Below are 55,842 nucleotides of genomic sequence, written 5' to 3'. Positions count from 1 at the left end.
CCGCCTGAAAACAAGTCACATCAGGAGATCGGCGATGAACAAGCCGGCAATGCCCAATTCCTTTCGCACCGGGCCCGACGAGCAGGGCATGTTCGGCATTTTCGGCGGCCGCTTCGTCGCCGAGACGCTGATGCCGCTGATCCTCGATCTCGAACAGCAGTGGAACAAGGCCAAGACCGACCCCGAGTTCAAGGCCGAGCTGCAGAACTTGTCGACCCACTATGCCGGGCGGCCCTCAAAACTCTATTTCGCCGAAGGCCTGACCAGGCATCTTCGTGAGGTTTCCTCGGCGAAGGGCCTCGGGGGCGGCGCCAAGGTCTATTTCAAGCGCGAGGACCTGAACCACACCGGCTCGCACAAGATCAACAATTGCCTCGGCCAGATCCTGCTCGCCAAGCGCATGGGCAAGAAGCGCATCATCGCCGAGACCGGCGCCGGCCAGCATGGCGTCGCCTCGGCCACCGTCGCGGCCCGCTTCGGCTATCCTTGCGTGGTCTACATGGGCGCCACCGATGTCGCCCGCCAGAGCCCCAATGTGTTCCGCATGAAGCTGCTCGGCGCCGAGGTGCGGCCGGTCACGGCCGGCCACGGCACGCTGAAGGACGCCATGAACGAGGCCCTGCGCGACTGGGTCACCAATGTCGAGGACACCTATTACCTGATCGGCACCGCCGCCGGCCCGCATCCCTATCCGGAGCTGGTGCGCGACTTCCAGTCGGTGATCGGCACGGAGGCCCGCGCGCAGATCCTCGAGCAGGAAGGCCGGCTGCCCGATGTCATCATCGCCGCTGTCGGCGGCGGCTCCAACGCCATCGGCCTGTTCCATCCCTTCCTCGACGACAAGGATGTCCGCATCATCGGCATCGAAGCCGGCGGGCGCGGCCTCGAAGGCATCGAGCACTGCGCCTCGATGAACGCCGGCAAGCCGGGCGTGCTGCATGGCAACCGCACCTATCTCTTGCAGAATGCCGACGGCCAGATCATGGACGGTCACTCGATCTCGGCCGGTCTCGACTATCCAGGCGTCGGCCCCGAGCATTCCTGGCTGCGTGACTCGGGCCGCGTCCAGTATGAGCCGATCCTCGACGACGAGGCGCTGGAAGCTTTCCAACTGACGACGCGTGTCGAGGGCATCATCCCGGCGCTGGAATCGGCGCATGCCATTGCCCATGCGATGAAGATCGTGCCTTCCATGGACAAGGACCGGATCGTCATCGTCAATTTGTCAGGCCGCGGCGACAAGGACGTGCACACGGTGGCCAACATGCTGGGCATGGAGATCTGACAATGACCACCCGCATCGACCGCCGCATGGCGAAGCTCAAGTCCGAGGGCCGTCCGGCCTTGGTCACCTACATCATGGGGGGCGACCCCGATTACGACACCGCCTTGGCCATCATGAAGGGGCTGCCGCTCGCGGGCTCCGACATCATCGAGCTCGGCATGCCCTTTTCCGATCCGATGGCCGACGGCCCTGCGATCCAGGCGGCGGGCCTCAGGGCGCTGAAAGGCGGCCAGACGCTGGCCAGGACGCTGAAGATGGCCTCCGAGTTCCGCGCCGGCGATAATGACACGCCGATCGTTCTGATGGGCTACTACAACCCGATCTACATCTACGGCGTCGACCGCTTCCTCACCGACGCCAAGGCAAGCGGCATCGACGGGCTGATCGTCGTCGACCTGCCGCCGGAGATGGACGAGGAGCTCTGCATTCCGGCGCTGAAGGCCGGCGTCAACTTCATCCGGCTGGCGACGCCGACCACCGACGACAAGCGCCTGCCCAAGGTTTTGGAAAACACCTCGGGCTTCGTCTATTACGTCTCGATGACCGGCATCACCGGCTCGGCCTTGGCCGACACCGCCAAGGTCTCGGCGGCGGTCACGCGCATCAAGGGCCATACCGCGCTGCCGGTCTGCGTCGGTTTCGGCGTCAAGACGGCCGAGCAGGCCCGTGTCATCGGCGCGTCCGCCGACGGCGTCGTGGTCGGTACGGCGATCGTCAACGCGATTGCCAATGTGCTTGGGCCGAAGGGCGAGAAAACAGCCGATCCGGCCGAAGCCGTCGCCACGCTGGTCAGCGGCCTTGCCCAGGGCGTTCGTTCGGCCCGCCTTGCTGCCGCCGAATAATCTTCCTACGTCTTTATTCCAGGACAGGAGCCGAAGCCATGAACTGGATCACCAATTACGTCCGCCCGAAGATCAATTCGATGCTCGGCCGGCGCACCGACATGCCGGAAAACCTCTGGATCAAGGATCCCGAGACCGGCGAGATGATCTTCCACAAGGATCTCGAATCCAACCAGTTCGTCATCCCGGCTTCCGGCCACCATATGAAAATCTCGGCCAAGGAGCGGCTGCGGTACTTTTTCGACGACGGCAAATACGAGCAGCTCGAAAACCCCAAGGTCGTCCTCGACCCGCTGAAGTTCCGCGACGAGAAGCGCTACACCGATCGCCTGAAGGAGGCGAAGGCCAAGACCAGCCTTGAGGATGCGATCCTCAACGGCGCCGGCACTATCGACGGGCTGCCGGTCATCGTCACCGTGCAGGACTTCGCCTTCATGGGCGGCTCGCTCGGCATGGCAGCCGGCGAAGCCATCGTGCATGCCTTCGAGGTCGCGCTGGAGCGCAAGCGGCCGCTGATCCTCTTCGCGGCCTCCGGCGGCGCCCGCATGCAGGAAGGCATCCTGTCGCTGATGCAATTGCCGCGCACCACGGTCGGCGTCGACCGGCTGAAGGAAGCCGGCCTGCCCTATATCGTCGTGCTGACCAACCCGACCACCGGCGGCGTCACCGCCTCCTACGCCATGCTGGGCGACGTCCAGATCGCCGAGCCGGGCGCCCTGATCGGCTTTGCCGGCCCGCGCGTCATCGAGCAGACCATCCGCGAAAAGCTGCCCGACGGCTTCCAGCGCGCTGAATACCTGATGGAGCACGGCATGGTCGACATGGTCGTCTCGCGTCTGGAGATGCGCCAGACCATCGCGCGGCTCTTGAAGATGCTGCTCAAGATACCGGAAGCCGAGAAGCCGCTCGAGCCGGAGATTTTGCCGCCGGCAGTCGTCAGCGCCGAGGCGCGACCTCAAGCCTGACGCGATCGGCCCGAAGCGACATCGTTGGCCGCGAACCGCGATTTGCGCCTCGTCTTGCGTGCTGTAGCCTCTGATTTGCGCATGGCTGTTCTGAACCGATTCCCGGTTCAGGGTGCGGTGCACTAAAAGCAATTCCAGGAAAAGTGTGAAGCGGTTTTCCGTCCGGAATTGCGTCAACAAAGAAAGAGAGCGGCTCTGCATTTCCATGAATGATGAACCGCTCTAGGATTCCATCATGACAACGCTTTCCGCCGACCGCGAAATCGAACATCTGATGACGCTGCATCCGAAAGGCTTCGACCTTTCGCTGGACCGCGTCACGCGGCTTCTCGAACGCCTCGGCAATCCGCAGGACCGGCTGCCGCCGGTCATCCACATCGCCGGCACCAATGGCAAGGGCTCCTGCGCCGCCTTCTCGCGCGCGCTGCTGGAGGCGGCCGGCCACTTGGTCCACGTCCACACCTCGCCGCATCTGGTGAACTGGCATGAACGCTACCGGCTGGCGGCCGAAGGCGGCGGCAGGCTCGTCGATGACGACGTTTTCGCCGAGGCCATTGCGCGTGCCGCGGAAGTCAATGCCGGCCAGAAAATCACCGTCTTCGAGATACTCACCGCCGTCACCTTCATCCTGTTTTCGGAGCATCCGGCGGAGGCGGCGATCATCGAGGTCGGTCTCGGCGGCCGCTTCGACGCCACCAATGTCATCAAACGACCGGCCGTCTCGGTCATCATGCCGATATCGATGGACCACGAGGCCTATCTCGGCGACCGCGTCGAGCTGATCGCCGCCGAAAAGGCCGGCATCATGAAGCGCGGTTGCCCGGTGGTGATCGGCGCGCAGGAAAGCGAGACGGCACTTCAGGTGCTGATCGAGACGGCCGAGCGGCTGGATTGCCCGACCGTGGTTTATGGCCAGGATTTCCTCGCCTTCGAGGAAAACGGCCGCATGGTCTATCAGGACGAGGACGGGTTGATGGACCTGCCTTCGCCGCGGCTGCCCGGGCGCCACCAGTTCGCCAACGCCGCGGCGGCGATCGCCGCCGTCAAGGCAGCCGGCTTCGAGATCAGCCATCGCGCCACCGAAAAGGCGATGACCCATGTCGCCTGGCCGGCGCGCATGCAGAAGCTGCCGCAGGGCAAGCTTGTCGAGCTCGCGCCGAAGGGCGCCGAGATCTGGCTGGATGGCGGTCACAATCCGGGTGCCGGCATCGTCATCGCCGAGGCGCTGGCCGAGCAGGAGGAAAAGAACCCGAGGCCGCTGATCCTGATCTCGGGTATGATCAACACCAAGGACCAGACCGGTTATTTCAGCGCCTTCAAGGGCCTCGCCCGCCATGTCTACACCGTACCGGTAACCAGCAGCGACGCCGGCGTGCCGAACGACGAACTGGCGCTGCGCGCCGCCGAGGCCGGCCTGTCGGCCGAGCCGGTCAGCTCGGTCGCCAGCGCGCTGATGCTTCTGCGCGACAGCTGGGACGGTCCTGCGCCGCGCATCCTGATTGGCGGCTCGCTCTATTTCGCAGGCGCGGTGCTGGACGAGAATGGTACGCCGCCGACCTGAAGCAATTCCAGGCAGCGCGGCGGGGGACCGAAAGGAACCGGTCATGATCCAGGTGAGGCAGCTCGCCCATGTCTGCATCTTCGCGCATGACCTGGAGGCGACGCGCGGTTTCTACCGCGACGTGCTTGGCATGGATACCCGGTTCAATTTCCTGCGTGACGGCAAGATATTCGGCTTCTATCTCGACTGCGGCGGCCGCAGCCATGTCGAGGTGTTCGAGAAGAGCGAAGCCAGCTACAGCGAGTTGAACCAGATCAACCACTTCTGCCTGGAGGTGGAAGATATCGACGCGGCCATCGCTCATATCAGGTCGAAAGGCGTCGCGGTGACGCCGAAGAAGCTCGCCTGCGACGATACCTACCAGGCCTGGATCGCCGATCCCAACGGCGTGAAGATCGAGCTGTTCGAATACACCGCCGAGAGCGCGCAGTTTACCGGCGGCGATCGCGTCGCCGACTGGTGACTAGTTCAGCTGATTGACCGGTCCGAAATTCGGCTAGACAAAGGGATTTTGAAAAGGTTGCCGTTTGTCTTGGTGCGAGACTCATTTCCGTGAACTCAGCGCAAATGCCGGGGATTGGCTGAAACCGCCCCCCAACGTCGTCATTCTTTGGCGGAGCAAGGAGCGAAGCGACGCGCGCAGACCCTAGAATCCATGCCGTGACGTCGAAGCGCCGCTACGGTGCAGAATTTTGCTCCGTTGCACTCCTTGGCGAAGGTAACGGCATGGATTCTAGGGTCTTCGCGACGGAGCTTCGCTCCTGCTCCGCCCTAGAATGACGATCGCGATGGGCGTTTCGGCCAATCACCGACGCATGCCGCCTGCCAACGCAAACAGAGCCGACCGTCAAAATCCCTATGCAGTGCCACTAGAGTTCGCGGCCTTCGCGGATCATTTTCTCCAGATCGATGTCGGCTCCGCTGCTTGCAACCAGCCGAGCATAGAAGCTGGATGCCGGTTCGCGCCGTGCTTCCTGAATCTCATAGGACTCGAGCGCGCGTTCGATCACTTCGGCTATGGAACGATTCTCGCGACGCGCAAGTCGATGAGCAAGGTTCCATGCTTTTGCGCTACGGACTGAGAGTTTCGGTTCGGCCATTTCGAACTCCGCTTGCCGGAAATAGATACCGACAGAGCTTAGCCATCAAGATGGCAGATGATGGCCAGCCATCTACTTCAGCTCGATCTCGATGAAGGCATATTCGCCATCATTGGCGTTGATGACGTCGTGCTCGACGCCTTCCCTGCGGAAATAGGGCGCCCCTTGCTTCATCTCGGCGAAGGATTCACCGTCCTTGGTCACCAGTTTCACCTTGCCGTCCATCAGCGGCACGACGACATAGTCGTGGCCGTGGCGGTGCCATCCGGTGTTGGCGCCCGGCGCGAAACGGTATTCGGTGACGATCACCCGCTCATTGTCGACGTGAACGGTGGCCTTGGCTGTTCCGGTCATGACCTCTCCCTTTTCTATCTCTTTTTTACGCAATTGCGGACGGAAAACCGCTTCACACTTTTCCTGGAATTGCTCCAGCAAAGAAGATGGAGAGCCGGGGCGTCAGGGCCAGAGCGCCATGAGACATGGCGCCAAAGAAAAGCCCGGCGCGATGGCCGGGCTTGTTCTTGAACTTTTTCGGATTGGCTCAGGCGAGGCTGCCGTTGATCCAGTGCGACAGCGCGGTCTTCGGCGCGGCGCCCACCTTCATGTCGGCGACTTCTCCGCCCTTGAAGATCATCAGCGTCGGGATCGAGCGCACGCCATACTGCGCGGCAAGCTCGGGATTCTCGTCGATGTTGAGCTTGGCGACCTTCACCTTCGAGCCGAGCTCCTTGGCGATTTCCTCCAGTGACGGGCCGATCATCTTGCAGGGACCGCACCACTCGGCCCAGAAATCCACCACGACCGGCTCCTTGGCGTTGAGCACATCGGCCTGGAAATTGCCCTTGTCGACCTTGACGGTGGCCATGCTGAAATCCTTTCCAAAACTCGGGTTGCACCAAATGTGGTGGTTATGGTGGCGATGTTCAAGCAGTTCTTGTGTCACGCTCCCGTGAGTCGGGCAAGGGCGTCGTCCATGGCCGCTGCCGGCAGCTCGATCAGGCGCGGCGCCTCGGTGAACAGCAGCGCAGCCGTCACCTCGCGGCCCGGATAGAGCGGCTTGAGCAGCGCGCGGTAGAGGGCAAGCTGCAGCACATAGGCCGGCGGCACCTCGGCCAGGTTCCTGGGCGCCGGGCGGTTGGTCTTGTAATCGACGATCGAAACCTTTTGCGAGGTGACTGCCAGCCGGTCGATCTTGCCGGAGATCGAGCGCAGCTTGCCCTTCACCGCGAGGCTGCCCATGATCGCGACTTCGGCGCGCGAGGACGGCGAGAACAGGGCGCCGAAGCGGTTGTCGGACAGGATAGACAGCACCGCCTCCAGCGCCTTGTCGCGCTCGCCCGCCGGCCAGTCGGCGCCGGCGCGCGCCAGGTAGCGCTCGGACGCGCCCCGCCTTTCCTCTTCCGCGATGCCGGGCAGCATCTGCAGCAGTTTGTGCAGGGCCAGGCCGCGCACAACCGCGAAACCGGGCTCGGCGGCGGCGTCGAGCACCGGCGAGCGCGTGTCGGGCACAGCTTCTTTCGCTTCGTCGATCAGCGCCGAGGCGCCGGAAGGCGAAAGCGGCCGCGGCAGCTCTTCATAGGGCGGCAGCGGCCGGAACAGGTTTTCTGGCAGCGGCGCGGTATGCTCGAACGGTCCTGTCTCGTCGGTGCCGGTCAGCGCTACCGGCGGCAGCCCGGTCATATGGAAGCGGTGCACGGCCGTCTCGGCCGTCGCGGGATGGCGGCGCTCGGAACTCTCGGGCGCGCCGGTCAATGCCCGGCTGACGATCGAATGCCAGGTGCCGGTGCCGGGCTGTCGCTTGCCGTGATAGCCGCAGACGATTAGCCGGTCCTCGGCGCGCGTCATGCCGACATAGAGCAGCCGCCGGTACTCGTCGTCGGCAAGCTCGCGCGCCCGGACGGAAGCCGCCCGCGAAACGCCATTGGCGACATCGCTGGCCGGGCGCCACAGATAGCCCTTGCCTTTCCAATGCAAGCCCGAGCTCTCGAACGGCATCAGCCGCGGCAGATGCTGGTCGCTGAATGGCGCCGAACCGCCATCGACCAGGAAGACAACCGGCGCCTCCAGGCCCTTGGCGGCATGCACGGTCATGACCCGCACCTCGTCGCGCGTCTGGTCCATCTCGCGCTTGATCTCGGGACCGGCATTTTCCAGCGTCGACAGGAAGGATTCCAGCCCCGGCAGGCCGGTGCGTTCCTCGGCCAGGCAGAAACTCAGGAATTCGTCGAGGATGTCGCCGGCTTCCGGCCCGAGCCGCGCCGTCATCTTGCGCCGCAGGCCGTCGCGCGCCAGCGCCGCGGCATAGAACTCGAACACCGGCTTGAACGCCACTTCGGTCGCCCAGGCGTCGAGCCGGCTAACGATAGCGGCCAGGGCTTCGTCGTCGGCTGCATGCTGCCGCAGCGAGGCAATCAGCGACCGGCCTTTCGGCCGCTCACCGGCAAGCGCCAGCAACTCTTCGGACACCTCGAAGATCGGGCTGCGCAGCACGGCTGCCAGGGAAAGATCGTCCTCAGGCTGGATGAGGAAATGTCCGAGCGCGATCAGGTCCTGCACGGCGATATGGCCGGGCAGGCTCAGCCTGTCGGCGCCGGCCACCGGGATCTGGCGGTTCTTCAGGCTGCGCGACAGCGCATGGACGAAGCGGTCGCGCTTGCGCACCAGGACGAGGATATCGCCGGCGGTCAGCTTCCTGCCCTTGCCTTCGATGACCTCGCCATTGCGCAGCCAGCTCTGGATGGTCGTCGCCACGTGCTCGGCCACGCGCACGGCGGGTGCGCTGGCGTGGTTGACCGGCAACGTCCAGTCATCCGGCTCCTCGACCATTTCGGCGCCGATCGACGGCCACACCTCGACATAACCCGGCGCGTCGGTGCGGATCGCCTTGTGGCTCAGCGGATCGGGATCGTGGCTGATGCCGCGCCTGACTCCCGGCTCGGCAAAGACGCGGTCGACCGCGGCCAGCACGTCGTCGCTCGAACGGAACGACCAGGTGAGCTTGAGATTGGCGAAGGCGGCTTCGGCGTCGCGCACGCGGCCGGCAAACAAAAGCCGGCTTTCGGCAAACGAATCCGGCGCCGCGCCCTGGAAGGAGTAGATCGACTGTTTCTCGTCGCCGACGGCAAAGACCGTTCGCCGCACCGCCTCGCGCTGGCCAAGGCCGGCAAAGAATTCTTCCGTCAGCTTCTTCACCACTTCCCACTGGTCCGGGCTGGTGTCCTGCGCCTCGTCGAGCAGGATATGGTCGATGCCCTGGTCGAGCTTGAATTGCACCCAAGGTCCGGCATCGGGCCGCGACAAGAGACCGACCGTGCGGGTGATCAGGTCGTTGAAATCGAGGAAGCCCCGCCCGCGCTTCAATCGCTCATAGCGCGCGATCAGCCAGCCGGCGACGGTGAGCGCCGCCGCTGTCCCTTCCAGCATGCGAAACAGCGCCAGCCGGTCGGTCACGTCGAGGATTGCCTTGGCCGTCGCCAGGTAGCGATCGGCCAAGTCCGGCAGCCGGTCGACCAGCGCCTTCTTGAAGATTTTGGGTGGCTCATAAGGGTCGCCGTCGGCCTTGAGAAAGGCCTTTGCCAGGAGCCGCAACCGGCGGATCGGATCGGCTTCGGCGAATGCGCCTCGTGCATAAGGGACGACATTGTTCAGCACCTGCCGAGCGTCGGTGGCTTCGGCGGCATGCGCGAATTCGGCGAACTGGCTGGGTGCGAAGCCAGGCAGCGGCCAGATGGAAGCGGCGATGTCTTCAGCCTTCTGTCCGGGCCTGAAGCCGAATTCGGCGAACAGCGGCCGGAAATCTCGATCCTTGCCGAGCTTGACGACGAAATCGCGCAGGTCGTCGCGTTTGCGGACGATTTCGGAAAGCAGTGAATCGAGCCCGAACTCGCCGCCGCGCTCCAGCACGGTGGCGAAGGCCTCCGCCAGGCCTTCGACGCCGGCGCCCGCGCCCGAGATCATGTCGCGGCGGGCATCGCCAAACAGCGAGGCCTCCATCTGCGGATCGAGCATGTCGAAATGGGCCGGGATGTTGGCTTCGAGCGGGAACTGGTGCAGCACCGATTCGCAGAAGGCGTGGATGGTCTGGATCTTCAGCCCGCCCGGCGTCTCGAGCGCCTCGGCGAACAGCCGGCGTGCACGCCGCATCATGTCGCGGTCGGCGCCGTGGCCGTCGAGCGCCGCGATCCGCGCGCCAAGCTCCGCATCGGGCAGCGCTGTCCATTCCGACAGGGTCGAGAACACGCGGTTCGACATATTGGCCGCGGCCGCGCGCGTATAGGTGAGGCACAGGATCTTCGATGGATCGGTGCCGTTGAGCAGGAGCCGGATGACGCGCTGTGCCAGCACATGCGTCTTGCCCGACCCCGCATTGGCCGACACCCAGGCGGAATTGGCCGGATCGGAAGCGCGCGCCTGGCTGGCGGCGGTGTCGGAGGGGATCGGATATTTCATCCTTCCGCCTCGTCTTCGCTGGCGCCGCCCGCCGACCATTCGAGCACGCGCGCCAGTTGGTCGTAGTCGCCGTCGGCTTCACCTTCGCGGAACGGCAGCGCGCGCGACAGATAGCCGGTCGCAGGATCCGCATAGTGGAACAGCAGCCGCTCCAGCCGCGCCCAGGCTTCCTCGGAGAGGTCGTTGGCGGTGCGGGGCTTGCGGTTGTATTCAAGGATCGATTCCTCGAACACCTCGCCATTCGGCTTCAGCCGTACGAAGGCAAGCTGCGATGGCTCGCGAATGCCGAGTTCCTTGAAGGCACCACGCCTGAGCAACGCCCCTTCCAACGCAAGCTGCGGCGACAACAGCGTGTGCGCCTGCGCTTTCGAGGGTGAGGAGCCCGTCTTGTAGTCGAGGATGTCGGCCATGCCGCCGGCAAGCAGGTCGACCCGGTCGGCATAGCCGGAAAGCGTAACGCCGGTGCGGCCGACCACCGTCTTGTCGGCGCGCTCCTCGGCGTAGCGCCTCGCGACTGCATCGGCGCGGCCATGCTCCCATTCGATAATGTTTTCGGCGAGCTTTTCGAAACGTGGCCACCAGACAGCTTCGATGTCCGGCGGAAGCTTTGCGTCGGCAAAGCAGATGCGGCCGGCCTCGATGAGGCTCTTCAGTGCGTCTGGCGCCCTTGGATCCTCGACCCGCCGCGAGAACAAATGCAGGATTTCGTGGAACAGCGTGCCGCGTTCGGCGGCGCCCGGATCGCGGATCAGCGGCTCGAGCGGCATCAGGCCGAGGATGCGCCGCGCATAGATCGCGTAGGGGTCGCGGCGCAGCGTCTCGATCTCGGTGACCGAGAAATGCCGCGGACGCAGGCTAAGCGGCGGCTTCGGCTGAGGGCGCGCCGCGAAATCCTTCTTCTCGCCGGCATCGAGCGCGCGCGCCCAGGCAAGCAGCGCGTTGCCGCGCCCGCGAAGCGCCGCCACGGCCTCCTTGCCGATGAAGGTCACGATACGCTGCAGCCAGCGCGACGGCACCGCCGGCGCGTCGCCCGAGCGTGCCGAACGCGTCAGCACCACGTCGCTGGCGCCCATCGCCATTTGGAAATCATGCGCGGCGAGGCCGATCCGCCGTTCCGGCGGCTCGAGATCGATGCCGGTCTTCATCAGCCGCGACATGAAGCGGTCGCTCTCTGGCTTGCGCGGCCAAACCCCTTCATTGAGACCGCCGATGACCAGCGTGTCGACGTTTTGCAATCGGGCTTCCAGCGCGCCCCAGATGGCGATGTTGCGGTCGGTGCCTTGTGCCGGCTTCACCGTCTCCGGCGCGATCAGCGCCTCCATCACGTCAGGCCATTCCAGGGCGGCGAAGGTGAAAGGCGAGGACACGGCCACCAGTCCGCGCAACTGCTCGGCGAGTTTCTCGCCGGCGTCGCCGGCATAGAGTTCCGTCAGACTGCCATCGGCAGCGCGGCCCAGATCCTCCAACGCGACCACGCTTGCACGCGTCAGCGTCGCGATCTCGGCGTCTTCCTCCTGGCGCATCGCGGTGAGCGGCGAGTGCGCATCTGTAAGGCGGCTAAGCACATCTTGTGCCTGCTCTATGCCGCGCACTGTCAGGCGCGAAAACCAGAAAGGCTGCCTTGTGTCGCCGCTCAGCTCCGCGAGCCGTGTCTCGAAAAGCCCGCCCAGCGATGCGACATCGGGTCGACCCGTGCCGCCGCGCAGCGCCACCAGCTCGATGAGTTCGGCCGCCTTGCGCACGCTCCGGCGTTCCAGACCGAGCCCGAGCAGCGGATGCTTGAGCAGCGCGAGCAGGCCCACCGGGTCGCCGGGCCGGAACGCGGCGTTCAGCGCGAGCCTGAGCAGGCTGGTGGCCGGCGTGTTGGTGAGCGGCGTGCCGCCGGAATCGTCCGCGATGACGCCGAAACGCAGGAGCTCGGCCGAAACCCGCCGCGCCAGCGCGCGGTCGCCGGTGACGAGCGCCGCGCGCTTGCCCGGCGTCTCGACGGCACGCTTCAATGCAATAGCGATTGCCGCCGCCTCGTCGCGTTCGTTCGCCGCTTCCACCAGCGTCACGCCGGCAAGCGCCTGCCCGACATCGTATGTCGTGAAGCGCGGCCGCGTCTCGGTCCAATATTCGGTGGTTTCGGCCGGCCGTAACGCCTCGCCGACAAGTGCCGCGCGCAGTGCGAGCGGAGATGGCGCCGCGACGATGTCCTCGACATCGCGACGTGGGATGCCGATGCCGCCGATCAGCTTGGCGAGCCCATATTGTGGGTGGCCGAGCGTTGCCGGACGGGCGCCGGGCGCCGTTATCGCCGCGAAGGATGCGTCGTCCAGCTCGCGGTCGAGCCCGGGCAAAACAACGGCGCCGTTGGGCAGGCCGGCGATCACGGCAAGCAGTTCGGCGGTGGCGGGTATAGATCCGGTCGAACCTGCCGCGATGACTGGCCCGGCCGGCGGATTGCGCTTCAGCCGCGCCGCTTCCAGGCGGATCAACGCGCTGCGATGCGCGGCGGGATTGGAGCGGTTGCGTTCCCTGAGCAATTCCGGCCAGTTGTCGGTGACGATGCCGAGGAAATCGAGCGTCACCTGCCACCAGCCGGCGAGGTTGCCGGTGACCAGTGTCGCGAGCTTCGCCCAGTCCGTGCCTTCGGTCTCGATCTCGTCCATCAGCCGGGCGAGGTCGCGCGCCAGCCAGATGGCGTCGGCAGCCGAGGTCGGCACGACGAACTCCTCGTTGAACCGATCCCGGACATGAGCCGGCAGGCTTTCCTTCCAGGCGCGCACCAAAGGCGCCAGCAAAAGCAGCCGCTCCTGCGCGGCGATCGGAGGCGCGAGCTCGATGGCAGGCGCCGCCTCGGCGTCGAAGGCAGCTTCGTCCTCGTCGAACTCGCCGAGCGGGCGCACCGCTGGCAGGATGGCCGATCGTTGGCCGAGCCTATCGACGAAAGCCCCGCGCAGCGCGCGCGCCGCACGACGGGTCGGCACGTAGATGGTGGCGTCGGCGAGCGCCAGCGGATCGCTCTCGAAGCGGAAGCCGGGGATCAGGCGCCCGTCGAGCAACGCCCCCGCCAGAGTCGGCAGGAACGGCGCTCCGGGTGGGATGGAGAGAACGCGGCGCGAGCCGCTCATACCGCTTTCGCTAAAGCGCCGGCGACCGCTGCCTCGGCCGCCGGTATGGCGTCCGGCGTGCCGACGGTGATCCAGCTTCCGTTCATCTTCATGCCGAACAGGCGGCCGGCGCCGATCGCCTTGTCGAAATAGAGATTGAGCGAATGCGAGCCAGCGGGTGCTTGCCTGAAGATGCGCGGATGGATGATCGCCGCGCCCGCATAGATCAGCCCCGCCGGGTCACCTTTCGAGCGCTGGAGCGCGCCGTCCGGCGCCGCCAGGAAATCGGTGCCGACGCAGTGCCCAGTCGCTGAGTCGAGATCGGTAAGCATCAGAAGAATATCCATTCTCGTAGCGTCCCATGCAAGGGCAAGGCGCTCGAGGCTGGGTTTACCTCTGTCGATCCAGAAAGTGTCGGCATTGATGATGTAGAAGGGCTCGCTCCCCAAAAGCGGCAGCGCCTTGACGATACCCCCCGCCGATTCCAGCAGCGTCTCGCGCTCGTCGGAGATGGCGACCTTCGGCACCTTGCGGCCGGCGACATGGGCGACGATCTGATCGGGCAGATAGTGCACGTTGACGACGGCCTTGGCGACACCGGCTGCCTCGAGGCTGTCCAGCCCCCAGTCGAGCAAGGTCTTGCCGGCGATCTTGACCAGCGGCTTCGGCATGGTGTCGGTGATCGGCCGCATGCGCTTGCCAAGCCCGGCCGCCAACACCATCGCGGTCGTCGGCTTCATGGCGAGCGTTCCTCGAGCAGGCCGTGGGCCATATAGAAATCCTTCAGCCCGCCAAGCGCCGGATGCGCCAGCGCCCGCCTCAGATAATCGCGGATGCGCGGCAGGTGTTTCAGATAGTAAGGCTTGCCGTCGCGCTTTTCGAGCCGCACGAAGATGCCGAGGATCTTGGAATTGCGCTGCGCCGCCATGATCGCATAGGCTTCGGCGAAGCCGGCCTCGTCGAAAGCGCCGGCGGCGCGCCGTGCCGCGACATAGGCCGCGACCGTCCGCCGCTCGACCTCGGGCGAGACGGTGACGCGGGCATCCATGGCGAGCGACGCGACGTCATAGGCGGCCGGGCCGATCAGCGCGTCCTGGACGTCGACGATGCCGAGCCGGTCGAGGCCGGAGCGCTCCGCGCGCCAGATGATGTTGGGCGAATGGAAGTCGCGCAGCATCAGCGTGTATTCGCTGCCCGCAAGGCGATCGAGAAGCGCATTCCATACCTTGTGGTAGCCTGCCCGCAATTCATCGCTTGCCGGCTCGCCGGTGATCCATGGCACATACCAGTCGACCAGCAGGTCGGCCTCGATCAGCATGGCTTCCCGATCGAAAGGTGGCACGTCGTGGACCACGCCGGGTGCTGCTTCCATGCGGTCGGGCCAGGCCTTGCCATGCATCATGGCCAGCAGCTCGGCCGCCGCTTCGTAACGTTCGGCGATGGGCTGGCCGTCGTGACCAAGAAAACCTTCCGAGCCGAGGTGTTCGATGAGCAGAAAGCCCTGGTCGAGGTCCTGGGCATGGATCACCGGCACGCTGACGCCGTTCGCAAGCAGCGCCCGGTCGATGGCGACGAAGGCGGTGACCGATTGGGCCGTATGGGCGATCACCGCATAGGGCTTGCCGTCGCGCACCGGCGGCCCGAGCACGAGGCGCGGCGAGTTCATCAGCACGCGCGGCGCCTGGCCAGGCAACGAGACGATTTCGTAAGAGCGGGCGGAGGCGTCGCCGACGAAATGGCGGCGGCTGGCTTCGCCCCATCCGGCGGAGGCCACGAAGTCGCGCATGGCCAGCGATCGCGCCACGCGCTCGAAGACCGGTCCCTGTCCCGACAATCTCGCCACGCGGCCTTCGCCGCGTTCGGCAAGATCGACCCACAGCGCGGTTCCCGGCAATCGGTCTCCGGCCCGTTCCGGCCATTCGACCAGCACCACGCCCTGCGCGAGCGCATCGTCGAGGCCGAGCTCGTCGAGTTCGTCCGGGGTGGACAGCCGGTAGAGGTCGAAATGATGGACCGGAACGCGCGTGTCGTAGCTCTGCACCAGCGTGAAGGTCGGGCTCGGAACTTCGAGATTGGTATCGTCGGCAAGCGCCCGGATCAGCGCGCGGGCCAGCGTCGATTTGCCGGCGCCGAGATCGCCGTTCAGCGCGATCGCATCGCCGGCGCGCACCGCCATCGCTAGATCCTCGCCAAGCCTTGCCGTTGCCGCCTCGTCGGCGAGAAAACGCTCAAGCACCGTCCCTGCCATGTGGCCGCGCTACTCGGCCGCGTCGCGGATGCCCGCCGGCGTATCCGGGATACCGGAAGGCTTGTCCGGGAAGGTGCAGATGACCGTGGTGCCCTTGTCCTGGCCGGTCTCGATGCGCACGGTTCCGCCGTGCAACTCGACGAAGCTCTTGACGATCGAGAGCCCCAGCCCTGCGCCGCGCCGCCGCCCGCCATTGGCGCGCGGCTCGAAGCGGCGGAAGACCGATTCCAGCACGTCCGGCGGCATGCCGGGGCCGTCATCATGCACCGAGAACTCGACGCTGTCTGCCAACCGACGGCATGTCAGCGTGATCGTGCTCGCCTCCGGCGCATAGTTCGCCGCGTTGCTGAGCAGGTTGTAGAGGATCTGGCGGATGCGGATTTCGTCGCCATGGAAGCTCGCCGGCGCCTTCGCCGCATCGATGTCGAGCTTGATCCGGTGCTCGTCCAGCCGGTCTGAGACCAGTTCGGCGGCCGCGGCGATCGTCCGGTCGATATTCATTTCGGAGATATCGAGCTGCATGATGCCGGCATCGACGGTCGCCAGGTCGAGAATATCGTTGACTATGGTGAGCAGCACCGATGATGACGAGCCGACATACTCGACATATTCGCGCTGCTTCGGCGTCAACGGCCCGGTCGAGGGCAGCGACAGAAGCTCGGTGAAGCCGATGATGTTGGTCAGCGGCGAGCGCAGCTCATAGGACACGTGTTGCACGAATTCGTTCTTCAGCTGGTCGGATTTCTCGAGCGCCTCGTTCCTGTCCTTCAGCGCCCGTTCGACATTGACGGTGTCGGTGACGTCGACGAAGGTGATCATTACCTGTCCGTTGGGCAGGTGGATCACCGCGTAGCTTAGCACCGTGCCGTTGACGAGCTCGATCTGGCCGCGGCGGTCGCGGCGCTCGTCGTCGAAGCCAGTGACCGCGGCGACGAAGCCGCCCCACGGGCTGTTCGCGGCCCGCTGGTCGCACAGATCGCGGATCGCCGAGACATGGACTTTGGGCGCGACCGCTTCCGGCGTCAGCCCCCACAGCGCGACGAAGGCCGGATTGGACAGGCGCAGCCGCCCGTCCGGACCGAACACGACCACGCCTTCGGCGAGGTTGTCCAGCGTCTCGCCCTGCACCCGCACGGCGGTCTGGTAGCGGCTTTCGAGGTCCATCTTCTCGGTCAGGTTCTCGAACACCCAGGTGACGCCGCCCTTCGGCTGCGGGTTCGCCACCACGCGGATCGTCTTGCCGTCCGGCAGGTGCCACCAGTGCTCCTGCGATTCGACGGCGCGATAGGCGCTGAGCAGGTTTTCCTTCCAGCGTCGCCATTCCGGCTGCTCGGCGATCTTGCCTTCGCTGCGCAGCCGGTCGAGCAGCAGCGTGTTGGAGGGAGCGCTGAGCAGGAAGCCGCTGTCGAGGCCCCAGAGCTTCTGGAACGCCTGGTTGAAGAATCGCAGTTTTTCCTCGGTGTCGAAGATCGCCACGGCGGTGTTCAACTGGTCGAGCGTGTCGGCGTGGCTGCGCACGGTCCGCTCATATTCGGCGCGGATCGTCTCGGCGGCGCTGGTGTCGCAAGCCAGCCCCGCCGAACCGTCGGCGCCGGCGAAGTCGGTCACCGCGAACATGCGGCGGTCGCCTTCGATGACGGTCGAAAGCGTCTGTTCGAAGACCGGACGCGACTTGTGCTGCTCGGCGATCTGCTCGCGCGCCTGGCCGCCGAGGAATTCCTTGGCGTCGCGCACGGCCGCGGCCGCGCTTTCCGCCTCCACCGCCTCGGCATAGGCGCGGTTGACCCATTGCAGGCGCCCGTCCGCGCCGCGCAGCCACGTCGGCATCTTCAGCGCGTCGAGCAGGCCGACCATGGTGTCGTAGTCGGCGCTGAGCCGCTGGTTTTCGATCTTAAGCCTGGCCTGGCTGCGCAGCGTCTCCGACAGCGAGACGAAGCGCACAAGCACATGCGCCGCGCTCTTGCGGCCATGCACTTCCAGCGGTGTGCCGGCCTGCGTCTCGATGACGAGATCGAAGGCCTTCGCCTGTTCGCGCAGCGCGGCAACCGCGTGCTCCAGCGCCGCCGCCGAGCGTGGCATCAGCCAGCGGCCGAAGGCCAGGAAAGCGGACCTGTCGTCCGGCGCGCCGCTTTCCAGCGGCAGGCTGCCGATGAGCTCGGGTTTCTTGTTGTCCGTGGTCCAGACGACCAGGCGCTGGTCGCGCAGATTGAGCAGCGCCTCGGAACGCTGCAGCGCCGCGTTGACGTCCGCGATGCGGGCCCTGAGCTGGACATTCTGCGAGGCGGTGCGCGCGCGCTCGCGGATCAGGAAGACGGCCGAGACCAGCGCCGCGCCCATGACGCCGACGAACATGGCGAGCTGCATGACCTCGACGGTGCTGACCGGCGTTGCGGCCCTCCCCGGAATGCCTGTTTCGGCGCGTGCGGCAAAAGCGAGCAACGGGCCGGCAAGCGCCGAGGTGGCAAGAAGCAAGGCCAGCCGCATGCCGGCACCAAAGCCGCCGCTCTTCAGGGCAGGGCCTGCCTCGTTCGAATCCCTATGGCCGCCGGAAACGGCCTTTCCCGCGCTTGGCGGGTAATCCCCCGGCATGTCTTGGTCCTCTTCGCCGCTTGAATGCAAGACCGCCCTGAATGCGTCCCCGGCCCATCATGTCCCCGGACCGCGAATCACAACAATAACGCCTGCCGGAATCGGCGTGAAGAATCATGACGCAAAAAATAAAGCCGGGCGGAAAGTCAACCGCCCGGCTTCAATATATGGTAGATAATTTCGCTTTGGTTAATAGCGGTAGTGTTCCGGCTTAAACGGTCCCTGCGGCGTCACGCCGATATAGGCGGCCTGTTCGCCGGACAGTTCGGTGAGGCGCGCGCCGAGCTTGTCGAGATGCAGCCGCGCCACCTTCTCGTCGAGGTGCTTGGGCAGCACATAGACCTGGTTCTCGTATTGGCCGTGCTTGGAGAAAAGCTCGATCTGCGCCAGCACCTGGTTGGTGAACGAGGCCGACATGACGAAGCTCGGATGTCCGGTGGCGTTGCCGAGGTTGAGCAGGCGTCCCTCGGACAGGAGGATCATCCGCTTGCCGTCCGGGAAGGTGATCAGGTCGACCTGCGGCTTGACGTTGGTCCATTTCAGGTTGCGCAGCGACGCCACCTGAATCTCGTTGTCGAAGTGGCCGATATTGCCGACGATCACCATGTCCTTCATCGACCGCATGTGGTCGAGCGTGACGACGTCCTTGTTGCCGGTGGTGGTGATGACGATGTCGGCGGTGGGGGCAGCGTCTTCCAGCGTGACCACCTCATAGCCGTCCATCGCCGCCTGCAGCGCGCAGATCGGGTCGACTTCGGTGACTTTCACGCGGGCGCCGGCGCCGCGCAGCGAAGCCGACGAGCCCTTGCCGACGTCGCCATAGCCGCATACCACCGCGACCTTGCCGGCCATCATCGTGTCGGTGCCGCGGCGGATGCCGTCGACCAGCGATTCCTTGCAGCCATACTTGTTGTCGAACTTCGACTTGGTGACGGAATCGTTGACGTTGATCGCCGGGAAGGGCAGCAGGCCCTTCTTCTGCAACTGGTAGAGCCGGTTGACGCCGGTGGTCGTCTCCTCGGTGACGCCGCGGATCGCTTCCCGCTGCTTGGTGAAGAAGCCGGGCGAAGCCTTCATGCGCTTCTTGATCTGGGCGAACAGGATCTCTTCCTCCTCGCTGCCGGGGTTGGACAGCACGTCCTCGCCGGCCTCGACGCGGGCGCCGAGCAGGATGTACATGGTGGCGTCGCCGCCATCGTCCAGGATCATGTTGGAGGTGCCGCCGTCGGTCCACTGGAAGATGCGGTCGGTGTAGTTCCAGTAATCCTCGAGCGTCTCGCCCTTGATCGCGAACACCGGAATACCGGCCTCGGCGATCGCCGCGGCGGCGTGATCCTGCGTCGAGAAGATGTTGCAGGAGGCCCAGCGGATGTCGGCGCCCAGCGCCTTCAGCGTTTCGATCAGCACCGCCGTCTGGATCGTCATATGCAGCGAGCCGGTGATGCGCGCGCCCTTGAGCGGCTTCTTGTCGCCGAATTCCTCGCGGCAGGCCATCAGGCCCGGCATTTCGGTTTCGGCGATCTCGATCTCCTTGCGGCCCCAGCCGGCAAGCGAGATATCGGCGACCACATAGTCCTTGCTACCTGTCATGGCAGTGCTCCGGTGTGATTTATCTCAAAAACGCGCCGGCGCCGGGACGGCGCAGGGAGGGCGCGAATTGCCGGCCTGACTAGCAGATCGGCCGTCACACGACAATGGGATATAAAGAAATCTTTATGCGCGCATGTCCTGGGAGCGTGCGATGCGAAACTGGATGATTAGATTTCCTCGCCGAAACGCGAGGCGACCAGCTGCTCCAGCGCGTCCATGGCCGGCACGGCTTCCGGGCCGCTGGCGATGACGCGGATCGAATAGCCCGGGCTCGCCGCCAGCATCATCAGGCCCATGATCGAGGTGCCGCCGACCTTCACGCCGTCCTTCTCGACATGGATGGTGGCGTTGAAGCCGCTGGCGACCTGGACGAACTTGGCCGAAGCGCGCGCATGCAGGCCGCGCTGGTTGATGATCGGGAATTCCCGCACGACCTCATCCGTCGCCGATGCCGATGCGTTCATTTGCTGCTCAGGAGCTGGCTGGCGACGTTGATGTACTTGCGGCCCGCGGCCTGCGCTTCGTCGAGCGCGGCGGTCATGTTGTCGCCCTTGCGGATCGACGAGAGCTTGATCAGCATCGGCAGGTTCATGCCGGCGATGACCTCGGTGCGGCCGGATTCCATCACCGAGATGGCGAGGTTGGAGGGCGTGCCGCCGAACATGTCGGTGAGCACGATGACGCCCGTACCGGTGTCGACGCGCGCCACCGCGTCGACGATGTCGGCCCGGCGCTGCTCCATGTCGTCGTCGGCGCCGATCGCCACGGTTTCGAAATTGTCTTGCGGCCCGACGACATGCTCTACGGCATGCCGGAACTCGGTGGCGAGTTGACCGTGCGTCACGAGCACGAGTCCGATCATTCTCTGGTGGCTCCCGTCATCGCCGCTTCACTGGCGTATCTTATGTTCGCCGGCCATTCCAGGCGGCGGGAGCGCTATCTTGTCGACGCGCGGCCCGTTGACAAGCCCAAAATTGCGGCGGCCCGGGCCATTTTGACGCATCGCAGCAAAAAAAACGGGCGTGATCACGAAAAAGGCTGGATCGACAGTCGCGCCGTCACCATGGGCGCGGCGGCGATAACGTTTTGCCGGGCGACGTCGATGCGGGACAGCCGGCATCCGTCGATCGTTTCAGCGGATTCGTCTTGCAGACGCGCCATTTCGGCCGGTTCGACAAGCCGAACCACAAGGTCGATCACAGCGGCCGGCTCGAAAGCAAGCGGCCGCGGTCCGATGCCGTGCACCTCGGCGAGGCCGGCGATGCTTGTCGGCGCGCGGCACACCAGCCGGCCGCCATGAGCGGCCGCGAACAACTGGTCGTCGGCGACGAGCCGGGAAAACACCCCGCGAGCAAGGCAATGTTCGAGGAGCGCCAGCGCCAGCGTCGTCTTGCCGGCACCCGACGGCCCGGTGATCAGCACGCCATGCTCGCCGATCAGTATGGCCGTCCCATGAATGTTGCGGGGTTTCGCGGCGGAGTCTGGCATGTTCGGTCCGGCGATCAGCCTTCCGCTGGCAGCGTCACCACGAAGCGCGCGCCCTTGATCTCGCCGGGCTTGGTGCCGGGGATATTCTCGGCCGTCAGTGTGCCGCCATGCGCCTCGACGATCTGGCGGCTGATCGACAGCCCGAGGCCGGAGTTCTGGCCGAACGCCTCCCCGGCCGGCCGGTCGGTGTAGAAGCGCTCGAAGATGCGATCGATCTTCTCCGCCCGGATACCCGGACCGTTGTCGTCGACGGTGATGATGTTGAATTTGCCGGCGCGCGCCAGCGAAATGGTGATGTGGCCATGCTCGTCGGGCACGAAGGAGCGCGCGTTCTCGATCAGGTTGGTGATGACCTGGCCGATCCGCAGGTCATGGCCGACAACGAAATAGCCTTTGGCGCCGGCCGGCAGCTTGGCGACCTTGAGCTCGATCTCGACGGCCTTCTTGTTGCGCGTGGCTTCGCGCGAGACCGCGATGAGATCGGTCGTGAACTTCTTCAGATCGACGATTGCCGCATCCTCGCGTGCGAGCTCGGCATCGAGCCGCGAGGCGTCTGAGATGTCGGTGATCAGCCGGTCGAGCCGCCTCACATCGTGCTGGATGATTTCCATCAGCCGGCCGCGCGAGTTCTCGTTCTTCGCCAGGGGCAGAGTCTCGACCGCGCTGCGCAACGAAGTCAGCGGGTTCTTCAATTCGTGCGACACGTCGGCGGCAAAGCTTTCGATCGCCTCGATGCGTGCATAAAGCGCGTTGGTCATGTCGCGCACGGCAATGGACAAGTTGCCGATCTCGTCCTGCCGGTCGGAAAAATCCGGGATTTCCTCGCGGCTCTTGACGCCGCGCCGCACCCTGACGGCGGCAGCGGAAAGCCGCCGCAGCGGATTGGCGATGGTTGACGCCAAAAGCATCGACAGGATCGCGGTGACCAGAGCCGCCACCCCGAACACGCGCAGGATCGCCTTGCGCTCGGCGGCTACGATCTTGTCGATGTCGCCGCCTTCGGTGGACAACATCAGCACGCCGAGCACGGCGCGGAAGCGCTGGATCGGCACCGCGACGGAGACGATCTGCTCGCCCTGTTCGCTCACCCGCACGATGGTCGATGGACCGCCGGTCAGCGCCTTGACCACTTCCGGGAAGGCCGCGCCATTGCCGCCGGGCTGCTCGTGATAGACGGGCAAATCCTTGTTGCGGAAGAAGTCGAAGATGAACTTCTCGACCCGCTCCACAATGCCGGGCTGCTCGTCGTCGACGGGCGGCAGGTCGTAGCGCAGGATCTGGCCGCGCGAGTAGAGATGCCGGGAATCGAGCAGGAGGTTCGCGTCGCGGTCGTAGATGCGGGCGCGGGTGCGCGTCGGCGAGATCAGCCGTCGCAGCACCGGCGCCACTCGCTCGGGGTTGATCGGGAAGTCGAGATTGTCGAGCTGGTCCGACCCCGGCCCCAGGCTCTCGCCGGCCTGCAGCTCAAGCAGTTTTTCCGGATCGATGCTGATCGAATCGGTTTCCACCGTTGCCGAGGCCGCGATGGCTCCGGCGATGATCTCGCCCTGCGTCATCAGGCTCTCGACGCGGGCGTCGATCAGGCCGTCGCGGAAGGTGTTGAGGTAGAGGATGCCGGTGACCAGCACGGCGAGGCCGGCCAGGTTGAGGAACAGGATGCGCCGCGTCAGGCTGGAGAAGATGTGATGGCCGAGAAACCGGCGCATCGGCACCGTGAATCTCGACACGAAGGCGGGCACGATCCGCGGCGGACGCCTTGCCGCGCCCGTCCGTCTGCCTCGCTCTACTTCCACTGCCATCGAATAGCAGGCCCTGCTTAATTAGTGAGTAGGCAGTAGGCAGTAGGGAATAGAGAAATGGTTGACTGACCGCGGCTATGCATGAGTGGCCGCTCGCAGCATTCAAAACTGACTACCGACTATTCCCTACTGCCTACTCACTACTGCCTATTCATGCCTCGCGAAACCGGTATCCGACTCCGTAAAGGGTTTCGATCATCTCGAAGTCGTCGTCGACGGCCTTGAACTTCTTGCGCAGCCGCTTGATGTGGCTGTCGATGGTGCGATCGTCGACATAGACCTGTTCATCATAGGCCGAATCCATCAGCGCATCACGGCTTTTTACCACACCGGGGCGCTGCGCCAGCGAATGCAGGATGAGGAACTCGGTCACCGTCAGCGTCACCGGCTCGCCCTTCCACGTGCAGGTATGGCGTTCCTGGTCCATCACCAGTTGGCCGCGTTCGAGCGAGCGGGCCTGCTGGCTCGGCGCCTTGGCCGCCGCCTCGCGGGCGCTGGTCCGGCGCAGCACCGCGCGCACGCGCTCGACCAGCAGCCGCTGCGAGAACGGTTTGCGGATAAAGTCGTCGGCGCCCATCTTGAGCCCGAACAACTCGTCGATCTCGTCGTCCTTCGAGGTCAGGAAGATGACCGGCAGGTCCGACTTCTGGCGCATGCGGCGCAACAACTCCATGCCGTCCATGCGCGGCATCTTGATGTCGAGGATGGCGAGGTTCGGCGGCCGCGCCGCCAGGCCTTCCAGCGCCGACGCGCCGTCCGTGTAGGTTTCGACCCGATAGCCCTCGGACTCGAGCGCGATCGACACCGAGGTCAGAATGTTGCGGTCGTCGTCGACAAGCGCGATTGTTGCCATTTCAAGTGGCTCCCTCATGAGCTGTCCCTTCTGTCGTCGAGAAGGGGCTTTTGCAGGACAAATTGGGTACAAAATGTGGCACGGGCCCAGTCCGAAGTCACGGGCGGCCTGCCGCTACACACCATCGCACCCGTACCGGATCGGACGAAGCAAGCCTGCCGATCCTTTGGGCAACCTCTGTGGTTTTTTGCACATATAAACGATTTAAACAACTTTCAAATTTTTTAAATCGATTAATGATTTGATATCATTCGGCTTTTCTGTTTCTGAACCTGGCAACCCCGGCGCGGGCTCCGGGAAATCACCCGTCACATACGGCCAAATCCAGAGAGGAAATTTGATGTCGGAAGCCGGCAAACGCAACCCCGACTGCGCTATTGACGCGATCGGCCTGAAAACCACGGGCGTGGTGCGCTACAATTTCGGCGCGGCCGAACTCTATGAGGAAGCGATCCGGCGCGGCGAGGCGAGATTGACCGCGCAGGGCGCGCTGGTCGCCGAGACCGGCCAGCACACCGGGCGTTCGCCGAAGGACAAGTTCGTCGTGCGCGACGAGGCGACCGGCCCGCATGTCTGGTGGGATAACAACAAGGAGATTTCGCCGGCGCAGTTCGAGGCGCTGCTTGCCGATTTCAAGGCCCATGCAACCGGCAAGGACCTTTACGTTCAGGATCTCGTCGGCGGCGCCGACGCCGATCTCAAGCTGCCGACCCGGGTCGTCACCGAATTCGCCTGGCATTCGCTGTTCATCCGCAATCTTTTGATCCGACCGCAAGCCGCGGAGCTCGAGCGTTTCGTGCCGCAGATGACGATCATCGACCTGCCCTCCTTCCGCGCCGATCCGGCGCGCCACGGCACCCGCACCGAAACGGTGATCGCGGTCGATCTCACCCGCAAGATCGTGCTGATCGGCGGCACCTCCTATGCCGGCGAGATGAAGAAGTCGGTGTTCACCATGCTGAACTATCTGCTGCCGGCAAAGGGCGTGATGCCGATGCACTGCTCGGCCAATGAAGGGCCGGACGGCGACGCGGCCGTCTTCTTCGGCCTGTCCGGCACCGGCAAGACGACCCTTTCCGCGGATCCGTCGCGCACGCTGATCGGCGACGACGAGCACGGCTGGGGTCCGCACGGGATATTCAATTTCGAGGGTGGCTGCTACGCCAAGACGATCAGGCTTTCGGCCGAAGCCGAGCCGGAAATCTTCGCCACCACGCAGCGCTTCGGCACGGTGTTGGAGAATGTCGTGCTCGATGCCGGCCGCGTGCCGGATTTCAACGACGGCAGCCTCACCGAAAACACGCGCTGCGCCTACCCGCTGGACTTCATCCCCAATGCCTCGAAGGGCGGCCGCGCGGGTCACCCGAAGAACATCATCATGCTGACGGCCGATGCTTTCGGCGTCATGCCGCCGATCGCAAGGCTGACACCGGCGCAGGCGATGTACCACTTCCTGTCCGGCTATACCGCCAAGGTCGCCGGCACCGAAAAGGGCGTCACCGAACCGGAGGCGACGTTCTCGACCTGCTTCGGTGCCCCGTTCATGCCGCGCCATCCGTCCGAATACGGCAATCTGCTGCGCGAGCTGATCGCCAGCCATGGTGTCGACTGCTGGCTGGTCAACACCGGCTGGACCGGGGGCGCCTATGGCACCGGCCGCCGCATGCCGATCAAGGTGACGCGCGCCCTGCTGGGTGCCGCGCTCGACGGTTCGCTGAAGTCGGCCGAGTTCCGCACCGACGCCAATTTCGGCTTCGAGGTGCCGGTCGCGGTTCCGGGCGTCGACGGCGCCATTCTCGACCCGCGCTCGACCTGGGCGGACAAGGCCGGTTACGACCGCCAGGCCACGAAGCTGGTCAACATGTTCGCCGTCAATTTCGAGAAATTCGAACGCCACGTCGACGCGACCATCCTCGGAGCCGCGCCGCGGCTGCAGGAAGCGGCTGAATAGTCACCACCTCACGTCTTTCCTCCAAGGCCCGGCTTGCGCCTTGGGGGAAAGAGCAAGGACATTGACTTGACGCCCTTGGCTATGGCCCGGGGCGTTTTGCCCTTCCGGTGGCAAATTGGATTTATTTCCGGCTCACTGAGCGTATTGCTCGGGTCGGTGATTCGCCTTCAGGGACATGCGGCGTCCTGGCTGTTGACGGACGCCGCAATCCTCACTCGCATTGCCGATGACTAGCTCCGGAAAAAGGCCAGCAGATCAGCGTTGATAGTGTCCGCATGCGTCGTCGGCATCCCGTGCGGCAGGCCGGGATAGGACTTCAGAGAGCCATGCTTGAGGAGCTTCCAGGACACCGCGCCGGTCGTCGGGAACGGGCAAATCTGATCGTCTTCGCCATGCATGACCAGAACCGGGCATTCAATGACGGCGAGATCGTCGTAGAACTCCGTCTCGGAGAGCACACGAACGCACTCCCAATGGGCAATGGCGGCGCCCATCATACCCTGCCGCCACCAGTTCTGGCGGATGCCTTCAGAGACCACCGCTCCGGGGCGGTTGAAGCCGTAAAATGGAATGGTGATGTCCTGGTAAAACTGGGAGCGGTGATAGGCGGTGCCGTCACGGATGCTGTCGACCACCGCCTTTGGCACGCCGTTGGGATTGCGGGCCGACTGCATGAAGGTGGGCGGAATGGCGCTGATCAAGACAGCTTTGGAGACCTTGCCCTTGCCGTATTTAGCGACATACCGGGCCACCTCGCCGCCGCCGGTCGAGTGACCGATGTGGATAGCGTCTTTCAGGCCGAGCGCCTGCACGACCGCTTCGGCATCCGCAGCATAGGTATCCATGTCGTGGCCTTCCGCCGTCTGAGTCGAGCGGCCATGGCCACGGCGATCATGGGCGATCACCCGGAAGCCCTGAGCCAGGAAGAACATCATCTGGGAGTCCCAGTCGTCCGCCGACAGGGGCCAGCCATGGTGGAAGAACAGGGCTTGGCCTTTGCCCCAGTCCTTGTAGAAAATTTCGGTTCCGTCCTTGGTGGTAACGAAAGGCATGTTGATCTCCTTGGGTTCAATCTGGTTGAGCAATCATCTGCCCGGGATGACGCTAGGCCGATGCCCGTTCCGGCGACACTTAATCGTCGCTAAAGCGTGCTAAATCGCGCTTTCACACGGGATTAGGACGCAATATCCGTGCTAAACTCTGTGAGTATTGAAGGAGCGCAGGCAGAAATGGACGGGCAGATATTTCGCTTCGGCCCTTTCGAGATGCACCGCGAGCAGCGCCGCCTCTATCGCGACGGCAAGCTGTTGCAGTTGGGCAGCCGCGCCTTCGACATTCTTCAAATTCTAGTCATGCGAGCCGGCGAGGTTGTCAGCCACGAAGAGCTGACCGCGACCGTATGGCCAAATACCTTCGTCGCCGAGAACAATCTGCGCGTGAATATGACGGCCTTGCGAAAGGCGCTCGGGCCCGAGGGCTCGCCAACCAATGGCGTGATCGCTAACGTCCCAGGTCGCGGCTACAGCTTCACAGCTCCGGTAGCGCATCAGACGGTTAAGCATGCGCCAGCCCGCCACGACGACAGCGAGGGATTGCGGACCCTGCCAAGGCCACTAGGCGCAGTATTCGGGCGCGACACTGCGCTGGCCACGCTTGCCGGACAGTTGCCCACCAGGCGGCTCGTTACGATCACCGGAGCCGGCGGCATCGGTAAGACCACATTGGTCTTGGCCGCTTCCCATCATCTGAGAAACGCATACCCAGATGGTGTCATTTTGGTCGATCTAGCCCCGATCAATGATCCACAGTTGGTCGCGAGCGCGGTTGCGACCGCCCTCGGTCAGGCATTCCGCAACGAGAGCGTGGTGTCCGAGCTTACCGCTGTCATTGCTGACCGCCGTATTCTGATAATTCTGGATAGCTGCGAGCACGTTGTCGATGCCGTGGCCCTTCTGTCCGAGCAACTCCTGCAATCAACTTCGCGGCTGGGAATCATAGCCACGAGCCGGGAGGTGTTGCGCGCAGAGGGCGAGTGGGTCTTGCCACTCTCCCCGCTTGAACTCCCGGAAGAAGATGCCAATGTTTCTGCCAAGTCGGCTCTCTTGTTCCCCGCGATCCAACTCTTTGTTGACCGGGCATCAGCTGCCGGCGGCAGCTTCGTTTTTGACGATGCCAACGCGCCCTACATCGCCAACATATGCCGGCAGCTCGATGGCATCGCACTAGCGCTCGAACTGGCGGCGAGCCGTGTGGAAACCCTTGGACCGAAGGCCCTTGCCGCCTCGCTCAACGACCGCTTTCACGTTCTGACCCGGGGCCGGCGCACAGCGGTGCCGCGTCATCAAACGCTGCGTGCTACGCTCGACTGGAGCTATCGGCTTTTAACCGCGTCGGAGCAGCATGTGCTATGCCGCCTCTCAACGCTGGTTGGCCGTTTCACTTCGAAGGCCGCGATGACGATTGCAGCCGATAGTGCGATTTCTGATTTTGAAATCGAAGAGGCCTTGGCCAATTTGGTTGCCAAGTCCTTGATTTCAGTCGACGCCAACTATGATCACACGATCTTCCGCCTCGCAGATACAACGCGGGCCTATGCCGCTGAAAAGCTGGCGGAATCCGGAGATATCCAAAGGGTACAAAGAGCGCATGCGCGCTTCTTCCTAGAAGCGTTCGGCGAGGCTGAACGGGACTTTGAAAGCCTTTCTGCTATCGACTGGCTCAGGCTGTATGGCTGGCAGATTGACGATTTGCGGGCGGCTCTCGATTGGGCGTTCGCACCCGGTGGAGACAATGCGTTGGGCGTCGAGCTTACCGCCATCGCAATCCCGCTCTGGCACCAATTGTCCTTGCTGGACGAATGCCTGGGTCGCGTCGCGCAGGCCTTGAGCGCTCACTCGACGGAAGGCCGCGACAAGCGCCGTATGCAGCTGCAAGCGGCACTGGGCTGGCCGCAGATGGTTGCGGTTTCAGATTTCCCGAGCGGCGCGGACGCTTGGAAGGAAACGCTGGCGTTGGCGGAAACCCTTGGCGATATCGACTATCAGCTTCGGTCGCTTTGGGCACTTTGGGTCGATCGCACCAACAGCGCCGAGCCCCGCGAAGCGATGGTTATCGCTGACCGCTTCCGGAAACTTACCGAGTCTTCAGGAGAACGGAGTGACGACGCTGTCGCCGACCGCATGCAGGGGGCTACCTTTCACCTGTTGGGCCAGCAGCCTCAGGCGCAGGCGTTGCTGGAGAAGATGCTGGCCAGTTATGGCGAGCAATCGCAGAGAAGGCACATCATTCGCTTTCAGTATGATCAGCGACTCTTGGCCGAGGTGGCGCTGTCCCGTGTCCTTTGGCTACAGGGAGAATCGGAAGCATCTCTTGGCCTTGTCGAGAAGCTCATAGACCGAGCCAAGGTACTCAATCACGGCCCCACCTATGCGAATATTCTGGCCGAGGCCGCTTGCCCGATAGCCCTCATGGCAAACGATATTCCGCTTGCAGAGAGGTTCATAGTATTGCTGCGTACCGAAACGCGGGCACGGTCGATGGATGTTTGGCGGACCTACGCCGACGCTTTCGATGGCGAATTGCTCATCCGGCGCGGTGAGCCAAGACTTGGCCTCGCCATGATGTATCCAGCATTGACCAAGCTCCGCGCCACAGGCTTTGTCCTTTACGACATGGCGTTCCGGGGGATCGTCGCGGTCGGGCTAATGGCCATTGGCGACAACGTAGGAGCCGCTACCGAGCTCGATCTTGCTCTAGCCCAGTGCGCCAAAACTGGCGAAGGCTGGTGCTTACCGGAACTTCAACGTATTCGGGCGGAGCTTCATGCTGCTGTCCAGGAGCAACAGGCCGGAAAGGACCTTCTTCGGTCGGCCTCGGCATTGGCGTCTGCGCAAGGATCCGGGTTTTGGCTGGCTAGCGTTGAAGCATCGCCAGCGTGGTAATTCCCGCCAATTCAATCAACCGCGGCGCAAAGGGACCTAAGTCTCCCGCGGGATCAAAGGACATTTACTCCGCATCTTTGGCTTTGGCTTCTGCTTTGCAGTTGTAATCGGCGAAGTTATCGGTATTGCTCGCATGGCTAGCTGGTGGCCTGGTTGTTGTTGTCGACGCAATGCCGACGGTGGAACTGGCATTGGCGACTGGATGCAATTGACTATCTCAACCGGCTTGCGGCCGCCGCGTCATGATTGCGCGCATGAATACCGACGACAAGATCATCATCAGCGGCGAAGCGGTCATCCGTCCGGGAGACCTGCATGAGGATTTCATCCGCTCGTCCGGTCCCGGCGGCCAGAACGTCAACAAGGTGGCCACCGCCGTCCAGCTGCGCTTCGACGCGGCGAACGCGTCCGGCCTGTCCGAGCGCGTGCGCGTGCGCGCCATCAAGCTTGCCGGCCAGCGCGCCACCAAGGACGGCGTCATCGTCATCGAGGCCGGCCGCTTCCGCACCCAGGAGCAGAACCGCGCCGACGCGCGGGCGCGGCTGACGGCGTTGATCGCCAAGGCGGCCGAGCCACCGCCGCCGCTGCGCAAGAAGACCAGGCCGTCCAAAGGCGCCGTGGAGCGCCGTCTCAAGAGCAAGGCAGGCCGATCGACGGTGAAGCGGCTGCGTGGCCGGGTCGACAACGATTGAGAACGGTGCCCCAAAAAGGTACGGCGGCTTTCGGTCGCCGTTTTCTTTTGCCGGTGGCATGCTTGGGCCAGTAAACAGCATCGGTAAGTCAACCGGATAGATCCATGCTCGTCTTGCCCAAAGGCGTCCGCCACATGCCAGGTTACCTCGCGCGCCCCGCCCAGGAAGCGCTGGTCGAGGAGATCCGGCGCGTCGTGCAGGCAGCACCCCTCTACGTGCCGGCCATGCCGCGCACCGGCAAGGAGATGAGCGTGCGCATGACCAATTGCGGCGCGCTTGGCTGGGTGACCGACAAGGAGCGTGGCTACCGCTACCAGCCGGCGCATCCGGTGACGGGCGAGCCCTGGCCGCCGATCCCCGAGGCGCTGTTGCAATTATGGCGCGAGGTCTCGGCCTATCCGCATCCGCCCGAGGCCTGCCTGGTCAACTTCTATTCGGCGGATGCCAAAATGGGCCTGCACCAGGACCGCGACGAGAAGGATTTCGCCGCGCCCGTGGTGTCGGTCTCGCTGGGCGACGACTGCTTGTTCCGGGTCGGCCAGAGCACACGCGAAGGTGGCACGAAATCGTTCAGGCTGAAGAGCGGCGACGTCGTCGTGCTTGGCTGCGAAGGGCGCCTGAGCTTCCACGGTGTCGACCGCATCTATCCCTCGACGTCGGCCCTCCTGAAGAATGGCGGCCGCATCAATCTGACGCTGCGGCGGGTGACGGTGCCGGCACAGGCAGATCAGCCTGCCGGTGGCGGGTCGGGTCTGACATAGTCGTTGCGTAGATAGACGCGCAGGCGTCCCCATTCGACGAGCACACGATAACCTGCCAGTATGCGGTCGAATCCGAAATGCCCGACCAGCTGGCGCGTCCAGGGGCCGTCGTCGATCTTGGTGATGATGAGATCCGGACGGAGGCGCTCGAACTCCTGTCGCTTGCCTTCGGCGTAGCGCGTCATGATCGCCTGGTAATGCGCCGCGCCGATGGTGTCACCGTCAAGAACGGTCTGCTGGTACCGGGCCGCTGCAACCTGTCCAACCCAGTCAAGGGCTTCGGCCGAAACGAATCGCCCGCCGATCATGCGGCTCAGCGGGTGCGCGGTGTCCAGATCCGGGGTGATGATGGCAACGGTCGGTTCAAAGGTCGCCGCGCGAATGGTGGCCACCACTGCGCTGTTTGGCCTCTGAGTGGGCCAATTCAGAACAAAGGCGACCATGATCGCCAGCGACAGCAATGACGGCGGCGGAACCGCCAGGTAGGAGAGCAGTCCCGCCGACTGACGTTTCATCCTGGGTAAAGCAAGCAGGCAGAGATTGGCCGCGACCGCCAGGGAAAGCGCGGGATAGGCGTGATAAGGCCAACCTTTGGCCTGGTAGAACAGCGGCAACAACGCAGCTGCCGACGCTGCCAGCGCTACCGCGGCCAATTCCGGAAACCGCCCGACCGGCCAGGCCCATAGCGCGAGATACGCCAGAAAGAACCATGCGCAGCCGTAATATGTCATGACGTGCGCGGAGGCGCCGCCTTTTGCGTAGAGGTCCACCAGCAGAGGATAGACATCGCGCAGAAATTCCGGATGGATCAGGATCACCGCGGCCAGATAGGCGATGCAAATGCCGCCGATGACCCAGTGCTCCGGCGCGAAGATCGGTTTCAGGCTGCGCCGATGCGCCGCGACGAGCAACGACGAGGCCAGCACCATGACAGCGTAGTAAGGCTTGATCAGCAGCAGCACGCTTCCGCAAAGTCCGGCGAGCGCCGCAATGCCGAGGCCCGGCTCGGCCTCCGCGTCCTTGCGCGCCCGCCAGGCGTGGAGCGCCAGCAACGGCAGGAACAGCGCAACGCCGAGGTGCTCGCGCTCGCTGAAGACATTGCCGGGGAAGATCACCAACACCGCGAAGAAGGCCGGACCCAGCGCGAACAAGGTGGCCTTCTCCGGAAACCCCGCCCGCTTCACGATTACGCCGGAAAACCAAATGCCGATCAGTGCGGCCAGGTAAGTCCAGGCCTGCACGAGGATTTCCGGTGCCATGCCGAGAATTCTGGCCGCGGCCACCGGCGGCAGATAGAGCCATACGCTGAACGGGGGATTGACCTCGTGCACTTGTGTATAAAGCCGCTCACCTGAAAGCATCCGCTCGCAGACGATGATCAGCCAACTCGTGTCGGGGATCGTTCCCCACCGCACCTGCCAAAGAATCGCGATGGCCAGGAGAATCGTAAAAGTAGCGAGAGACCCTGCATACAGCGCTCGTGCCGGCGAGACGGAGGCGCCTGCATGGTCCTGCCTTGCGTCCGTCATCCCGACCTGCTCGGACATGCTCATCGGCTGGCCGCCACGAAAACGAAGTTTCGAAGAGTGACGAAATTCAGCGCCGGCACCAGAATGGCGGACAACGCCACCGGGACCGCGGGCGAAAATCCGGCGAGATCGGTAAGGATCGCAGCCAGCGCGAACGAAAGCAGGAACCCTATGGCGGTGGCGACCGCGAAGCGGGGGACTTCAAACCCGACCGCCCCCTCCGACATGAACGTCACGAACCGATGCCCGCAATAGGAGAACACGGCGCCGGTGCCGTAGCCGGCTATCGAGGCGATTGTCACCGGTATGTCGAAGCCATGACATAGCGCCAGGGTGAGCGCCGCATAGATCGATGTCGACAAGCCGCCGACCACCGCGAACCGCAGGATGCGCGCGGGCTCCGAACGACCCAACCCCCAGGACATGAAGCGTCCAACGGCGGAGGGCGCATCTTCGGCCCCGTCAAAGGTCGTCTCGCGGCGGGCCGTTTGTTGCATGGTCAGCCGAACCGGCGTTCGCGCGACGCCGGCGGCTTTCCCCTCGTCGCCTCGTCGCCGCTCATTGCGGCGATTGCTTCCTCGAAACCGGTCAGCCGGTCGATGACATAGAGCGGTCGCCGTTTCACCTCGGCGTGGATGCCGCCGACATAGAGGCCGATCACGCCGGTCATGAAGAGATTGATGCCCGACAGGAAGGAGATGATCACCACCGTCGACGTCCAGCCCTGAACCACTCCGGTCTCGAACAGCCAGGAAAACACGGCGAAAACGCCGAGCAGGGCGGCGATGCCCGATACGGCCAGCCCCGCCCAGAGCGCGAGCCGCAGCGGCTTGTCTGAAAAGCTGACGATGCCGTGCACCGCCAGCCGCACCATCTTCCAGAACGGGTATTTGGTTTCGCCGGCTGCCCGTACCGGCCGTTCGAATGCGACCGCGGCCTGCTTGAAGCCCATCCAGCCGAACATCCCGCGCACGAAGCGGTCTCGTTCCGGCATGCGTTTGAAGGTTTCGAGCGCCTTGCGCCCGACGAGGCGGAAGTCGCCGACATCGCGCGGGATGGTGACGGAGGTCATTTGCTCCAGCACGCGGTAGAACAGGCTGGCTGTCAGCCGTTTGAGCAGAGACTCGCCTTCGCGCTTGACGCGCCGGGCATAGACGATCTCGTAGCCTTCCTTCCATTTGGCTATGAGGTCGAGCACCACTTCAGGCGGGTCCTGCAGGTCGGCGTCCATGACGATGACGGCATCGCCTGCCGCGGCATCCATGCCGGCGGTGATCGCGATCTGGTGACCGAAATTGCGCGACAGCTCGATCAGCTTGAAGCGTGGATCCCCCGCGGCCATGCCGCGCAGGAAGATGACGCTGGTGTCGCGGCTGCCGTCGTCGACGAAGATGGCTTCGGCGCTCGCGTCCAGCGTGTCGATCAAGGCTGTGATCCGGCGGACCAGCAGCGGCAGCACCGCCTCTTCGTTGAAGATCGGAATGACCAGTGAATAGACCGGGGCCCCGCAGCCTTCGGCATTGCTCGCATCAATCACCGGTTGCCTCCCGACACCCGCTGGAGTTGGACGGAAAAACTAACAGGCATTGCCTAAGTTGCCGTTAACCCGGAGGTCTCGGCAAGGAACCGCGGCAGCCGGCGCTGACTGCGCGGCAACGCGATCTTAAGGGTGCGGGGCCTAAAGAAGCTCATGACCGAAGCCGCTCCGCAAATAGGCCGGATCAGGCCCCGAAGCCTCTCTGACGTGGCCGTCGTCACCGTGGCGGCGATCATCGCGCTCTACATGGCTGAGCTTTATCTGCGCAAATTGTGGACCCTTGGTCCGGATGGTCTGTCGGGCCTCTCAAAGACTTTGCCTTACTGGGACTTCAGCAATCTCTGGGGCGGTGGGCGCATGGCGCTCGACGCGCATGTCGGCCTCCTTTTCGACGCGGATGCCTACCGGGCAGCCTTACGCGGCATGTTCACGCCAAATCTTCCAAATCAGGAATGGAGCTATCCGCCGAGCATCCTGATGATTGGCGCGCCGCTCGCGGCCCTGCCGATATTCCCCGCCTATCTTGTCTGGACGTTTGGAACCATTCTGTGCCTCTGGCTGGCAGTCCGGCCGCTAAAGTTGGGAGGAGCGGCGGAACTGGCGATTGTTTTGAGCCCTGCCGTTATCTGGGACGCGGTTTTCGGTCAGAACGGCGCGCTGACGACTGCCTTGCTGATCGGAGGCCTGGCCCTGGCGCCTCGACGTCCGGTTTTGGCAGGGGTTTTGTTCGGCCTTCTGACGATCAAGCCGCACCTTGGCATCCTCGTCCCGTTCTGCCTGCTCGCCAGTGGTAATTGGCGAGCAATCGTCGCCGCCGTCGCGACCACCATCGCGATCGTCCTGGCGACCGGCCTGTGCTTCGGCTTCGATGTCTGGACACAATTTCTGACTCAGACCCGGCCGTTGATGACCGCGATTATGGAAGCGCCTTTTCCACAGCACTATCATGCCAACGCAATAACCGTGTTTTTCACGGCACGGGCGCTCGGCTTCGGTGTCACAGCCGCTTATGGCCTGCAGGCGATCGCGACGATTGCCGCCATCGCCGCTGTCGTCTGGCTCTGGTGGCCGGACCGTAGAGTGGAACATCGTGAAAGGGTGGTCCTGACCGCCGTTCTTGCGATCCTCGCGACACCCTATGGCTATACCTACGACACGATCGGAGCCACGGTCGCGGTCGCCCTGCTGTTCACCTCGGTTTCGCGGCCGCCCGGTCTCGTTCTCGCGGCCTGCTGGCTCTACGCGTTCTTCGCGCACATCCTCAACAATGCCGGTTTCCATGTCGGCGTCCTGATGCCGTCGTTTCTTGCCGGCTGGATGTTTTTCTCGATATGGGTGCGAAGCCGCGAGGCGGACATGCTTCCGGCGCCAGCCGCGCGTATTTGATTGAGGCCGTTGTTTCTCAGGCCTCGATCAAAGCTTCCTCAACGCCACTTCCTCGATCAGGTGATTGGCGCCCTTGCGCAGGATAAGATCGGCCCGCGCCCTGGTCGGCAGGATGTTCTCGCGCAGGTTCTTCAGGTTGATGTTGGCCCAGAGCCCTTCGGCGATGGCCCGGGCGGCATCCTGCGAAAGCTGCGAATAGCGGTGAAAGAAGGAGTCCGGATTGCGGAAGGCGGTCTCGCGCAGCCGCATGAAACGCTGGATGTACCATTGATGGATCAGCTTCTCGTCGGCATCGATATAGATGGCGAAATCGAAGAAGTCGGACAGGAACGGCACGATCTTGCCGTCCTTCGGCAGCTTGCCCGGCTGCAGCACGTTGATGCCTTCGAAGATCAATATGTCCGGACGGTCGATGGTGACGAACTCGCCGGGGATGACGTCATAGGTCAGGTGCGAATAGACCGGCGCGCGGACACTGCTTTGCGCCGACTTGATGCCGGACAGGAACCTGAGCAGCGCGCCGACGTCGTAGCTCTCGGGGAACCCCTTGCGCTCCATCAGATTTTCGCGACGAAGGATCTCGTTGGGCAACAGGAAGCCGTCGGTGGTGATGAGGTCGACCTTCGGGCTCGAAGGCCAGCGCGCCAGAAGCTCCTTCAGCACGCGCGCCGTGGTCGACTTGCCGACCGCGACCGAGCCTGCGATGCCGATGATGAAGGGTGTCTTGACGATGTCCTGCGCGTTGAAAAAGGCCTGGCGCTGCCGGAACAGCAACTGGCTTGCCTCGACATGCGCCGAAAGCAGCCGCGACAGCGACAGATAGATGCGCTTGACCTCTTCGAGATCGACCGGGTCGTTGAGCGAGCGCAGCCGGTCGATCTCGTCCTCGGTCAGCGTCAGCGGCGTATCGGCGCGGAACTGCGACCATTGCTCGGCGGAGAAGAATCGATAGGGGGAATACTTCTCGGTAGGAGCAAGTTGGTCCATCGAGTTTCCTGCCCTCCTAGAGCATGATGCCGAAAAATGTGAAGCGGTTTTCGGGCGACATCATGCTCTATCCGTCTCTTTCAACCCTTCGACCGGGATGCCTTTTCGGCGATGCCCGAACGGCCGGTACGGGCCTCGAGCTCCTTGAGCACGTCGTCCAGCGGAACACCTGCCATGCCGAGGACGACCAGCCAATGATATACAAGATCGGCGCTTTCCGAAACGAGGGCTTTTTTGTCCGCCCTGACAGCGGCAATTACCGTCTCCACAGCCTCCTCGCCGAGCTTCTGCGCCGCCTTGTCCATACCCTTGGCGAACAGTTTCGCCGTCCACGAGTCCGGATCGCCGGAATGGGCGCGCTGATGAATGATCGATTCCAGCTCGGCGAGCGAAAAGTCTGCCATAACAGCCGTTTAAGCCTCAGAGGCCGTCGAGTCCAGCCGCATCGGCAGGCCGGCCTTGGCCATATGCGCTTTCGCCTCGGCGATCGTGTAGGTGCCGAAATGGAAGATCGAGGCTGCAAGCACCGCGCCGGCATGGCCGTCGCGGATACCTTCGACAAGGTGATCGAGCGTTCCGACACCGCCGGAAGCGATCACCGGCACGCGCACCGCATCGGCGATCGCGCGGGTCAGCGCAATGTCGTAGCCGGCCTTGGTGCCGTCGCGGTCCATCGAGGTCAAAAGGATCTCGCCGGCGCCGCGCTCGACCATGCGTCTGGCGAATTCGACCGCGTCGATGCCTGTCTTCTCGCGCCCGCCATGGGTGAATATCTCCCAGCGGTCGGCCTCGCCGGCTGCCGACACCTTCTTGGCGTCGATGGCAACGACGATGCACTGGTTGCCGAACTTGTCGGCGGCTTCCGCGACGAAATCCGGGTTCTTCACCGCCGCCGTGTTGATCGACACCTTGTCGGCGCCGGCCAGAAGCAGCTTGCGAATGTCGGCCACCTGGCGCACGCCGCCGCCGACGGTGAGCGGCATGAAGCACTGCTCGGCCGTTCTGGCGACCACCTCGAAGATCGTCTCGCGATTGTCCGACGATGCGGTGATGTCGAGGAAGCAGAGCTCGTCGGCGCCCGCGGCATCATAAGCCTTGGCGGCTTCGACCGGGTCGCCGGCATCGACGAGGTCGACGAAATTGACGCCCTTGACCACGCGGCCGTTCTTGACGTCGAGGCAGGGGATGACGCGGGCCTTCAGCATCACTTGCCTTCCAGCGTCGAGAGCAGGTCGACCACGAGCTCGCCGACCAGCGGCGGCACGTCGCCCTTGGGGTCGAAGGCCGGATCGTAGGCGGAAATGGTCAGCCCGGCGATGCTGAGCGGGCCGGCGAGGCCGCACATCGCAGTGCGCACCTGTTCGGGGGCCGGGCCGCCTTGCGTGGTGTAGCGGTTGGCCTGCAGCTTCTCCGGGTCGTGCACGTCGAGGTCGACATGCATGTGGACACGCCTTGCGCCGTCGGCTTTCAGTCTCTGCGCCGCGCTCTTCCAGTCCGGACACTCCGTCCTGATGATCGGCAGCTTTTCCAACAGCTCTTTTTCCGCGCTGTCGAGGTCGCGCGCGTTGACCAAAACGCAGCGCGACGGATCGATCGGCTTGAAGCCGGGGATCCGGTTCGCCATCGGCCGCCAGCAAAGGCCGAGCACGGTGGCCAGCGCCATGCCGTCAAGGAAGCCGGAGGTCGAGGTCTCAGGCGTGTTGAGGTCGCCATGCTGGTCGGCCCAGATGATGGCGTCGGCGCCTGCGCCGGCCACCGCACCCGCGCTGGTCAGGCAGTTGCCGGCAAGCACGATCGGAAACCGCTTTTTGTCGAGCGCGATGCGGACCTGACCCGAAACGGCGTTGCAGACGGCAAATCCGGTGCTGATCTCGCGCTCTTCTTCATCCTCGACCACCTTGCCGATGTCATGCACATCGACGTCGTGACCGGCGAGCTTCAGCGCCTCGGCCAGCCCGCCCGAGATCATCGCGTCCGGGCCCTGGCCGCAGCCGCCGTGGAAATGGCCGCTGTCGTAGGATGCCAGGATGATCGAAATGTTCACGCTCTTGCCTCCGCCCTCTCGCCGCGCAGGATGGCCAGCGCCTCGGCCGGATCGATACGTCCGTCATATAGGGCGCGGCCGGAGATCGCGCCTTCGAGTTTCTTCGCATCGGGCATGGTCATGCGCACGATGTCGGCGATCGAAGCGAGGCCGCCGGATGCGATCACAGGAATGGACACCGCCTCGGCGAGGCTGATCGTCGAATCCCAGTTGATGCCGGAAAGCACGCCGTCGCGGTCGATATCGGTGTAGATGATGGCGGCCACGCCCGCGCCTTCGAATTTCTTGGCCAGCTCGATGACGCCGAGCTCGGAGGCCTCGGCCCAGCCTTCGACCGCGACCTTGCCGCCCTTGGCGTCGATGCCGACGGCGACCTTGCCCGGGAAAGCCTTGCAGGCTTCCTTGACCAGATCCGGCTCGCGCACCGCGACCGTGCCCAGGATGACGCGGGCCAGGCCGCGATCCAGCCAGTCCTCGATCTGCGGCAGGGTGCGGATGCCGCCGCCGAGCTGCACCGGGTTCTTCGTCGCCTTGAGGATGGCGCCGACCGCGGCGCTGTTGACGCTCTGGCCTTGGAAGGCGCCGTTGAGGTCGACGACGTGCAGCCATTCAAAGCCCTGTTCCTCGAAGGCCTTGGCCTGCGCGGCAGGGTCGTCGTTGTAGATGGTGGCGGTGGCCATGTCGCCGTGTTTCAGGCGCACGCATTGGCCGTCCTTGAGGTCTATTGCCGGAAACAGGATCACGATCAGGCGCCCTCGACGATGACGAAATGGCCGGTCGAAGCGGCGAGCCGGAATTTCGAGGCATGCTGATATTCAGGCGACTGATAGCATTCGATCGCCTTGTCGTAGGATTCGAACTCGACCAGCACGTGACGGTTGCCGGTCGGCCCTTCCGGATTGTCGTAACGACCTGCCCGGACCGGAAACTTTGCGCCGTATTTCGCGAAGGCGGCGGCATTCGCTTCGATGTACTGCTTGTAGAGGTCCGGATCGCGGACATCGATCATCGCCATCCAATAGCCCTTCTTGCTCATCTCTCAGGGCCTCCATTTCAGGAAATTGGTGATCAGCGCCAGGCCGAGCGCCTGGCTCTTTTCGGGATGGAACTGCGTGCCGGCGAGGTTGTCGCTGGCCACCGCGGCCGTCACCGCGCCGCCATAGTCGGCGGTCGCCACGATCTCGGCAGGGTTCTTCGCTTCCAGGTGATAGGAATGGACGAAATAGGCGTGCAGCCCCTTCGGGCCGGTCTCGATGCCGGAAAACAGCGGGTGCTTGCGGGCAAGCTCGATCGTGTTCCAGCCGATCTGCGGGATCTTCAGCGCCGGATCGGAGGGCTGGATCTCCTTGACGTCGCCGGCGATCCAGCCGAGGCCCTTGGTGACGGTCTTTTCGAGACCGCGTTCCGACATCAGCTGCATGCCGACGCAGATGCCGAGGAAAGGCCGCCCCTTGGCAATGGCGACTTCCTCCACCGCCTCCCACATGCCGGCCACCCCGTGCAGGCCGGCGGCGCAATCGGCATAGGCGCCGACGCCCGGCAGCACGATGCGGTCGGCATTGCGCACCCGTTCGGCGTCGGCCGTAAGCTCGATCGTCGCGGCAAGGCCCGCCTCATGCGCGGCGCGCTCGAAGGCCTTGGTGGCCGAGCGCAGATTGCCCGAACCGTAGTCGATAATGGCTACCCGCATGTCATGGCCTTCCAGGCGTATGGGTCAGCCCCAGCGCCATGCCGGTCTGCGGCGGACGTGCCAGCGACGCGTCCGGCACGATGCGCTGCAGGGGAGCCGGCTGGTCGTCGTCTTCGTCGGCCTCCAGCGCATGGCGCATCTCGGCATCGCCAAGATTGCCGGCCTCGACCACTCCCCATTCGCGCCAGCCGTGTCGGCGCAGCGCCGCGATGCGCAGGCCCTGGCCTTCGAACCCGATAGAGAGCGAGACCAGCAGCGACAACATCGATCCGGCCCATTCGAGCCCAAGCCTTTCGCCAACCGCCGACAGGATCGCCATGACGACGAAGGTCAACACCGCCTCGATCCACAGCCTGTTCCACGCGAGCCAGAGCGGAGCGACCAGGAAACCCAGCCAGGTGAAGCTGTCGCGCACGAAACGTACGTCCTCGGCTTTGTTGCCTGCCGGCGGCTCCATCACGACATAGGTCGCCATAGGGCTATCCTTTCAGGGATCCCTTGGTGGAAGGCACCGCGTCAGGCTGGCGCGGATCGGGCTCCAGCGCCGCGCGCAACGCCCGCGCCACCGCCTTGAAGCAGGTTTCGGCGATATGATGGTTGTTGGCGCCGTAATGGTTGGTCACATGCAGCGTGATACCGGCATTCTGCGCCAGCGCCTGGAAGAACTCGCGCACCAGTTCGGTGTCGAAGGTGCCGATCTTCGGCGACGAGAAGGCGACGTTCCAGACCAGAAAGGGCCGGCCGGAGACGTCGATCGCCGCCCTGGTCAGCGTCTCGTCCATGGCGAGGTCGATCGAGGCATAGCGCATGATGCCGCGCCGCTCGCCCAGCGCCTTGCTCAATGCCTGGCCGATAGCGATGCCGGTGTCCTCGACCGTGTGGTGGTCGTCGATATGCAGGTCGCCCTTGGCCTTTATGGTCATGTCGATCAGTGAATGCCGCGACAGCTGGTCGAGCATATGGTCGAAGAAGCCGACGCCGGTCGAAATGTCGGCTTTGCCCTTGCCGTCGACATGGACCGAAACCGAAATGTCGGTTTCCCTGGTCTTGCGGCTGACTTCGGCGGAACGCGTCATCGTTCTGTCCTTGTTGCCCCGCTCGGAGGCTTCGGGCTTGAAAACGAAAGCCTTCTATCAGCATGATCGGGCGATTGCCAGTTGCCATTCCGGTCGCTATCGGGCTTGGCTTGGGGCGGTTTGCAATCGTTAGCCTCATGCATACATATGGCCGATCCAACTCACTCGTACCGCGCCAATCGCCTTCAGGAGGGATAGCGCGAATCGGAGCCAAAATGTCGAATGAACTCACCATGCACGCCACGACCATCATCAGCGTGCGTAAGGGCAACAAGGTTGTGATCGCCGGCGACGGCCAGGTCAGCCTTGGCCAGACCATCATGAAGGGCAACGCCCGCAAGGTGCGCCGCATCGGCAAGGGCGGCAGCGTCATTGCCGGCTTCGCCGGCGCCACCGCCGATGCCTTCACCCTGCTGGAGCGGCTCGAAGCCAAGCTCGAGCAATACCCGGACCAGCTGACGCGCGCCTGCGTCGAGCTCGCCAAGGACTGGCGCACCGACCGCTATCTGCGCCGCCTGGAAGCCATGATGCTGGTCGCCGACAAGTCGGTGTCGCTGGCGCTGACCGGCAATGGCGACGTGCTCGAGCCCGAACATGGCGTCATGGCCATCGGCTCCGGCGGCAACTACGCGCTGGCCGCGGCCCGCGCGCTGATCGACACCGAAAAGGACGCCGAGGAGATCGCCCGCAAGGCCATGCAGATCGCGTCCGACATCTGCGTCTACACCAACAACAACTTCGTCGTCGAAACGCTCGATGCCGCCTGAACAGCTGGCCATGATCCCAAAAAGTGGGACCCGGTTTTTGGAAAAGATCATGGCCAACCAAGGAAATAACTACGATTTTCGGCCGGTCACGCCAAAGGACCTGCCGATGATCGCCGGCTGGCTCAGAGAGCCGCATGTCGCCGCATGGTGGGACGATCCGGAGAAGGAAATCGCCGGAATCGGCGAGCATATCGATTCGGTCTCGGTCGAGCCGCTGATCGTCGAACTTGACGGCAGGCCGATCGCCTACCTGCAGAGCTACGATCCGCATATGGAGGACGACCATCCCTATGCCGACCAGCCGTTCGGCACGCTGGGCGTCGATCTGTCGATCGGCCCGCCGGAGCTGGTCGGTATCGGTCATGGCTCGGCCATCCTGCGCCAGTTCGCCGAGGAGCTTTTCGAGGAAGGCGCGCCGCGCGTCATCATCGATCCGCATCCCGGCAATGGCCGCGCCATCCGCGCCTATGAGAAGGCCGGCTTCAGGCCGATCGGCCGCAGGCATTCGCAATATGGGGAGGTCGTGCTGATGGCCGTCGATGCGGCCGAAGGCGACGAAAATCTGGGGGACTGACCGAATGACCGCGCCTGAAGTGGACAAGACGCTTTCCGCCTATGAAGACAGCTGGCGCATGGGCCTTCTGCTTGTGCTCGCCTTGGTCATTTTCCAGGCCGGCGCCTTGTACGGCATGGGCCATCCGCCGATCTGCACCTGCGGTTACGTCAAGCTCTGGCACGGCGTGGTCAACAGCTCGGAGAATTCCCAGCACATCGCCGACTGGTACACCTTCTCGCACATCATCCACGGCTTCCTGTTCTATGCTCTGGCGAGGTTCCTCTTTCCGCGTTCGCCGATCGGGCTGAGGCTGGCCTTCGCGGTCCTCATCGAAGGCGGTTGGGAGCTTCTGGAAAACAGCCCCTTCATCATCGACCGCTACCGTGCCGGCACCATCTCGCTCAACTATTACGGCGACTCGATCATCAACTCGGTGTCCGACACGCTGTTCATGGCGCTGGGATTTGTGATGGCGCGAAAGCTACCTATATGGGTGATCGTCGCCCTGGCGCTCATCTTCGAGCTCGGCACGGGCTACCTCATCCGGGACAATCTGACGCTCAACGTGATCATGCTGCTGCATCCGTTCGAGTCCATCAAGCAGTGGCAAAGTGGAATTTGAGTCTTATGAGCAGCTTTTCTCCCCGTGAAATCGTTTCGGAACTCGACCGCTTCATCATCGGCCAGAAGGACGCCAAGCGCGCCGTGGCGATTGCCTTGCGCAACCGCTGGCGCCGCCAGCAACTGGAAGGCCAGATGCGCGAAGAGGTGATGCCGAAGAACATCCTGATGATCGGCCCGACCGGCGTCGGCAAGACCGAAATCTCGCGCCGCCTGGCGCGGCTCGCCGGCGCGCCCTTCGTCAAGGTCGAGGCGACCAAGTTCACCGAGGTCGGCTATGTCGGCCGCGATGTCGAGCAGATCGTGCGCGACCTCGTCGAGGTCGCCATCGGCTTGGCGCGCGAGAAGATGCGCGAGGACGTCAACGCGCGCGCCCAGGTCAACGCCGAGGAACGCGTGCTTGAAGCCCTTGTCGGCAAGACGGCGAGCCCGGCGACGCGCGACAGCTTCCGCAAGAAGCTGCGCGAGGGCGAGCTCGACGACAAGGAGATCGAGATCGAGGTGGCCGACACCGGCACCGGCGGCATGCCCGGCTTCGAGATTCCCGGCATGCCCGGCGCCAATGTCGGCGTGCTCAACATCAACGACATGCTGTCGAAGGCGATGGGCGGCCGCAAGACCAAGACCCGCAAGACCACGGTGCGCGATTCCTACGCGCTCCTGGTCAACGACGAATCCGACAAGCTGCTCGATCAGGACGAAGTGGTGCGCAGGGCGCTGGAATCAGCCGAGAACGACGGCATCGTCTTCCTCGACGAGATCGACAAGATCGCGGCCAGGAGCGACATTTCGGGCGGCCCGTCGCGCGAAGGCGTGCAGCGCGACCTGCTGCCGCTGGTCGAAGGCACGACTGTTGCGACCAAGTATGGGTCGATTAAAACCGACCATATCCTGTTCATCGCCTCGGGTGCGTTCCACGTCTCCAAGCCGTCGGACCTTCTGCCCGAGCTGCAGGGCCGCCTGCCGATCCGCGTCGAGCTGCGCGCGCTGGAGAAGTCTGATTTCGTGCGCATCCTCACCGAGACGGAGGCGAGCCTGATCAAGCAGTATATCGCGCTGATGAAGACCGAAGGCGTCGAGCTGACCTTCACCGACGACGCCATCGATTCTCTCGCCGGCATCGCCGTCGACCTCAACGCCAGCGTCGAGAATATCGGCGCGCGGCGCCTGCAGACGGTCATGGAGCGCGTGCTGGACGAGATCTCCTACGACGCGCCGGACCGCAATGGCACCGCCGTCACCATCGACGCCGCCTATGTCGAGAAGCATGTCGGCGACCTGTCGCGCAACACCGACCTGTCGCGGTTCATCCTTTAAGCCCGGTCTTGATTTCGGGCTGGCCTACAGGCCGGCCCGAAAACGCCCTCCCGATGCCCCGATTTCGGGCCGGCTTCAGGCCGGCCTGAAACGCCCTTCCAATGCCCCGATTTCGGGCCGGCTTCAGGCCGGCCGGAAACGCCCTTCCAACGCAAAGTGTGGCCAAATGGAAGCATCTGGTCGCCATTCTTGGCGGCAGGTAGCAGCCTGCTCTCGACTCTGCCGAGCGCTTTACCTAGGTTGCCGCACATTCAAAGGCGGCGGCGGATGAAGAAATACCTGTTTCTTTTTGTTGGTCTTGCACTGGCGGCGGCGGTGACGATCGCCGATGCCGCGACCATGGTGCCGCCGGGCAACCGCAACAGCGTGCAGCCGGATATTCCGGGCGCGTCCAGCCGGCGCACCCAGGCGACCAACACCACCTTCCAGGCCAAATACCGCAAGGTCTACGCGCTGCTGCAGAACGACGCCGACCTGCGCGCCAAGATCAGGAAGGCGGCGGCGGCCTACGGCATCGACCCCATGCATATCGTCGGCGCCATCGTCGGCGAGCACACCTACAATGTCGACGCCTATGACCGGCTGCAGACCTACTACGTCAAGGCGATCTCCTATTTGTCGAGCAAGCTTACCTTTGCCTATGACGGCGAGGACGTCGGCGATTTCATCAAGCGGCCGGAATTCCAGAAATGCGCCGCCATGGACGACAGCTACGATCTTTGGGAATGCCGTGAGCAAGTCTGGAATCATTCGTTCCGCGGCGAGACCGTCGGCGGTGAGGATTTCCCCAACGACCGCTTCGGAGCCACCTTCTTCCAGCCCTATTACGCCGGCCAGACTTTTGGCCTCGGCCAGCTCAACCCGCTGACGGCGCTGCAGATGAGCGACCTGGTGCACAAGGTCTCGGGCCTGCCCAAGCTGGATGTCAGCGATCCCAACGCGGTCTACAAGACCATCATGGACCCGGACCTGACGCTGCCTTACGTCGCTGCGACGATCAAGAAGTCCATCGACGCCTATCGCAGCATTGCCGGCTTCGACATCTCGCGCAATCCGGGTATCACCGCGACGCTCTACAATGTCGGCAATCCCGAGCAGCGCGCCAATGCGCTGAAGGCCGAAAACGACAAGCGCCGCGCCGCCGGCGAACCGGAAAAGCTGCCCGAGGAAAACTATTACGGCTGGCTGGTCAACGACAAGCTCGACGAGCTGAAGGCGCTGTTTTAGGGGCCAAGCTTTGAGAGCGGAGCCAGGTTGGAGTTCAGTTCGACCGCTTTTGCGCTGCCCCTCATTGCCCTGCCGGGCATTTCTCCCCGTAAATGGGGAGAAAGAGGCTGTGTCGACGCTTTCGCCGATCTCGAACGTTGCAGAATGGGCGCCGAGGGCCGACAGCCCCCTTCTCCCCGTGAACGGGGAGAAGATGCCGGTAGGCAGATGAGGGGCAGCGCCGAGATCGACAATTGGCACGACAGCTCACGCCGCCAGCAGCGACTTCAGCTTGACCGCTTGCGAGCCCAGCGCTTCCGGCGCCGGCGTCGCCCGCTTCGCAATCAGCATCTCCGCCAACCGGATGTCGCGCGCCACCGCATTGCCGGGGCCGATGCCGCTGGCGGCAACCAGCCTGCCGTCCTCGGCCAGATGGAACAGGACGAAGGCGCCGTCGTCGAGGTCGCGCCGGACGCTCATGCGACCTTCGTCCGAAAGCCCGGCGATCTGCAAGGTGAGGCCGTACTGATCCGACCAGAACCACGGCACTGCGGCATGCGCCTCATCGGCGCCCAGCATGTTCTTGGCGGCTAAGGCGCCCTGCTCCTGCGCGTTGCGCCAGGCTTCCAGACGCACGCGCCGTCCGCCATAGACCGCGAGCGGGAACGAGCAGCAATCGCCGGCGGCGAAGATATCCGGATCGGCGGTGCGCAAACGCTCGTCGACGGCGATGCCGTTGTCGATCGCCAGACCGGCTTCGGCGGCAAGCGCCGTCACCGGCACGGCGCCGATGCCGATCACCGCGAGATCGGCGGCGATCTCCTGCCCGTCGGCCAGCGTGATGGCGACTTCCGCGCCCTCGTCGGCAATCGCCGCGATGCCCTGGCCGGTGCGGATCGAAACGCCCTCGGCCTCATGCGCCTTGTGGATGATCTCCGCAATCTCGGCGGGCACGCCGCGCATCAGGATGCGCGGCTGCGCCTCGATGACCGTGACCGCGGCGCCGAGCTTTCGCGCCGACGCGGCAAGCTCGAGGCCGATGAAGCCGCCACCGATGATGGCGACGCGGTTTCCGGCGCCGAGATGGGCGCGGATGGCGAGCGCGTCGTTGAAGGTCCTCAAATAAACGCAGCGCGACCCGAGACCCGGCATCGGCAGCTTGCGCGGCACCGATCCGGTCGCCAGCAGCAGCTTGCCGTAGGAAACGGAAGAGCCGTCCGACAGTTGCACGGCTCGTGCGGCACGGTCGATCGCAACGGCCCGGACGGAATGGATGTGACGGATCGAGCGCTCGGCGAAAAGCTCGTCGGTGGCGATCGCCTTGATGGCCGGGGCCTCGCCGGTCATGGCTTCCTTCGATAGCGGCGGCCGCTCATAGGGCAGATGCGGCTCGTCGCCGACCAGCGTCACCGGCCCGTCGAAACCCAGATCGCGCAGCGCAAGTGCGGCGCGGCCGCCGCATTCGCCGGCGCCGATGATCACCATTCCTCCCGTCATTGCCGTCACCCGATCTGAATAAGGACTTTGCCGGCATCGACCCTGACCGGATAGGTCTTGAGGTTGACGCACACCGGCGCGCCACGCGCGTCGCCGGTCTTGTAGTTGAAGCGGCCATTGTGCTTCGGGCACTCGATGATGTCGTCCATCACCAGCCCGTCGGCCAGATGCACCTTTTCATGCGTGCACAGGCCGTCGGTCGCGAAATATTCGTCGTCCGGGCTGCGGTAGATGGCAAAGGTACGGCCGGCATGGTCGAACCGCATCACGTCCTCTTCATCGATGTCTCCGGCCGCACAGGCCTCGACCCAGTCGTTCATCTCGTCCTCCGGCAAATTGTCTTGAGCATCATTCCGCCGCGGCAGCCATCGGAATGTCGTTATGCAGTTCCTCGCGATAGGGCCGCGCCGTCGGCGGCAGCTCGCGCTTGATGAAATAGTCCTGGTTGCGCAGCTGGCGCACGAAGGCCGGGATCATTTCGCGATAGCCGGCCAGGATCGACGGCGTCGGCGCCGGCAGGTCGTGCTGGATCATTTCGTGCAGCTTCGGCAGCGCGTGATAGGGCACCATCGGGAACATGTGGTGCTCCACATGGTAGTTCATGTTCCAGTAGATGAAGCGGCTGATCGGATTCATGTAGACGGTGCGGCTGTTCAGTCGGTGATCGGTGACGTTCTCGGCCAGTCCGCCATGCTGCAACAGCCCGACCATCACATGATGCCAGGCGCCGTAGAGCCGGGGCAGGCCGACCAGCATCAGCGGCAGGAACGAGCCGGTATAGAGCGCCAGCGCGATCGTGGCCGTGTATATCGCCGTCCAGATGCGGGCGATACGGATCGCCTTCGGCTGTTCCTGCTCGGGAATGAAGGTCTTTTCGGCGGCGCTGACGACGCCGGCGGCATTGCGCAGCATGTCGGCCATCGCATGCCAGGCATCGAGGATGCCGAAGAAGTTGAGCACAACGCGCAGCAGGTCCGGCGGCCGCATGACGGCGATTTCGGGATCGCGGCCGACGATGATGGTGTCGGTGTGGTGGCGCGTGTGGCTCCAGCGCCATGTCACCGGATTGCGCATGATCATGAAGCAGGCGATCTGGTAGACGGCGTCGTTCATCCACTGCGTGCGGAACGCCGTGCCGTGGCCGCATTCATGCCAGCGCGAGTCCGTCGCCGAGCCGTAGAGTACACCATAGACGAAGAAGAACGGCACGCACCACCAGGTGCCCCAAAGCAGTGCGCCCGCCGCGCCGCTGAGCGCCATGGAGCCGAGCCAGATGGCGGTATCGCGGATCGCCGGTTGGTCCGAGCGCTGCATCAATTCCTTCATCTGCTTGCGCGGGATTTCGGTGTGGTACCACTCGGCCGCCGCCAGCCCGCTCTCGACAGCGCGTTTTGCGTCGCGGCCGATCAGGCTGTAGTCGCGTGGCGACGCCGCGGCAGACGTCATGGCCGTCATTGAGGTTCCTCCATCAGCATCTGGCGAGCGGCTCAGATAAGTCCGGGCTCGTCCATGACTGGTTTCCACTTCAACATACCGCCAGCCTATGATAGTCTCAACATCAGAAAGATAGTTTCTATCATTTTCTATCAGACTGAGATATGTTCATTCGGGTTAGCGATGGAGCATTCATGGCAAAGCGGCCGACCATTACCGATCTCGCCCGCGTTGCGGGCGTCAGTGTCGCCACCGTCGACAGAGTGCTGAACAGTCGCCTGCCGGTGCGCGAGGAGACGGCGCGCCGGGTCTATGAGGCCGCCACCGAGATCGGCTACCACGCGGCGGGTTTGATCAAGCAGCGCATGCGCCAGGAATTGCCGGAATATCGGCTCGGCTTCCTGCTGCTCAGGGGCAATGATGTCTTCTATGGCGATTTCGCCAGCGAGCTCGAGCTGGCGGTTGCACAGTCGCAACGATTCCGCGGCACTGCTGCGATCGACTTCGCCGCTTCGCTGGCGCCCGACGAGATCGCCGACCAGATGCGCAAGCTGGCTGCCAAATCGAGAGCCATCGCCGTCGTCGGTCCGGATCATCCGACGCTGACGGCGGTCGTGGAGGCGCTGAAGGCGAGGGGGCAGCCGGTCTTCTCGCTGCTGTCCGACTTTGCCGCCGGCATCCGCGAGGGTTACGTCGGTCTCGACAACCGCAAGGTCGGGCGCAGCGCGGCATGGATGATCGCCAAGGCGGCCAGGAAGCCCGGCAAGGTCGCGCTCTTCGTCGGCAGCCACCGCTTCCACGGCCATGAGCTGCGCGAGATCGGCTTCCGCTCCTATTTCCGCGAGCACGCGCCGGATTTCACCGTGATGGAGACGCTGGTCAACCTCGAAGCCAATGATGTGACGCACGATGCCATGCTCGATCTTCTGGCGCGCCATCCCGATCTTGCCGGCTGCTACGTCGCCGGCGGCGGAATGGAAGGCGCGGTCTCGGCGCTGAGGACGGCGAACCCGGTTGAGATGCCGGTCGTCATCTGCAACGAGATCAACGCCGTCTCTCGCGCAGCACTTGCCGACAACATCCTCACCATGGTGATCTCGACGCCGCTTGCCGCGCTCTGCCGGGAACTCGTCGGGCTGATGGCGCATGCCATCGAAAGCGGCGCCGCCAATGCGCCCGGACAGACCTTCCTGCCCTTCGACATCTATCTGCCGGAAAACATCTAGGCCCCAGCACAGAGATTTTGACCGGTCGGCTTTGCTTGCGTTGGCAGATGGCATGCCTTGGAGATTGGCCGAAACGCTCACCCCGTCGTCATGCTAGGGCGGAGCGGGAAGCGAAGCGTACCGCGTAGACCCTGGAATCCATGCCGTGGCCTTGATCGAAGGCGCTGCGGAGCAGAATTCTGCACCGCAGCAACGCTTCAACGGAAAATCTTGCACCAAGACAAACGGCAACCTTTCAAAATCCCTGTGTCGGGGAACTGACCCCCGGAGCGATGGAATCGATGTGAAAGAACCCATCAGGCTGATGGATTCTTTCATGGCGGTTCGCGGGGTTCGGGCACAGGTTTCGATGAGCGCGATCGAAAAACCGGCGGCCTCGGTTGGAATCGCCCTTGACGTCGCCAAGCGAAATGGAATAAATATTTCACTAGCTAGGCTTTTTGGTTCTTTCGTTCCGAGAGCGTCTGTTTGAACGGAGGATGAGGCGTTCCATCGCGTTGGTAACGCCATGCGGCCGCAGGGAGAGATTCCCCGGGCAAACCGGGGATTCCGGTTCAATGGGTGCAGCCGGACACCAAGTGGAGGAGAGATAAAATGAAGAAACTGCTTTTGGGCGTCGCGCTTTCGGCGCTGATGTGCTCATCCGCCTTCGCCGCCAAGATCGGCGTTTCGATGGCCAAGTTCGACGACAACTTCCTGACCGTGCTGCGCAACGGCATGATCGCGCAGGCCAAGGGCATGAGCGGCGTCGAGTTGCAGGTCGAGGACGCGCAGAACGACGTGGCCAAGCAGCTCGACCAGATCAAGAACTTTGCCGCATCGGGCGTCGACGCCATCATCGTCAATCCGGTCGATACCTCGGCCACCCAGGCGATGTCGGACGCGGCCGCCGCCGCCAAGATCCCGCTGGTCTATGTCAATCGCCAGCCGGTCAATGTCGACTCGCTGCCTGGCAACCAGGCCTTCGTCGCTTCGAACGAGTCCGAATCCGGCACGCTCGAGACCAAGGAAGCCTGCCGCCTGTTCAAGGAAGCCGGCAAGAAGGAAGCCAATGTCTATGTGATCATGGGCGAGCTTTCCAACCAGGCCGCGGTGCAGCGCACCAAGGACATCGAGGAAGTGATCGCCACCCCGGACTGCAGCTTCATCAAGATCATCGACAAGCAGACCTCGAACTGGGATCGTGACCAGGCGCAGAACCTGATGACCAACTGGCTGTCGTCCGGCAAGCCGTTCGACGGCGTCATCGCCAACAACGACGAAAGCGCCATCGGTGCCATCCAGGCGATGAAGGCCGCCAATGTCGACATGAAGTCGGTGGTCGTCGGCGGCGTCGACGCCACGCAGGACGCGCTGGCGGCGATGCAGGCCGGCGATCTCGATGTAACGGTGTTCCAGGACGCTGCCGGCCAGGGTGCCGGCGCGCTGGATGCGGCGCTGAAGCTCGCCAAGGGTGAGAAGGTCGAGCACAAGGTCTACGTGCCCTTCCAACTCGTCACGCCGGCGAACATCGACAAGTTCTTGAAGAAGAACTGAGGCCGCGCCGACGCAATTCCGGGAAAAGTGTGTAGCGGTTTTCCGTACGGGATTGCGTGAAGACAAACCGTGGGTTGGCGCCGCGACGCATCGGACTGGCTGAAATCGGCTCCCGATGAAGCGGCGCCGCTCTGTTCCTCTCCCGCCCCACCAGGCGGGAGAACGGGTGCGGTCATTCGGAGGAAGAAGACGTGTCACAGACATCGCATGGCATCGGCGGGCTGAGTTATGACGCCAAGAAGCGTCCATGGCCTGCCGAGTTCAACGTGTTCCTGGCGCTGGTCATTCTCGTCGCCGCCTTCGAACTGATCGGCCGCGTCTTCCTCGGCGACAGCTTCCTGTTCAACACCCGCGAGAACGTTTCAGGGCTGTTCAACGAGCAGCGCCTGCAGATCATCATTCTGCAGGTGTCGATCGTCGGCATCATCGCCATCGGCGTCACCCAGGTCATCATCTGCGGCGGCATCGACCTGTCCTCGGGCTCGATCGTCGGCGCCACCGCCATGATCGCCATGAGTTTCGCGCAGGTTGCCACCGTCAACGGCAATCCCAATCCCAAGGCGATGTTCATCGACTATGGACTGACCGACCTGCCGGTCATCGTGCCGCTGCTGGTCGCGGTCGGCTGCGGCCTGATCGGCGGCCTGATCAACGGCCTGTTGATCGCCTACACCCGCATTCCCCCTTTCATCGCCACGCTCGGCATGATGGTCACCGCACGCGGCATCGCCAAATGGTGGTCGAAGGGCCAGCCGATCTCGTTCCCGACCGACAGCTTCGCGGCCATCGGCAAGGGCCTGATGCCGGTCGTCATCTTCATCTCGCTGGCGATCCTGTTCCAGCTCATCCTGACCTACACGAAATACGGCAAGCACTGCTACGCCATCGGCTCGAACGAAGACGCCGCGCGCATGTCCGGTATCAAGATCGCCAACCACAAGGTGCTGGTCTATGCCATCGCCGGTATCTTGGCAGCGATCGCCGCCGTGGTGTTGTCCTCCAAGAACCTCACCGCCCAGGCCGGCATGGGCGTTATGTACGAGCTCGACGCCATCGCCATGGCGGTCATCGGCGGCGTTTCGCTGTCGGGCGGCCGCGGCTCCATCATCGGCACCGTGATCGGCTCGCTGATCTTCGGCGTCATCATTTCCGGCTTCACCTTCCTGCGCCTCGATGCCTATTATCAGGAAATGGTCAAGGGCGTGATCATCGTCGGCGCGGTCGTTCTCGATCAATGGCGCCAGCGTCGCCGGGCGATAGGAGCTTGAGCATGTCCGACATCGTTCTGAAGACCGAAAACCTCACCAAGCACTATGGCGGCGTGCACGCGCTGCAGGAGGCGAATTTCGAGCTGCGCAAGGGCGAGCATGTCGCCATCATGGGCGACAACGGCGCCGGCAAGTCGACCTTCGTGCGACAGATCACCGGCGTCGAGCAGCGCACCGAGGGCAAGATCTGGTTCGACGGCAAGGAAGTGAATTTCGCCGGCCCGATCGAGGCGCGCGAGGCGGGCATCGAGACCGTGTTCCAGAACCTCGCTCTGGCCGACGATCTCGACGTGCCGTCGAACCTGTTCCTCGGTCGCGAGAAGGTGCTGTTCAACCTCGGCCCATTTTCGATCCTCGACCGCAAGGCGATGCGCAAGGCGACCGAGGCGGCACTCGTTCGCACGGCGGTGAAGATCCCCAATCTGTCCAGCACCATCCGCCACATGTCGGGCGGCCAGCGCCAGTGCGTGGCGATCGCCAGGACGGCCACCTTCGCCTCCAAGCTGATCATCATGGACGAGCCGACGGCAGCCCTCGGCGTGCAGGAGACGGCGCAGGTCGAAAACATCATCCGCACGCTCAAGGAAAACGGCGAGCCGCTGATTCTGGTCAGCCACAACATGCGCCAGGTGTTCGACCTGGTCGACCGCATCGTCGTCTTCCGCCGCGGCAAGATCGTCGCCAATCTGCGCAAGCAGGACACCGACGGCAACGACATCGTCGCCTACATCACCGGCGCCAAGACCGGACAGGCGGAATTGCAGGCCGCCTGACGGGCGCCACGACGGGATCGAACAATCGTCCGCGCCGACAGGCGCGGACATGCCCATAAAACCCACCCTCGAAGGACATTCCATGACACTCCGCTTCGCTCTCCTCGGCGCCGGCCGTATCGGCAAGGTGCATGCCCGCGCCGTTGCCTCCAACCCACAGGCCAAGCTCGTGGCGGTGGCCGATGCCTTCGAGAAGGCGGCGACTGAACTGGCCTCCGCCTATGGCGCCGAAGTGCGCACGATCGATGCCATCGAGAAGGCCAAGGACATCGATGCCGTCATCATCTGCACGCCGACCGACACCCATGCCGACCTGATCGAGCGCTTCGCCAAGGCCGGCAAGGCGATCTTCTGCGAAAAGCCGATCGATCTTTCCGTCGAGCGCGTCGAAAAATGCCTGGCCGTGGTCGAGAAGACCAATGCTGTGCTGATGGTCGGCTTCAACCGTCGCTTCGACCCGCATTTCGCCGCCGTCCGCAAGGCGATCGACGACGGCGCCATCGGCACGGTCGAAATGGTCACCATCACGTCGCGCGATCCGGCTGCCCCGCCGCTCGATTACATCGCCCGTTCCGGCGGCATTTTCCGCGACATGACCATCCACGATTTCGACATGGCGCGCTTCCTGCTCGGCGAGGAGCCGGTCGCCGTCAGCGCCCACGCCTCGGTGCTGGTCGACAAGAAGATCGGCGAAGCAGGCGATTTCGACTCGGTCAGCGTCATCCTCGAAACCGCGTCCGGCAAGCAGGCCGTCATCTCCAATTCGCGCCGCGCCACCTATGGCTACGACCAGCGCATCGAGGTGCATGGCTCGAAGGGCATGGTCGCGGCCGAGAACCAGCGGCCGGTGTCGATCGAGCTCGCCAACGAAAAGGGCTACACCCGGCCGCCGCTGCACGACTTCTTCATGACCCGTTACATCGACGCCTATGCCAACGAGATCGCCTCCTTCATCGCCGCCAAGAGCGCCGGCAAGAACGCTTCGCCAAGCGGCAAGGACGGGCTGATCGCGCTGAAGCTCGCCGACGCGGCGCTGAAATCGGCGACGACAGGCAAGACCGTCCGCGTCGATTGAACGTTTGAACACAGATTACAGGAGCACAGCGATGAACGGTTTGGCCGGTCGCAATTCACAAACGCGCGCCATCGTCACCGGCGGTGCGCAAGGCATCGGCTTCGCCGTTGCCGAGGCCTTGGCCGACGAGGGCTGCCGCGCGGTGGCGCTGATCGGCCGCTCGCAGGAGAAGGGCGACCAAGCGGTCGCAGCGCTCAGGAAGAGCGGGGTCGACGCCATCTTCATCAGCGCCGATGTCGCCAAGGTCGCCGACTGCAAGCGCGCGGTAGCAACCGCGATCGCCCATTTCGGCACGCTTAACGCGCTGGTCAATGCCGCTGCCACCTCGGCGCGCGGCTCGCTGGTCGAGACGTCGGAAGAGCTTTTCGACCAGATATTCGACACCAATGTGCGTGGGCCCTTCTTCCTGATGCAGGGTCTTGTCGCGCATCTCCTGGAGCGCAAGGCGCCAGGCTCGATCGTCAATGTGCTGTCGATGTCGGCGCATGCCGGCCAGTCCTTCCTGACGCCCTATTCGACAAGCAAGGGCGCGCTGATGACGCTGACCAAGAATGTCGCGAGCTCCTACCGGAAGAACCGCATCCGCTGCAACGCCGTGCTGCCCGGCTGGATGGACACCGAGGGCGAGGCGATCGTGCAGAAGAAGTGGCACGCAGCGCCCGACGACTGGTTGGAAAAGGCCGAAGCCGCGCAGCCGATGGGCCAGCTGGTCAAGCCTGCGCAACTCGCCCGGCTGATTACCTATATGCTCAGCCCGCAGGCCGGCGTCATGACGGGATCGCTTGTCGACTACGACCAGAACATCGCTGGGGTGGTCGGGGAGTAAGCGCAGGGGAGCCTAGCGGAGACGCCAGTCACTTCGTCATCCACGGGCGGAGCAAGGAGCGAAGCGACGCGGCGCCGACCCGAGGATCCATGCCGCGACTTCTAGGCGTCGCTGCGGTCCAGAATTCTTCTCCGCTGCGCTCGTCGGCCGGTGTCGCGGAATGGATCCCAGGGTCTTCGCGACGGAGCTGCGCTCCTTCGCCCTGGGATTGTTTGAGAAGGATCGGGTAGTTTGGCGGCCGGGACTGCGGCCCATCACAGCCGGCAGTCCCGGCGGCAGGCG

At 64.0% G+C, this 55,842-nt stretch carries 53 protein-coding genes (1 of these 53 only partly in view); 23 read left to right on the top strand and 30 right to left on the bottom strand.

What is annotated here, in order from left to right:
* The 6 genes from ACWGS9_RS05905 to ACWGS9_RS05880 form a co-directional block, all read left to right on the top strand.
* Window positions 1-8, top strand: partial view of a phosphoribosylanthranilate isomerase gene (locus ACWGS9_RS05905; protein ID WP_454504346.1) — the end only. 652 nt of this gene lie to the left of the window's left edge; the window shows 8 of its 660 coding nt (coding positions 653-660); its start codon lies beyond the left edge, outside the window; the stop codon is at window positions 6-8.
* A gap of 26 nt (window positions 9-34) precedes the next feature.
* Window positions 35-1,285: a tryptophan synthase subunit beta gene (gene trpB / locus ACWGS9_RS05900; protein WP_454504345.1), complete on the top strand. Its 1,251-nt coding sequence runs from the start codon at window positions 35-37 to the stop codon at window positions 1,283-1,285.
* A 2-nt stretch (window positions 1,286-1,287) separates the two neighbouring features.
* Complete coding sequence (trpA, locus tag ACWGS9_RS05895) at window positions 1,288-2,127, top strand: tryptophan synthase subunit alpha (RefSeq protein ID WP_454504344.1); 840 nt, start codon at window positions 1,288-1,290, stop codon at window positions 2,125-2,127.
* A gap of 38 nt (window positions 2,128-2,165) precedes the next feature.
* Window positions 2,166-3,092 (top strand): acetyl-CoA carboxylase, carboxyltransferase subunit beta, encoded by a 927-nt coding sequence (gene accD / locus ACWGS9_RS05890; protein WP_454504343.1) that lies wholly within the window; start codon window positions 2,166-2,168, stop codon window positions 3,090-3,092.
* A 235-nt stretch (window positions 3,093-3,327) separates the two neighbouring features.
* Entirely contained in the window at window positions 3,328-4,653 is a 1,326-nt protein-coding gene (locus ACWGS9_RS05885; RefSeq protein WP_454504342.1) for a bifunctional folylpolyglutamate synthase/dihydrofolate synthase, read from the top strand.
* 43 nt (window positions 4,654-4,696) lie between these two features.
* A complete protein-coding gene (locus tag ACWGS9_RS05880) occupies window positions 4,697-5,116 on the top strand; it encodes a VOC family protein (protein ID WP_454504341.1) in 420 nt (139 codons plus the stop codon).
* Window positions 5,117-5,522: 406 nt separating this feature from the next.
* On the opposite strand, the gene ACWGS9_RS05875 is transcribed toward ACWGS9_RS05880, so the two are convergent.
* The 14 genes from ACWGS9_RS05875 to ACWGS9_RS05810 all read right to left on the bottom strand — a co-directional run bounded on the left by ACWGS9_RS05875 (window position 5,523) and on the right by ACWGS9_RS05810 (window position 23,864).
* Window positions 5,523-5,753 (bottom strand): plasmid stabilization protein, encoded by a 231-nt coding sequence (locus tag ACWGS9_RS05875; protein ID WP_454504340.1) that lies wholly within the window; start codon window positions 5,751-5,753, stop codon window positions 5,523-5,525.
* Between the two features lie 72 nt (window positions 5,754-5,825).
* Entirely contained in the window at window positions 5,826-6,107 is a 282-nt protein-coding gene (locus ACWGS9_RS05870) for a cupin domain-containing protein (protein WP_027166948.1), read from the bottom strand.
* A 187-nt stretch (window positions 6,108-6,294) separates the two neighbouring features.
* Complete coding sequence (gene trxA / locus ACWGS9_RS05865) at window positions 6,295-6,618, bottom strand: thioredoxin (RefSeq protein WP_320214852.1); 324 nt, start codon at window positions 6,616-6,618, stop codon at window positions 6,295-6,297.
* A gap of 74 nt (window positions 6,619-6,692) precedes the next feature.
* Window positions 6,693-10,202, bottom strand: coding sequence for a double-strand break repair helicase AddA (addA, locus tag ACWGS9_RS05860; protein ID WP_454504339.1), 3,510 nt, complete (start codon window positions 10,200-10,202; stop codon window positions 6,693-6,695).
* Window positions 10,199-13,318 (bottom strand): double-strand break repair protein AddB, encoded by a 3,120-nt coding sequence (addB, locus tag ACWGS9_RS05855; protein WP_454504338.1) that lies wholly within the window; start codon window positions 13,316-13,318, stop codon window positions 10,199-10,201. Before addB ends, addA begins: the two co-directional genes overlap by 4 nt.
* Window positions 13,315-14,037 (bottom strand): nucleotidyltransferase family protein, encoded by a 723-nt coding sequence (locus ACWGS9_RS05850; protein ID WP_454504337.1) that lies wholly within the window; start codon window positions 14,035-14,037, stop codon window positions 13,315-13,317. The genes addB and ACWGS9_RS05850 overlap by 4 nt, the downstream gene beginning before the upstream one ends.
* On the bottom strand, window positions 14,034-15,545 hold the full coding sequence (gene tsaE, locus ACWGS9_RS05845) for a tRNA (adenosine(37)-N6)-threonylcarbamoyltransferase complex ATPase subunit type 1 TsaE (RefSeq protein WP_454504336.1): 1,512 nt from the start codon (window positions 15,543-15,545) through the stop codon (window positions 14,034-14,036). The genes ACWGS9_RS05850 and tsaE overlap by 4 nt, the downstream gene beginning before the upstream one ends.
* 9 nt (window positions 15,546-15,554) lie before the next feature.
* On the bottom strand, window positions 15,555-18,134 hold the full coding sequence (locus ACWGS9_RS05840) for a sensor histidine kinase (protein WP_454504335.1): 2,580 nt from the start codon (window positions 18,132-18,134) through the stop codon (window positions 15,555-15,557).
* A 189-nt stretch (window positions 18,135-18,323) separates the two neighbouring features.
* A complete protein-coding gene (gene ahcY, locus ACWGS9_RS05835; protein ID WP_454504334.1) occupies window positions 18,324-19,724 on the bottom strand; it encodes an adenosylhomocysteinase in 1,401 nt (466 codons plus the stop codon).
* A gap of 167 nt (window positions 19,725-19,891) precedes the next feature.
* The gene (locus ACWGS9_RS05830; protein WP_320214859.1) at window positions 19,892-20,188 is read right to left on the bottom strand and encodes an HPr family phosphocarrier protein; all 297 of its coding nucleotides are present in this window, start codon (window positions 20,186-20,188) and stop codon (window positions 19,892-19,894) included.
* On the bottom strand, window positions 20,185-20,586 hold the full coding sequence (locus ACWGS9_RS05825) for a PTS sugar transporter subunit IIA (protein ID WP_320214860.1): 402 nt from the start codon (window positions 20,584-20,586) through the stop codon (window positions 20,185-20,187). The genes ACWGS9_RS05830 and ACWGS9_RS05825 overlap by 4 nt, the downstream gene beginning before the upstream one ends.
* 164 nt (window positions 20,587-20,750) lie before the next feature.
* The gene (locus tag ACWGS9_RS05820) at window positions 20,751-21,212 is read right to left on the bottom strand and encodes an HPr kinase/phosphorylase (protein WP_454504333.1); all 462 of its coding nucleotides are present in this window, start codon (window positions 21,210-21,212) and stop codon (window positions 20,751-20,753) included.
* A gap of 14 nt (window positions 21,213-21,226) precedes the next feature.
* Window positions 21,227-23,011 carry a stimulus-sensing domain-containing protein gene (locus tag ACWGS9_RS05815; protein ID WP_454504332.1) on the bottom strand — a complete coding sequence of 595 codons (1,785 nt, stop codon included), beginning with the start codon at window positions 23,009-23,011 and terminating at the stop codon, window positions 21,227-21,229.
* A gap of 151 nt (window positions 23,012-23,162) precedes the next feature.
* A complete protein-coding gene (locus ACWGS9_RS05810) occupies window positions 23,163-23,864 on the bottom strand; it encodes a response regulator transcription factor (RefSeq protein ID WP_006201274.1) in 702 nt (233 codons plus the stop codon).
* A 340-nt stretch (window positions 23,865-24,204) separates the two neighbouring features.
* On the opposite strand from ACWGS9_RS05810, the gene ACWGS9_RS05805 reads away from it, so the two are divergent.
* The gene (locus ACWGS9_RS05805; RefSeq protein ID WP_454504331.1) at window positions 24,205-25,815 is read left to right on the top strand and encodes a phosphoenolpyruvate carboxykinase; all 1,611 of its coding nucleotides are present in this window, start codon (window positions 24,205-24,207) and stop codon (window positions 25,813-25,815) included.
* A gap of 230 nt (window positions 25,816-26,045) precedes the next feature.
* Here the strand turns inward: ACWGS9_RS05805 and ACWGS9_RS05800 are convergent, their stop codons facing one another.
* On the bottom strand, window positions 26,046-26,867 hold the full coding sequence (locus ACWGS9_RS05800; protein ID WP_454504330.1) for an alpha/beta fold hydrolase: 822 nt from the start codon (window positions 26,865-26,867) through the stop codon (window positions 26,046-26,048).
* Window positions 26,868-27,044: 177 nt separating this feature from the next.
* Between ACWGS9_RS05800 and ACWGS9_RS05795 the strand changes: the two genes are divergently transcribed.
* The 3 genes from ACWGS9_RS05795 to ACWGS9_RS05785 all read left to right on the top strand — a co-directional run bounded on the left by ACWGS9_RS05795 (window position 27,045) and on the right by ACWGS9_RS05785 (window position 31,209).
* Window positions 27,045-29,756 carry an ATP-binding protein gene (locus ACWGS9_RS05795; RefSeq protein WP_454504329.1) on the top strand — a complete coding sequence of 904 codons (2,712 nt, stop codon included), beginning with the start codon at window positions 27,045-27,047 and terminating at the stop codon, window positions 29,754-29,756.
* Between the two features lie 254 nt (window positions 29,757-30,010).
* A complete protein-coding gene (arfB, locus tag ACWGS9_RS05790; protein WP_454504328.1) occupies window positions 30,011-30,448 on the top strand; it encodes an alternative ribosome rescue aminoacyl-tRNA hydrolase ArfB in 438 nt (145 codons plus the stop codon).
* 104 nt (window positions 30,449-30,552) lie between these two features.
* On the top strand, window positions 30,553-31,209 hold the full coding sequence (locus ACWGS9_RS05785; protein ID WP_454504327.1) for an alpha-ketoglutarate-dependent dioxygenase AlkB: 657 nt from the start codon (window positions 30,553-30,555) through the stop codon (window positions 31,207-31,209).
* Here ACWGS9_RS05785 and ACWGS9_RS05780 read toward each other — a convergent pair.
* The 3 genes from ACWGS9_RS05780 to ACWGS9_RS05770 are packed head-to-tail and all read right to left on the bottom strand — an operon-like array spanning window position 31,176 to window position 34,275.
* Window positions 31,176-32,762, bottom strand: coding sequence for a hypothetical protein (locus tag ACWGS9_RS05780; protein ID WP_454504326.1), 1,587 nt, complete (start codon window positions 32,760-32,762; stop codon window positions 31,176-31,178). The two genes, ACWGS9_RS05785 and ACWGS9_RS05780, sit on opposite strands and share 34 nt — an antisense overlap.
* The gene (locus ACWGS9_RS05775) at window positions 32,759-33,235 is read right to left on the bottom strand and encodes a GtrA family protein (RefSeq protein ID WP_454504325.1); all 477 of its coding nucleotides are present in this window, start codon (window positions 33,233-33,235) and stop codon (window positions 32,759-32,761) included. The genes ACWGS9_RS05780 and ACWGS9_RS05775 overlap by 4 nt, the downstream gene beginning before the upstream one ends.
* Window positions 33,236-33,237: 2 nt before the next feature.
* Window positions 33,238-34,275, bottom strand: a complete 1,038-nt coding sequence (locus ACWGS9_RS05770) for a glycosyltransferase family 2 protein (protein WP_454504324.1) — start codon at window positions 34,273-34,275, stop codon at window positions 33,238-33,240.
* A 357-nt stretch (window positions 34,276-34,632) separates the two neighbouring features.
* Between ACWGS9_RS05770 and ACWGS9_RS05765 the strand changes: the two genes are divergently transcribed.
* Window positions 34,633-35,661 (top strand): glycosyltransferase family 87 protein, encoded by a 1,029-nt coding sequence (locus ACWGS9_RS05765; protein WP_454504323.1) that lies wholly within the window; start codon window positions 34,633-34,635, stop codon window positions 35,659-35,661.
* A gap of 27 nt (window positions 35,662-35,688) precedes the next feature.
* Here ACWGS9_RS05765 and coaA read toward each other — a convergent pair whose 3' ends face one another.
* The 9 genes from coaA to hisB form a co-directional block, all read right to left on the bottom strand.
* Entirely contained in the window at window positions 35,689-36,648 is a 960-nt protein-coding gene (gene coaA / locus ACWGS9_RS05760; protein ID WP_454504322.1) for a type I pantothenate kinase, read from the bottom strand.
* An 80-nt stretch (window positions 36,649-36,728) separates the two neighbouring features.
* Window positions 36,729-37,052: a phosphoribosyl-ATP diphosphatase gene (locus ACWGS9_RS05755; RefSeq protein WP_454504321.1), complete on the bottom strand. Its 324-nt coding sequence runs from the start codon at window positions 37,050-37,052 to the stop codon at window positions 36,729-36,731.
* A 9-nt stretch (window positions 37,053-37,061) separates the two neighbouring features.
* A complete protein-coding gene (gene hisF, locus ACWGS9_RS05750; protein WP_454504320.1) occupies window positions 37,062-37,856 on the bottom strand; it encodes an imidazole glycerol phosphate synthase subunit HisF in 795 nt (264 codons plus the stop codon).
* Window positions 37,853-38,692, bottom strand: coding sequence for an arginase family protein (locus ACWGS9_RS05745; protein WP_454504319.1), 840 nt, complete (start codon window positions 38,690-38,692; stop codon window positions 37,853-37,855). Before ACWGS9_RS05745 ends, hisF begins: the two co-directional genes overlap by 4 nt.
* The gene (gene hisA, locus ACWGS9_RS05740; RefSeq protein ID WP_454504318.1) at window positions 38,689-39,435 is read right to left on the bottom strand and encodes a 1-(5-phosphoribosyl)-5-[(5-phosphoribosylamino)methylideneamino]imidazole-4-carboxamide isomerase; all 747 of its coding nucleotides are present in this window, start codon (window positions 39,433-39,435) and stop codon (window positions 38,689-38,691) included. The genes ACWGS9_RS05745 and hisA overlap by 4 nt, the downstream gene beginning before the upstream one ends.
* Window positions 39,436-39,437: 2 nt before the next feature.
* Window positions 39,438-39,728: a DUF1330 domain-containing protein gene (locus tag ACWGS9_RS05735; RefSeq protein ID WP_454504317.1), complete on the bottom strand. Its 291-nt coding sequence runs from the start codon at window positions 39,726-39,728 to the stop codon at window positions 39,438-39,440.
* A 3-nt stretch (window positions 39,729-39,731) separates the two neighbouring features.
* Window positions 39,732-40,382 (bottom strand): imidazole glycerol phosphate synthase subunit HisH, encoded by a 651-nt coding sequence (gene hisH / locus ACWGS9_RS05730; RefSeq protein WP_454504316.1) that lies wholly within the window; start codon window positions 40,380-40,382, stop codon window positions 39,732-39,734.
* A gap of 1 nt (window position 40,383) precedes the next feature.
* Window positions 40,384-40,857, bottom strand: a complete 474-nt coding sequence (locus tag ACWGS9_RS05725) for a DUF2628 domain-containing protein (protein ID WP_454504315.1) — start codon at window positions 40,855-40,857, stop codon at window positions 40,384-40,386.
* Between the two features lie 4 nt (window positions 40,858-40,861).
* Entirely contained in the window at window positions 40,862-41,458 is a 597-nt protein-coding gene (gene hisB / locus ACWGS9_RS05720; protein WP_320214878.1) for an imidazoleglycerol-phosphate dehydratase HisB, read from the bottom strand.
* Window positions 41,459-41,673: 215 nt separating this feature from the next.
* Between hisB and hslV the strand changes: the two genes are divergently transcribed.
* The 5 genes from hslV to ACWGS9_RS05695 all read left to right on the top strand — a co-directional run bounded on the left by hslV (window position 41,674) and on the right by ACWGS9_RS05695 (window position 45,946).
* A complete protein-coding gene (gene hslV, locus ACWGS9_RS05715) occupies window positions 41,674-42,225 on the top strand; it encodes an ATP-dependent protease subunit HslV (RefSeq protein WP_454504314.1) in 552 nt (183 codons plus the stop codon).
* Between the two features lie 49 nt (window positions 42,226-42,274).
* Window positions 42,275-42,799 (top strand): GNAT family N-acetyltransferase, encoded by a 525-nt coding sequence (locus ACWGS9_RS05710; RefSeq protein ID WP_454504313.1) that lies wholly within the window; start codon window positions 42,275-42,277, stop codon window positions 42,797-42,799.
* Between the two features lie 4 nt (window positions 42,800-42,803).
* Entirely contained in the window at window positions 42,804-43,403 is a 600-nt protein-coding gene (locus ACWGS9_RS05705; protein ID WP_454504312.1) for a DUF2585 domain-containing protein, read from the top strand.
* Window positions 43,404-43,408: 5 nt separating this feature from the next.
* Window positions 43,409-44,719 (top strand): ATP-dependent protease ATPase subunit HslU, encoded by a 1,311-nt coding sequence (hslU, locus tag ACWGS9_RS05700; protein ID WP_454504311.1) that lies wholly within the window; start codon window positions 43,409-43,411, stop codon window positions 44,717-44,719.
* 267 nt (window positions 44,720-44,986) lie between these two features.
* On the top strand, window positions 44,987-45,946 hold the full coding sequence (locus ACWGS9_RS05695; protein WP_454504310.1) for a DUF1402 family protein: 960 nt from the start codon (window positions 44,987-44,989) through the stop codon (window positions 45,944-45,946).
* Between the two features lie 246 nt (window positions 45,947-46,192).
* Here ACWGS9_RS05695 and ACWGS9_RS05690 read toward each other — a convergent pair whose 3' ends face one another.
* The 3 genes from ACWGS9_RS05690 to ACWGS9_RS05680 are packed head-to-tail and all read right to left on the bottom strand — an operon-like array spanning window position 46,193 to window position 48,877.
* Window positions 46,193-47,422 carry an NAD(P)/FAD-dependent oxidoreductase gene (locus tag ACWGS9_RS05690; RefSeq protein WP_454504309.1) on the bottom strand — a complete coding sequence of 410 codons (1,230 nt, stop codon included), beginning with the start codon at window positions 47,420-47,422 and terminating at the stop codon, window positions 46,193-46,195.
* Between the two features lie 5 nt (window positions 47,423-47,427).
* Window positions 47,428-47,742, bottom strand: a complete 315-nt coding sequence (locus ACWGS9_RS05685) for a MocE family 2Fe-2S type ferredoxin (RefSeq protein WP_320214884.1) — start codon at window positions 47,740-47,742, stop codon at window positions 47,428-47,430.
* A 28-nt stretch (window positions 47,743-47,770) separates the two neighbouring features.
* Window positions 47,771-48,877, bottom strand: coding sequence for a fatty acid desaturase family protein (locus ACWGS9_RS05680; RefSeq protein WP_454504308.1), 1,107 nt, complete (start codon window positions 48,875-48,877; stop codon window positions 47,771-47,773).
* Window positions 48,878-49,050: 173 nt separating this feature from the next.
* Between ACWGS9_RS05680 and ACWGS9_RS05675 the strand changes: the two genes are divergently transcribed.
* From ACWGS9_RS05675 to ACWGS9_RS05645, 7 genes are all read left to right on the top strand, one after another.
* Entirely contained in the window at window positions 49,051-50,082 is a 1,032-nt protein-coding gene (locus ACWGS9_RS05675; RefSeq protein ID WP_454504307.1) for a LacI family DNA-binding transcriptional regulator, read from the top strand.
* Window positions 50,083-50,227: 145 nt separating this feature from the next.
* On the top strand, window positions 50,228-50,554 hold the full coding sequence (locus ACWGS9_RS05670; RefSeq protein ID WP_454504306.1) for a hypothetical protein: 327 nt from the start codon (window positions 50,228-50,230) through the stop codon (window positions 50,552-50,554).
* Between the two features lie 122 nt (window positions 50,555-50,676).
* Complete coding sequence (locus ACWGS9_RS05665) at window positions 50,677-51,618, top strand: sugar ABC transporter substrate-binding protein (protein ID WP_454504305.1); 942 nt, start codon at window positions 50,677-50,679, stop codon at window positions 51,616-51,618.
* Window positions 51,619-51,809: 191 nt separating this feature from the next.
* Window positions 51,810-52,886 (top strand): ABC transporter permease, encoded by a 1,077-nt coding sequence (locus ACWGS9_RS05660; protein ID WP_454504304.1) that lies wholly within the window; start codon window positions 51,810-51,812, stop codon window positions 52,884-52,886.
* Between the two features lie 2 nt (window positions 52,887-52,888).
* A complete protein-coding gene (locus ACWGS9_RS05655) occupies window positions 52,889-53,659 on the top strand; it encodes an ATP-binding cassette domain-containing protein (RefSeq protein ID WP_320214887.1) in 771 nt (256 codons plus the stop codon).
* A gap of 82 nt (window positions 53,660-53,741) precedes the next feature.
* Window positions 53,742-54,734, top strand: coding sequence for an inositol 2-dehydrogenase (iolG, locus tag ACWGS9_RS05650; protein WP_454504303.1), 993 nt, complete (start codon window positions 53,742-53,744; stop codon window positions 54,732-54,734).
* 31 nt (window positions 54,735-54,765) lie between these two features.
* On the top strand, window positions 54,766-55,560 hold the full coding sequence (locus tag ACWGS9_RS05645) for an SDR family oxidoreductase (protein WP_454504302.1): 795 nt from the start codon (window positions 54,766-54,768) through the stop codon (window positions 55,558-55,560).
* Window positions 55,561-55,842: the final 282 nt, after the last annotated feature.

It is taken from the genome of Mesorhizobium sp. Arg314, from assembly GCF_053714275.1.
The sequence above is the reverse complement of the archived record's forward strand: the minus strand, read 5'-3'. Positions and strand labels throughout refer to the sequence as shown.

Excerpts from the sequence above, each read along its gene's own strand:
- accD (WP_454504343.1), top strand. The coding sequence starts at position 2,166 with ATGAACTGGATCACCAATTACGTCCGCCCGAAGATCAATTCGATGCTC.
- ACWGS9_RS05680 (WP_454504308.1), bottom strand. The coding sequence starts at position 48,877 with ATGACGGCCATGACGTCTGCCGCGGCGTCGCCACGCGACTACAGCCTG.
- hslU (WP_454504311.1), top strand. The coding sequence starts at position 43,409 with ATGAGCAGCTTTTCTCCCCGTGAAATCGTTTCGGAACTCGACCGCTTC.
- ACWGS9_RS05685 (WP_320214884.1), bottom strand. The coding sequence starts at position 47,742 with ATGAACGACTGGGTCGAGGCCTGTGCGGCCGGAGACATCGATGAAGAG.
- hslV (WP_454504314.1), top strand. The coding sequence starts at position 41,674 with ATGTCGAATGAACTCACCATGCACGCCACGACCATCATCAGCGTGCGT.
- ACWGS9_RS05755 (WP_454504321.1), bottom strand. The coding sequence starts at position 37,052 with ATGGCAGACTTTTCGCTCGCCGAGCTGGAATCGATCATTCATCAGCGC.
- trpA (WP_454504344.1), top strand. The coding sequence starts at position 1,288 with ATGACCACCCGCATCGACCGCCGCATGGCGAAGCTCAAGTCCGAGGGC.
- tsaE (WP_454504336.1), bottom strand. The coding sequence starts at position 15,545 with ATGGCAGGGACGGTGCTTGAGCGTTTTCTCGCCGACGAGGCGGCAACG.
- ACWGS9_RS05810 (WP_006201274.1), bottom strand. The coding sequence starts at position 23,864 with ATGGCAACAATCGCGCTTGTCGACGACGACCGCAACATTCTGACCTCG.
- ACWGS9_RS05725 (WP_454504315.1), bottom strand. The coding sequence starts at position 40,857 with ATGGCGACCTATGTCGTGATGGAGCCGCCGGCAGGCAACAAAGCCGAG.
- ACWGS9_RS05885 (WP_454504342.1), top strand. The coding sequence starts at position 3,328 with ATGACAACGCTTTCCGCCGACCGCGAAATCGAACATCTGATGACGCTG.
- ACWGS9_RS05875 (WP_454504340.1), bottom strand. The coding sequence starts at position 5,753 with ATGGCCGAACCGAAACTCTCAGTCCGTAGCGCAAAAGCATGGAACCTT.
- hisB (WP_320214878.1), bottom strand. The coding sequence starts at position 41,458 with ATGACGCGTTCCGCCGAAGTCAGCCGCAAGACCAGGGAAACCGACATT.
- ACWGS9_RS05880 (WP_454504341.1), top strand. The coding sequence starts at position 4,697 with ATGATCCAGGTGAGGCAGCTCGCCCATGTCTGCATCTTCGCGCATGAC.
- ACWGS9_RS05830 (WP_320214859.1), bottom strand. The coding sequence starts at position 20,188 with ATGAACGCATCGGCATCGGCGACGGATGAGGTCGTGCGGGAATTCCCG.
- ACWGS9_RS05805 (WP_454504331.1), top strand. The coding sequence starts at position 24,205 with ATGTCGGAAGCCGGCAAACGCAACCCCGACTGCGCTATTGACGCGATC.
- ACWGS9_RS05815 (WP_454504332.1), bottom strand. The coding sequence starts at position 23,011 with ATGGCAGTGGAAGTAGAGCGAGGCAGACGGACGGGCGCGGCAAGGCGT.
- ACWGS9_RS05710 (WP_454504313.1), top strand. The coding sequence starts at position 42,275 with ATGGCCAACCAAGGAAATAACTACGATTTTCGGCCGGTCACGCCAAAG.
- arfB (WP_454504328.1), top strand. The coding sequence starts at position 30,011 with ATGAATACCGACGACAAGATCATCATCAGCGGCGAAGCGGTCATCCGT.
- ACWGS9_RS05800 (WP_454504330.1), bottom strand. The coding sequence starts at position 26,867 with ATGCCTTTCGTTACCACCAAGGACGGAACCGAAATTTTCTACAAGGAC.
- ACWGS9_RS05795 (WP_454504329.1), top strand. The coding sequence starts at position 27,045 with ATGGACGGGCAGATATTTCGCTTCGGCCCTTTCGAGATGCACCGCGAG.
- hisH (WP_454504316.1), bottom strand. The coding sequence starts at position 40,382 with ATGCGGGTAGCCATTATCGACTACGGTTCGGGCAATCTGCGCTCGGCC.
- ACWGS9_RS05850 (WP_454504337.1), bottom strand. The coding sequence starts at position 14,037 with ATGAAGCCGACGACCGCGATGGTGTTGGCGGCCGGGCTTGGCAAGCGC.
- ACWGS9_RS05695 (WP_454504310.1), top strand. The coding sequence starts at position 44,987 with ATGAAGAAATACCTGTTTCTTTTTGTTGGTCTTGCACTGGCGGCGGCG.
- addA (WP_454504339.1), bottom strand. The coding sequence starts at position 10,202 with ATGAAATATCCGATCCCCTCCGACACCGCCGCCAGCCAGGCGCGCGCT.
- coaA (WP_454504322.1), bottom strand. The coding sequence starts at position 36,648 with ATGGACCAACTTGCTCCTACCGAGAAGTATTCCCCCTATCGATTCTTC.
- addB (WP_454504338.1), bottom strand. The coding sequence starts at position 13,318 with ATGAGCGGCTCGCGCCGCGTTCTCTCCATCCCACCCGGAGCGCCGTTC.
- ACWGS9_RS05675 (WP_454504307.1), top strand. The coding sequence starts at position 49,051 with ATGGCAAAGCGGCCGACCATTACCGATCTCGCCCGCGTTGCGGGCGTC.
- ACWGS9_RS05870 (WP_027166948.1), bottom strand. The coding sequence starts at position 6,107 with ATGACCGGAACAGCCAAGGCCACCGTTCACGTCGACAATGAGCGGGTG.
- ACWGS9_RS05825 (WP_320214860.1), bottom strand. The coding sequence starts at position 20,586 with ATGATCGGACTCGTGCTCGTGACGCACGGTCAACTCGCCACCGAGTTC.
- ACWGS9_RS05765 (WP_454504323.1), top strand. The coding sequence starts at position 34,633 with ATGGCGCTCGACGCGCATGTCGGCCTCCTTTTCGACGCGGATGCCTAC.
- ACWGS9_RS05705 (WP_454504312.1), top strand. The coding sequence starts at position 42,804 with ATGACCGCGCCTGAAGTGGACAAGACGCTTTCCGCCTATGAAGACAGC.
- ACWGS9_RS05655 (WP_320214887.1), top strand. The coding sequence starts at position 52,889 with ATGTCCGACATCGTTCTGAAGACCGAAAACCTCACCAAGCACTATGGC.
- ACWGS9_RS05665 (WP_454504305.1), top strand. The coding sequence starts at position 50,677 with ATGAAGAAACTGCTTTTGGGCGTCGCGCTTTCGGCGCTGATGTGCTCA.
- ACWGS9_RS05735 (WP_454504317.1), bottom strand. The coding sequence starts at position 39,728 with ATGAGCAAGAAGGGCTATTGGATGGCGATGATCGATGTCCGCGATCCG.
- ACWGS9_RS05690 (WP_454504309.1), bottom strand. The coding sequence starts at position 47,422 with ATGACGGGAGGAATGGTGATCATCGGCGCCGGCGAATGCGGCGGCCGC.
- trpB (WP_454504345.1), top strand. The coding sequence starts at position 35 with ATGAACAAGCCGGCAATGCCCAATTCCTTTCGCACCGGGCCCGACGAG.
- iolG (WP_454504303.1), top strand. The coding sequence starts at position 53,742 with ATGACACTCCGCTTCGCTCTCCTCGGCGCCGGCCGTATCGGCAAGGTG.
- ACWGS9_RS05775 (WP_454504325.1), bottom strand. The coding sequence starts at position 33,235 with ATGCAACAAACGGCCCGCCGCGAGACGACCTTTGACGGGGCCGAAGAT.
- ACWGS9_RS05820 (WP_454504333.1), bottom strand. The coding sequence starts at position 21,212 with ATGCCAGACTCCGCCGCGAAACCCCGCAACATTCATGGGACGGCCATA.
- ACWGS9_RS05645 (WP_454504302.1), top strand. The coding sequence starts at position 54,766 with ATGAACGGTTTGGCCGGTCGCAATTCACAAACGCGCGCCATCGTCACC.
- ahcY (WP_454504334.1), bottom strand. The coding sequence starts at position 19,724 with ATGACAGGTAGCAAGGACTATGTGGTCGCCGATATCTCGCTTGCCGGC.
- ACWGS9_RS05840 (WP_454504335.1), bottom strand. The coding sequence starts at position 18,134 with ATGCCGGGGGATTACCCGCCAAGCGCGGGAAAGGCCGTTTCCGGCGGC.
- ACWGS9_RS05785 (WP_454504327.1), top strand. The coding sequence starts at position 30,553 with ATGCTCGTCTTGCCCAAAGGCGTCCGCCACATGCCAGGTTACCTCGCG.
- trxA (WP_320214852.1), bottom strand. The coding sequence starts at position 6,618 with ATGGCCACCGTCAAGGTCGACAAGGGCAATTTCCAGGCCGATGTGCTC.
- ACWGS9_RS05780 (WP_454504326.1), bottom strand. The coding sequence starts at position 32,762 with ATGAGCATGTCCGAGCAGGTCGGGATGACGGACGCAAGGCAGGACCAT.